Genomic DNA, 57,671 nt, shown 5'->3' with positions numbered 1-57,671 from the left:
GAAATTTGAGTCTAAAGAAATTTGGGGTTATAGGCATCCAGCTGTTATGAATATTGGTGCAGCTAGAAAGAAGTCGGTTACATCTTTTACTAACAAACAAACATTACTATTAATAGAGTTATTAGAATCCTTTGGAGTGCATAGATTTGATGTTGACAATGATATACCTTTAAATAAACATAGACACCATTTTAATTCATTAAATAGTGATACTAGCTTTAGGTTGGATGATAGTTTTCTTCTTAATTCTACTACCAATGATGAAGCATTTTTATATTCATATATTTTAAGGGGATTAAAGTGTCCAACTTCAGAAATTTCAAATAGATTAATACAAGATTTTGAGGAAATTAATTCTACTATAATAGACATTCCATTTACTAAGATTTCATCAAATGCAATGTTAGAAACAATAATTTCTCCCCATTTACAGGATGAACTAGATATTGTTTTAATGGATGAAGATGATTCGAGAATGCTGTTGTTAGAAATAAAGAATGGAATAATAAATAAAGATGCAATAATACAAACTATTAAATATTTAGATTTATTAGCTACAATCTTTCCAAAGAGAAAGGTCTATGCTAATATTATTGGAATAGATAAGGAAGCTGATTTAACAATTGCATCCAATTTTAAAGATAAAATAGTTTTAGTTAAATACTTTAGAAATGAAAATGGTTTTATAGATTTTGAAAAAATTTGGTAAAATAATAAAAGCAAGATTTATTGAATTCGATAAACCTTGCTTTTATTTATAACGAAAAGATTTTAGTTTTAATAAGTTCCTCACCTAATGCTCGAACTATTACTGTTGGAACTGCATTTCCAACTTGTTTGAATTTTTCACTTTGATTTCCAAAAAGGTGAAAATCTCTTGGAAACCCTTGTAGTTCCAAACATTCTTCTACTTGTAAATAATGTGGTTGACCATTAACATTATAACAGTCCCAATTAAATCTATTATCAATTCCAGAGCGTCTACCACCAATTCTTATAGTAAATGAATACTCTCTTTCAGTATCTCCGCCCAATATATCAGATAATTTTTTGATACAACCAGTGGGTTTAGGGTAGTTGAATTTTATATCATATTCTTTTTTTATGCCCACTATAAATAACCTTTTTCTAATCTGAGGTACCCCATAATCCTTAGCTTCAAGAATATTATAAAAAACATTATATTCACAGTTCTCGAGTAACGATTTGATAATACGAAATGTATTTCCTTTATCATGAGTCAATAGCCCCTTGACATTTTCGAGTATAAAAGCTTTAGGGCTACAATCATTCAGTATTCTTATTACTTCATATATTAGTGCCCCACGTGGATCCTTTAATCCACGTTTGGTGCCTATATTACTAAATGATTGGCAGGGGAATCCAGCACATAAAAGATCAAACTCAGGTATTTCATTTGATTTTAATTCGCAAATATCACCTGCAGGTTGGATGCCAAAATTAATCTCATATGTTTTACGAGCAGAAGAATCAATATCGGATGCTAAAACACATTGGCCACCACATTGAGCTAGTCCATAATGGAATCCCCCTATTCCAGAAAATAAATCTATAAATTTAAATTGCTTGTTCATATTTCTTGCTTTCTTTTAACTGATTTTCTAAAAATTGAATACATTCACTCATATACAATGCCATCTCTTCTATGACAGGTATTGTAACTGAATTTCCAAATTGTTTATATAATTGAGTATTACTTATATTGGGTGGCATTGTAAATTTGTCTATACCTTCCTCATCAACAAATGCATACCCTATAAATCCTTGAAGTTTGGCCCATTCTCTTGGAGTCATATGTCTTATTCCTTCATTATTTAAAGGTGTTTGTTTATTTTTTATAATTGTCCCAGCTATACCATCTTGTGGGTCAAATACCAAGTTTCTTTCCTTTCCAGAACCACCAGTAGCTAATATTGCATTAGAATATGGATTTTCAATATGAGGTTCATTAACAACCATATAGCCAAAGCCGTTACCTTTACCTTCGTGTCTTTGTCGATGTTTCTTTAAGGTATCAAGATAACCTTGGGCTACATAATATTCCGCTGGAGCATTAAATTCTAGTAAAGAATTTAAATTTTCATAGATGGGACCTCTTTTTCTTTCCAAGGGAAGTTGTTCTATAGGAAGCTTATGTACAGCATCACCATAATATCTTTCATCGAACCCCATGATGTAAACCCGAGGTCTGTTTTGGGGTATTCCAAAGTTACGAGAATTTCTGATAAAACTTTTATTGTCGAATATTAACTCGCCAATTAAATTTTTTTCAACACCTATTATTTTATAGCCTAATTCATTTACTAATGTTTCTATAATTACTTTAAAAGTATTACCTTTATCATGACTTAAGAGATTATCAACATTCTCCAATAGAAATGTTCTTGGCCTAGTCTTTTCTATTATATCAGCAATATGAAAAAATAAAGTTCCTCTTGTACTATCCTTAAATCCTTCCTGTTTTCCAGCTCTACTAAAGGATTGGCAAGGGAAACCCGCCAATAATGTTTCATATTCAGTTTTTTGAATTAAAGTTTTAAATTCCTCAGTTGTAACATCGTTTTGGGGATTCTCACCAAATATATGCTTATATGTTTCACAAGCAAATTTATCATTTTCTGCTGAAAGAACATTTTTAAAAAAACCAGTCATTTCAAAACCTCTTCTAATACCTCCAATACCTGCAAATAAATCAACTGTTCTATACATGATTCTTATTCACTCCATTTCTTTTTAACAACCTAATATTTTATTTTACATACTAAACTATTTTTATAATCTATATAGTAAATTACTTATGGACATAGTGTCACTTTAGTATAATAACATATATATACCATTATGAGTAGGAAACTTATATCTGTAATTAATTGAATAAATAGATGTTTAAACATCATTAAAATAGCAATTAAATAATCCTTTCAATTCTATTATGAATTAATATAGATGGTGAATTATCTATATTATATAGTTAATTTTGATATCAAATTAAAATAAACTATTTATATTTTTATTTTCTTCAAAAAATTCTTTTCAGGTTGAAATGGAATCTTAAAATTATATCCCATTCTATTCATTTCACAAATTTTAATAAGCACAAGGTTTGTTTCCGTATTTAATATACTGGCAATTTGAGATGGATCAAAGCCTTCCTTTGCATATTCAAGTACTGAATCATTATCCAAGAGAAGATGTGCAGCGAAGGTGTTTGCAGTATATTCGGTGTTATTTATAGATTTAAAAAGAGTAAATTCCTTAAGACCGCTTTCCCCCAAATGCCTATGATATATATCATGACCAATTTCATGGGCCAAAACCATTTGGCGCCAGTGGTAGTCAAGATTACTATTTAAGAAAACAGATCTTTGTCTTAAAACAATTCTGTACATACCTAATAAGTCCTGGAATTCACAGAAATAAACTTTAATGCCAAGTTCATCTGCAATAACAAAAGGATCCCTAGTTCCTAATTTTTTAACTATACTATTTGCTTTATTAAATATTTCATAAGAGTCAACCAAAATAGCACCTCCCAAAAAGAAGCTTACTCCTTATTTGTTCTACTAAATGATTACCCAAAAATTAATATTAATCGCTGTCTTTTCTATATTTATTAGGAGTGTACTTTTTATTTTCTTTCTTTGCATCCCAATAGGCCTGTTGTAAAGCTTGCATAACTGCATCTTTATCAGATTCAGATAATTCACCTCCTGCAAACAAGCCGCCTATTTCTGCCACAAGTTCTTCTGCTTGCTTTGCACCACGATAACCATATTTTTCACTTGCCCTTGTAATAAATTCATCGCCTTCATTTCGTAGATAATGTACATCTACATCCAATATATTAGCGAGGGTTGTATAGATTTCTCTATTTTTAGGATAGGTCGTACCGCTTTCATAATAATTGACCGTTCGTAAAGAAATCCCTGCTTTTTCAGCTAATTCAGCTTGGGTTAATCCATTTTGTTTGCGAAGGTCACGGAGTTTTTCACCGAATTTCATTGTCATCCTCCTTAAAGAGTTTATTGTGTGCAACATAATTGCATTAAAAGTGATTTAATATATTGACAAAAGCAACGTAATTGCATATAATTTAAACAATGCAATTTACTTGCATATATAATACTTTAAATTGCACATAATGTCAACGTAAATATTACCATAATATAAAAGTTGTAATGATAGAATAAGGGGGATAGAGAATTATGAGAAAAACTAAGATGATGAAAAGTATTTCAAGAATGTATCAGGGGATGCAGCTTGACGAAGAACAGGTTTTTAGAAAGGCAAAATTATTACTTGTAATTTACCGAGATGTAGTATGGACATCAATTAAAGAAGTAAATTATGTAAAGGAAGTATGTACTGCTTATTATAGCAATGATTTATCTCTTGCACTTACTTATTTAAATGATTTTGCACCTACAGAAAGAAAAGAAGATTTTATGGAGAAAGTATCTGGTATCTTTGAAACGAAATGGATGATAGATTTAATAGATACAGCCATGATAAAGATTTATGATTATCACCATAATGGGAAGTTATATCATGAAATACTATCAAAATGCTATATTACAGCATATACAATGACAGAGGGGGAAATGTTAGAAGCGCTTTGCATGGAGAGATCAAACTTTTATATAAAGAAAAAAGAAGCAATAAAACTCTTTGGAATAGCATTATGGGGATATGCTCTTCCAAGATATCAGGAATTATTAATAGAAAATAACGAATATACAGTACCTTCAAATTCATATTTTTACTAGCAGACTAATTGCATACTAAATACACACTCATTGCGTACTGACATTGGACAAGCAGTGTTCTATACTATGTATTATGGAGGAGTATGGCATAGATTAAATAAAGAAAAATAATAAGCCTTGGCATTTGAAAAAGTGCCAGGGCTATATTTATGCCCTCTTCTAAATAATACGGCAGATAAAGAGCCGAGAATAACATTTTGTTATTCTCGGCTTTTTTATTGCCTAAAATTAGGAGGGCAGTATGAAACGCTGGGAAACTTATATAGCCAAATATCCATGACTCTGATTTTTCTAAAAAAACAGAAAAAGAAAAATTGGAGGAATGGAAAATGGCAAATTTTATGAATGATTATAGTTTAGAAATAATTAGAGGAAAAAATAAGGACAGATACTTTGTTTCATTTACAGATGGATATGGAGAGTTTCAAAGATTAGAAATTAATGAAGATATATATTTTGCTTTATTTGAATTAAATAAAAGAGATAGAAATCTTACACGATCAGATGAAAGGAATATAGAACATTCAGAGCTTACAGATGAAACACTAATTAGAAGAGCCTTTGAAAAACCAAAATGTATAGAAGAAATTATATTAGAAAAAGAAATGAAAAAGTTATTCTGGAAAGCTATTGGAGAATTATCTGGTGTTCAAAGGAAAAGATTACTTTTATATTATGACTGCGGCCTTACATTAAAAGAAATTGCAAAAATGGAAAACTGCTCTATTCGTGCAATTAAGTATAGTATAGACATTGCAAAAAAGAAATTAGAAGAAAAAATAAAAAAGTTTTAAATTTAGACTTCAAAAACAGGCTTCAAATGTGGAAACAGGTGAAGGGATATTTTTCTCTTCCCTGTTTTTTATTTTACAGGTTGTACTTTGAAAATTAAATATCCGATTTTATAAATACATTAGCTGATAAGCCAGAGATGGAAAAGCGACAAAGGAAGATGCGCCATGACTACCTGTATAAAAAGATTTATTTTTATATAAAAGTCGGCCTTCTAAGGTAAAGAGCGGTACCCATCTGTTCCTAAAAACGATCTATGGTAGATTGTTCGCCACAACCTTATCAGCCTATAATGATACTTCTGCCCAGCCACAGACATCGCAATGGGGGCAGCCAGCGGAGATCCCGGTGGAGGTGAAATTCCTATGATAAAGTGAAACCAGCTTCAGTTTATGAAATCGCCCTATAAGCCTTTTACTTTTATAAGGCTTTATGTGTTGGGGATAGTAGTGTCTAAGTACAACACATACTTTTAAGTATTTTATGATTTTAATATTAGAAGCAATGGGGATCGCCTATTTAAGGCAAGATATTATATATGTTTTTACCAAATAAGGCGGTCCCTATTTTTGTGATATTAAGAAGATGAGAAAAAAGATATTTATGATAGTAAAGATAGAAACATACAAAAGAAATTACATAAAAAGATATATAGAATGGAGGAAGAATAATGACAAAGGAACAATTATCTAAGGAAGTAGAATATAAAATGGCATTAAAATTATTAAATATATTACTAAATAGGGGAATGATTACAGATGAAGAATTTGAGAAAATAGATGAATTGAACCGTCAGACCTTTTCTCCAGAACTCTCTGAAGTATATGTGTAATAACACTAGCTATTGAAGAAACCTTGTGGTAGTGTATGTTGCTAACAGGAAGTAAATATTTAAAGAAGGGAGGGAGAACCATGATAAATAAAGTGAAGAAGATAAGGAAAATAGAGCCTATACACCAAAAAGTAATACTAGAATTACAGCCTAAAAAAAGGGTTTGTGCCTATGCAAGAGTCAGTACAGATTCAATAGAACAAAAAGAATCCTTTTACTATCAAGTAGAGTATTATAAGAACTATATAGGAAAAAGAGATGACTGGGAATATGCAGGAATTTATGCAGATGAAGCCAGAAGTGGTACTCAGATTAAAAAAAGAGATGAGTTTTCACAAATGATAAAAGACTGCGTGAATGGAAAGATTGATATGATCATTACTAAATCAGTCACAAGATTTGCTAGAAATACTGTAGACAGCATCAAGGCCATAAGAAAATTAAAAGCACTTGGAATAGGCGTATATTTTGAGAAAGAAAATATCAACACCTTATCAGAAAAAAGTGAGATTTTACTAACCATATTAAGTTCCCTAGCACAAGGAGAATCAGAAACCATATCTACCAATAATAAATGGGGAATCAGAAAAAAATTTGAAGATGGAACATTTAAATTAAGTATCCCAGCCTATGGATATAATAAGGATGAAAATGGAGAATTAATCGTCAATAAAGAAGAAGCTAAGATTGTCCGAAGAATTTTTACTGAGTATCTGAATGGTAAAGGTTCTTATGTAATAGCCAGAGGACTAAATGAAGATAACATACCAACTAAAAGAACAGCCGAAGAATGGCAAGAAAGTGTAGTAAAAGTAATCTTACAAAATCCCATATATGAAGGAGATTTATTATTACAAAAGACATATACAACTGAGGTACTTCCATTTGAAAGAAAAGTTAATAAAGGGGAAATGCCTCAGTATTTTATTGAAAACAATCATGAACCTATTATTACAAGGGAAGAAGGACAGATGGTTCGAGAAATTTATGAATACCGGAGAAAGCAAATGGGCATCGATGATAGTGGGAAATACCAGAATAGATATGAATTCAGTAGTATAATTATCTGTGGTGAATGTGGAAGTACCTTCCGTAGACAAAAGATTTATATAGGAAAGCCATATGAGAAAATCCAGTGGTGCTGCATTCAGCATATAAGGGATATTAATAAATGCAGTATGAAAGCTGTAAGGGAAGATATTATAAAAGAAGCCTTCCTTACCATGTGGAACAAACTAGTAAGTAACTACAAAAATATTTTAATACCCCTTCTTGAATCCTTAAAAAGTTTAAGGATCAATGAAGAGCAGGAAGAAGAAATAAAAGATTTAAACAATAAAATAATGGAATTAACAGAGCAGAGCCATATCCTAAGTAGAGTAGTATCGAAAGGGTATATTGACTCTGCTATTTTTATAGAAAGACAAAATGCTCTCACAGTAGAAATTGAAGCTACAAAGAAAAGGAGAAACCAACTACTAGATAGCAATGGATTTGAAAAGGAGATAGAAGGAACTTTAAGATTACTAGACTTTATGAAATATAATCCAGAAATTATGGAAGAGTACGATGAAAACCTATTTATTAATACAGTAGAAAAAATCATTATAGGAAAAGATTATGAGATCACTTTCAGACTTATTAATGAGTTAGAACTTACGGAATACATAAGAAAGCAGGTGAGTGGATAATGCAAAGACATATGCCAATAGGCTATAAACTAGTAGATGGAAAAGTAGTATTTAATGCTGAAAAAGTAGCAGTTGTACAAAAAATATTCAAGGATTATTTAAACGGGACATCTATGATTGCCATAGCAAAAGAACTGACAGCTGCAGGATTTCTTAATGCAAATAACAAGCCTAATTGGAATCATGGCTCTGTAGGAAAGATACTAGAAAACACAAAGTACTTAGGAGATACCATGTATCCTCAAATTATAGATAATAAAACCTTCAAATTAGTACAGCAACAGAGAAAATCAAAAAATAAAAAATTAGGCAGAACACCTCAAATTAATACTAGGAAAAATCAAAGCATATTTACTAGCAAATTAAAATGTGGAGAATGTGGTGCAATCTACCGTAAATATATTGAGCATGCAGGAAGACCATCAGAAAAGAGCAACTGGAAATGTAAAAGATACATCTACCAAAACAGGGTCCATTGCAGAAACTTATTTTTAACTGAGAAAGATATAGAAAATATTTTTATATCAGCAACAAATAAAATCCTATCAAGAATGTGGATGTTAGATAAAGAAAAGAAAAAAGAACCACCGAAGATGACTATGGAAATTAGAAATTTAGAAGAACGAATCAAAGAGCTAGAGGATGAAAAACAATTTTCATCAAGGGAACTAGCGGAGCTAATATTTAAAAGGGCAAAAGCCTACTACCATATATCTAAAATAGATGATTATGATCACAATACTAAGAAAATAAAAGAAGAATTCCTTGATAGAAAACCACTTACAGAATTTGATGAAGAACTATTTCAAAATGTAGTAAAAGAGATAACTATTTATAAAGATGGAAAAATCCAAGTGAAATATATAAATGGAATGATGGTGGAGGAAGATTATGAGGACATAAGAAAGGATGAATAAAAATGGTAATGCCAAAAAAGAAAGTATCTTTTATACCAGCACAACCTATTTATGATAGAAACATAAGGGCAGAGTTAAAAGTTCTAAGAGTAGCAGCTTATTGTAGAGTTAGTACTACCTTAGAACAGCAGGAAGGAAGTTATGAGGCCCAGGTAACTTACTATACAGAGAAGATAAAAAACAATCCAAACTGGAAAAATGCAGGGATTTATGCAGATGACGGTAAATCAGCAACCAATACAAAAAAGAGAGATGATTTTAATGCCATGATAGAAGATTGTATGGCAGGAAAAATAGATATGGTCATAACAAAATCCGTCAGCAGATTCGCAAGAAATACTGTAGATTCACTTCAAACCATAAGAAAGCTTAAAGAAAAAAATATAGCCGTATATTTTGAGAAGGAAAATATCAATACCTTAGATGGTACAGGGGAATTATTAATTACAATCCTAAGCAGTCAAGCACAAGAGGAAAGTAGAAACTTAAGTGAAAATACAAAATGGGGAATAACAAGAAGATTTGAAAATGGAATTATTTCAATCAATCATAAAAAATTCATGGGATATACAAAAGATGAAGATGGAGAACTGGCCATAGTACCTGAAGAAGCAGAGATAGTAAAACGAATTTATAGAATGTACTTAGAAGGTAGCAGTATACTAGAGATTACTAGAGCCCTAGAGGCAGATGAAATTAAAACTGCCACAGGGAAAGACACATGGCATCCTGGAGTAATAGAAAAAATGCTAGTCAATGAAAAATATATGGGAGATGCCCTGCTGCAAAAAACCTATACAGTAGATTTTTTAACTAAGAAGCGAGTAAAAAATAACGGAATCGTACCCCAATACTATATTGAAGATAATCATGAGGCAATTATACCAAAGGAATTATTCTATAAAGTACAGGAAGAAAAGGCAAGAAGAGCCAGCCTTAATAAATCAGCAGTTACAAGAAAAGCCAATAAGGCAAAGAAGGAAAAAAGTAAATTCAGCTCCAAATATGCACTGACAGAAATCCTAGTATGTGCCGAGTGTGGACATCCCTATAGAAGACAAGTCTGGTCGAAGTATGGGCAAAAGACTACAGTATGGAGATGTGAAAATAGGTTAAAGAATGGAACAAAAGCAAATTGCAAGCACTCACCGACACTTAAGGAAGAGCCATTGCATAATGCCATAATGACAGCCATAAACAGTGTAGTAGAAAACAATGGAGAGTTTATAGGGGCATTCAGGGAGAATGTAATCAGAGTCATCGGTGGATACTCTACAAGGAATATCCCTACAGAATATGATGAGAAAATAGAACAACAACAAAAAGAGATGTTAAGTTTAATCGAAGAGAACGCAAAACAAGGAGCTGTAGCAGAAGATTTTGACGATGAATACAAAAGGATATCGCAGCAGATAAATGAGCTAAAAAAGGCGAAAATAAGGATTGTACAGGAGAAGAAAAAGACAGAGAGCTATGAACAGCGACTAGCTGAAATGGACAGCACTTTAAAGACTGTAAGACCACAAGTAAGAGAGTTTGATGAGGAGTTAGTCAGAAGATTAATCAAGACCATTAAAGTTAAAAAAGGAGAAAGGCTAGAGATACAGTTTGAATCAGGCATAGTCATGGAGCAGACGGCAGATTATTATGAATAAGAATAGCGGGAGCAGTAACAAGGATAGAAAGCAAGTTACTGCTCTTAAAGCAATGAGAATATATTAAGACTAAAATCCTCAGATAGACTGAGGGTTTTAGTGTTGGCAGATTATCACTCAGATATATATTAAAGATGTGAGAGCTGTAGCAACAGAATATGATATTGACTAATATTGTCTTGTAAAAGTTCCTTTAAGGATATACAATTATACTAGATTTGATGCTACCTTCTATCAGCTATATTCAAGTAGTAGGTGAATGGCATGAACTTCAGAAGATGATGTATAGTAGTAAAATTATGTGGCATATGAATTATTTATAGACAATCAGATAAATAGGAACTTGTATTGCAGGTATTAACAATAATGGAAAGTTCGTGTCTATAAGGCTGAGGGCCTGGTATAAACATTATTCTAGTGAGAAAATAATGTTAAAAAAGAACGATTATGATATAGAAATATCTAAAAGCGGATTTTGGAGGCTTATTTATGAAAAAAGAAATGACAAACCCCACTGCAGGTGATCAAACAAGTACATGGTACGAATGGTATATAGGAATTGATTTCCTTGTAGACTTAATTGATCCCAATTCTATTGTGAGAGCTGTTATTTTTCAAGCAGATGATTCACAAAAATTAGATGATGTAGTTATACGATACAAAAATAAAACAGAGAAAAGGTTTCAAGTAAAGCATACTACTGATAATTCCAGTCTTGGATTAGAAACATTAATTAACAAATACTTAGAGGATTTTTCATTAGAATGGCATAACCTTTATAATGACTCAAACGACTTGCAATTCATTTTATATACTAATCGCAAAAGCTCTGGTGATTATAATGGCAATAAAGATAAGGGTATATATTTGCGTCCAAAGTTAAGTACATTTTGGGATTACATAAAATCTACAATCAAAGATGCAAAATCAATAGATGAAATTGTCATGAAGGAACCTGAATGGGATACTGTATGGGGTAAGTTTTTAGAAAAAATAGAACACCTCAATACAACCAAGGAAGATTTACGATTAAAATTCCTTGAAAATTTTGATATACAATTAGCACAGCCAGATTTATTTGATAATAATGAAATTATTATTGATAAAATAGAGAAGATGTATTCTGTTGATAGAAGAAGAGCTAATGACATTTTGGATAAGTTGAAGTCAAAATTATCTGATTGGGTAACTAAAGAAGGAAAACTAAAAAGAAAATCACAAGAAGTTACTAATGATATGGTTATACAAGCTATGTTTGAAACCTTACCAAATCGTTGCGTAGGTAAACATAATTTGCCTGTAATTGCAAATGGTTTTGAGAGTAGAAAATTATTCGCTTCAAAATTAAAAGATGTTTTATATGAAACTGACAAAAAAATTGTCTTTTTATCAGGAAGTCCACAAAGTGGTAAGACAACATTGGTAAGTTATTTATATTCTATTGAAAAAGCAATTGATTTTAGATTTCATGCTTTTAAACCAATAATGGCTGATGGCTCCAATATGGGTAGTGACAAAGGTATTTCTTCTTACAGGGGGTTGTGGGGTGACTTATATATACAAATTGTTGAATATATTTATAAAAATGATATTGACCTTTACAACATTCCAATAACCCCTTTTATCGATTGGATAGATGACGCTGATTTACAGTCCGAAACATTGAGAATATTGGGGGAGTTGGGTAAAAAGCTGAATAGGAAAATTATTGTTGCTATTGATGGTATAGATCATGCAGCAAGAAGTGGTGAAGAAGAAACATTTTTAAATAGATTTTGTTACCCTGATAATATACCTGATAATGTATGTCTACTAATTGTAGGACAACCATATGAAGCATATAAACATAAATATCCATCATGGATAGTTGATGATAAATATGTTAAAACTTGTGATATGCCAGCTCTTGAAAAAGATGATGTAGCATTGTTATTGGCTTCATTACCTGCTGTACTTGATATTAATATTGTTAAAGACATAATATTTGAAGTAAGCAAAGGAAATGCTTTAAGTGCCATATTTGCCGCTAAGGAAGCTGAGAAGTGTCAAGATATTGAAACGTTTAGCGCAATAATTGAGAGCAGAAAATTGAAATTTGGCGTTGATAAGTATTATGAGGCGATATGGGAGTACTGTAAAACTGAAATTACTTCATATATAACAACTAAAGAACATATTTCCGAAATTGAATTGTCAATAGCAACAATCCTTTCAATCATAGAGAGACCATTAAGTGCTGATTTGTTTTTTGAAATTAACAAAAATTTAAAATTACCATATCACGCATGGATAGATATTTTTAAAAAATTACAACCGTTAGTTAACGTAGAAAATGAAAAGATTTCATGTGAAATAAGCGATGTTAGGGTGTTTTTTAAAGGCTATACACACACTATTTATTCAGATGAAAAATTGGATGAAATAAAAATAAAGATAGCTAAATACTTTTATGACAATGATGAGTGTGTATATGAACGTCACAATTTGAATTATGATTTGCTAAAAGAAAGCTCTCAGCAGATTTTATTTGCAGAAAAATTAAATGCGGAATATGTTGCTGAAGGATTTACAATAGGACAGAAAATTGATTGTATCAGAGAAGAAATACAGTTTGCGTTATCAATAGCAATAGCTTATAAAAGAGATGACTTATTGGTAAACATTGCTTCTTCCTTGAAAATTTTTGAACAATTTAATAAGTCTACAGAATATGCTGGGTACGTTTACGATGAAGTTATTAATGATTTTTACTTTTTGCCAGGCGAAGCTGTACCAAAACAGAAAAATTATACTTTTAAAGAAATGGAAAATATAATAAATGATGCCTTGTTGCTTAGTGAAAATGGAAAAAATGAAAGAAGCATTTCTATTCTTGAGAAACATTTCTCTAACCGAGATATTTGTGAAATCGTAAAAATATTCAGCAAAGAAATAAATGGTAAAATTGAAATATACCCTTATTATCAAGAGCTAATAAAAAGTTTAGGTAAAGTATGCAGAATTTGTGAAAAGAACATATTTTCACATAATATCAACTGTATTAACACAATAAAACCAAGTGTTGTACAGATATTTATGAGCAATTTTTTCAATGGTTGGTTTGATGCAACCCAAAAAAATAATTATAAGAATTTCACTAAAACATTTTCACTATTACCTTTCTTTGCAACAGGAAGAGAATTGTTTACATTTTTAGAAAATACCTATAATGATGATAAATGGGACAGCATTATGGAAAATATTGACCTAATATGCTCTTTAAAACCGTCGAAGCCTGTTGTTTTACAACTGGTCTCTTGGCAAATTCAAAATAGAAATATTAAAGAAAATTTTAATGTCATACTTGATGATATTCGTAATCTAGGAACGAAATTTCTAGATGATTTTAAATTTAGTAAATTCGAAACCAGCGAATATAAAATGCTATCATTTATGAATTTAGCATTTTGCTTAGGGTATATTGGCATAAAAGAAGATTTTAAATATATTGCAGATGATTATTATAATTTCATAGATAATAGTGAACGAGAAAGGTTTGAATTAATGCTATGTGCAAATCATCTAGTCGGAAATATATTTGCTAACCCATTAGATTTTGAAGATTGCAAAATAATTGTTGAAACGCATTTGAAGCAATCTATTATCAACTATTCATCACACTTATATTTTTATGAATATGTATCCGATATTTTTAACAAGTTAATAAAACTAAGCTTTGAAATAATTGAATTTAGAAAATATTTAATTACTAAGTTCAAAAGCACATTGTCACTACTAGAAAGTGAATCAAAATGGAATTGTTTTGCTTCTCCAATCATTTTACCTTTTTTATATACTCTCGGTGAAAATATACAAACAACCAATTATATGTATAAAATTGCAGGTAAAGAAGGAGTGATTTGGAAATGGTCTTTAACTGATAGGACTTCTGAATTTCAAGCTATTAAGAGTTGTGCAGAACAGATAAAGATGCCTAATGAATTTATGATACAATTGGATGACTATAAAAGATGCTTTGCAAATGGTTATACTGAGCATAAAGAAGATGTTCTATATGATTTGATAATATGCCTTGAAGCTATTATAAATATTAAACCCGACTTATGGAAAAAATATTTAGATGATGTAATCCATATTAATCTATTGACAGAACCTGTTTCAGACAGTAATTATCTATTAAGATTTTATGAAATATTTGCACTTTGTGCCTATAATGAATCAGTTGATATGCTATATCAGTTGATAAAAGCAGTAAAAGGCAATAATGATGATAAAATTCATATTGTTCGCCGTGTTTTTAATGATTTGCTATACGCAAACACAATTAAATTAAAAGATGTCTTGGAGACATGGGTATTTTTTTATAAATACTTCAATATAACACAAGAATATAGTGCTTATAACATGAAGTGGTTGGCGGAAACTAAGCAAGCTATTAAATCGTATTGCACCGAGAATAATTATGACATACAAAAGTTATATAAAATTGAAGAGATAAATGAAAAGTATTATTACCCTACAAGTGGATTAAGTGGTAGCATAAAAAATATTACGTCTTGTACATTTGATGAGTTACTAACTAAACTTGAAATTAATTCGAGTAAAAGAATACTACGAGATAGTGATTGTCTTGAGTTTTTAGATAGAATTGAATCTGAAAGACCCATTAAATTTAACAATTATCTCAAACAATTTTGCAAACTTATTTCTGAACAAAAATTTGGTTATACATTAAGAAATAGTGGTTATGATTATGTTTTTTCACGATTGTATGAATTTTTATGTGACGATGACATGTTTGAATTTTTAAATGATGTTATTAATTCACAAAAAGTGGAAAGTATGAATTCACAATGGGCACATATTTCATACGATATAATACAACACTTTTATTTATATTTAAACAGAAACGAGCTATTTAAAATAGAAGCGTTACTTATCTCAAACATTGAGGTTCATAAACTAATATTGAGCGGAAAAGGTAAAATTAATTTGCCTATTGTGCATGTTCATAATATCAATCCAAGTAATAACAATCATGAATGGAGTGATATTATACAATTATTTGAGTAGGATTGGGTTACAGATCACCACTTCAAATGATGGTCTGTAACTTTCCATTATATTTATAGCATGATCTCAATTTATAAAATATGTAGTAATGGCATACTCTACCCTATAAGAGATCATGCAATGACAGTACATATCACTCGATAAGATAATACTTTAAATTGTAAAAAACAAAGTCTTTAAATAAATAAGCATTTGAGGGTTTTGTTGCTTACAATTTTGATATGAAAAGTATTTAATATATTGGTAAAAAGTAAGTATCAAATTATCAAGATAAACTTTGTCTAAATGTAGCAAGTAATGTTGTGGGAGAAATTTAAAAATCAAAAAAATGTGGTAGAATTGCTAGAACTTTAGAAATATATTCTTCCGCCAAGGGGATACTAGGTGCTTACGACATCTTTATTGTCACCTCAAGGCATACAGAAGTTGTAGTCCTGTTGCATCGATAAGGAGATAAATATGAGCAATTCTAAGGAGATAAAATGGGGAAAGATATTGAAAAATAGTATCCAATGTAAATACTGTGGTGATATTATTGAATCTAAAATTGTACACGATTTTGTAACGTGTTTTTGTGGCAGATGTAGTTTAGATGGAGGCAAAGAATATTTACGTCGGTTAGTAAAAGAAGATAGTTATATAGAACTATCAATAATTGAAAATGAGTAAAGAGTAAAATTTTAGGGGCGTAAGAGCTATTGAGCTTTTACGTCTTTTTTGTTGATTAATTTAAGGATTAGAATAAGGAGGATTTATTTATGAAAAAGATTATGATTATTCCTGCGAAAAATTCTTTGGAGAGTAAGGGTAAATTAAATGTAGCGGCATATTGTAGAGTGAGTACAGAGCGTGAAAGCCAGCAAGGCAGTATCGACCTTCAAATTAGACAGTATACAAAGTTAATTCAAAATAATCCAGAATGGGATTTTGCTGGTGTGTTTTATGACTATGAAAGTGGGCTTAGAAAAGATGAACGTAATGGTTTAGATGCAATGTTGAAGAAAGCGTATAAAGGGGAAATTGATTATATTATTACTAAGTCCATCAGTAGATTATCTCGAAATGTATTAGACATATTAACAATTATACGAGGATTAAAAGCGAGAGGTATCAATATCTATTTTGAAAAGGAAGACTTAAATTCTCTTGAAGAGGAAAAAGAAATTGATATTGCATTTAATGGAGCTTTAGCTCAGGAAGAAAGTCGGAATTTGAGTGAAAACATTCGGTGGGGATATCAACGTAAATTTGAAAGAGGAGATAACTTTGCTGGTAAAAGTCCTATGGGATACAGATGTAAAAATGATAAATTGATAATAGTACCAGAGGAATCTGATATCATAAGGAAAATCTATCAATTATATTTGGAAGGAAGTACCTTGCAGCAAATTAAAGAGTATTTGGAACAAAAACAGATTAAAACAGCTACGGGAAAAGAAATATGGGCTACAGCAGTTATTCAAAAGATACTCAAAAATGAAAAGTATAAAGGTGATACCATGTTGCAAAAGACTTATACAGAAGATTTTATGACGGGAAGAAAAAGCAAGAACGATGGGCAAAAGAATCGCTACTATGTAACGGATAGTCATCCAGCCATTATTTCTGATGAAGTATATGATAGAGTTCAGGAAGAAATGAATAGACGAGCAAGATTAGTCTATAAAGAAGATGGTACGGTGGAGTCCAGTATTAGAAAGTATAATGGTAAATATCTTCTTGGTAACTTATTAATATGTGGGTATTGTGGGGCTTCTTATAGAAGAAGAACTGAAAGGGATAAGGTAGTTTGGAGATGTGCGACAAGGATTGAAAAGGGGAAAGAAAGGTGTGCTGATTCTCCTACATTGAATGAAGAGTGGGTAAAGGAAATTTTAGGAGATACTGTTTGTGGGAATGGGAGTTATGATGAAGAAATAGTTAGGAATAGGGGTGAAAAGATTTTGATTTTTAATGAGTACTTAGAGATATGCAGTAAAAATAAGGATAAAGTCAGGATTCCATTTACAGAATTTTGTTTTAGGTAAAGATGATAAAACTTATGGTGCAGAATATCCTTGGAATCTTTTATATGGAATTTAGCGTTGTATGATTTAGCTACTACTGCATAAGAAATAAAATTACAAAGGCTCATTTTACAGATGAAGCAACATTGAATAGATAGTTTAAATACTAATTTGACTAGTGATTCCATCTCAATCCCCCTGTGTGTTAGACTAGTGAGTAATAGGAATATCTGAGTAAGCAGTTCATTTGCAAGTAGCTTTAATGATTTGGTAAAAATGAGAGCAGTTTTATAAAAAAGTGGAAGAATACAGATGAGGATGAGTTAAGGAGGTATAAAGCTAGGGAGTTTATTTAGGTTATTAAATATATAGTAACGATAAAAGAATTTGATGTGTTTGTCTTTAAATGTATTAAGAAGATGACGGTGTTTGGAAATGAGAGGATAGTTGTAAGTTTTCTAGATTGAACGGATGTTAAGTGCATAATTGAATAACAATAGCACTAAGGTTAGAGACAGTTGTAATCCTAACTGGCTTTTTTATTGTTTTAAAAGTGGAAAATATAGGATATGTGGTATAATTATCTTAAATATTAGTATTACTTTGGGATAAATTAAAGACTTAATTTTTGCTGAGGAGGTTTTGTTACTTATATGATAGATTATAATGATAGCATATTAAAACAAAATTGTGAATATTTAATTAAGCTTATAGAGAAGGGAAATAATGATAACAGATTAATCGAAGAGGAGTGGAGAGAACTTCAAACGAGGGCTATAAAAAAACAGAAAAAAGAATATTTTGCTAGAATCAAAGAGCAATCAGAAAGACATAGAAATGAAACACTAGATAGATTTAGGAAAGAAGCTGAAGAAAGTAATAATGAACTTAAAAAACAATTACTTGAGCGTATGGAAAGATTCTATAACTTAATGTACAATTTGGGATGGTCACCTCATCTTGAAATGAATGTTGAAGAAGCGAGAAAGATTGTAGAAGTATCTGCTACTTCTGGAGAAGATGAATTAGAAGTAATGATTAATGATTACTATACAAAAAAGCATAATATAGAAGCGATAGATTATTTCTTAAATAATTGGGAAAAAAGCAAGACTCTTAAAAAACGAATCCCAATATTAAAACAAGCAATTAATGCACATAAAAGAGGAGATTATTTTCTATCAACTTGCATTTTCATCTCTCAACTAGAAGGAGTCATAGCAGATTCAGAAAATCATATTGGGCATATGGGGGGGACCAAAATAAGAGGATATTTAGAAAAGAGAGTTACTGAGACTGAAACATACAGTTTCGGATATGCATACAAGAACTTCTTTAATGAAAGATTATATTGTAGTTTTGAGCATGGTAAAAGCATGCAATCACCTATAGGTAGGCATGCGATACTACATGGGGCAGATACAGAATATGGAACGGAAGTTAATTCCTTAAAGGTTATTTTAATATTTGATAATTTATTTTATTATTTTGCATGAAATATTTTAATTAATCACCTTAATAGGGGTGTAAAGGGGATCTGCCTTTATTAAAAACCCTATATTTTTGCATATTAATATCAGACTTTTGTCCCAACATATGTGGAGACAGTTTGTTGGTTAGATTGGCAATAGATACAAAATTCAAATCGGTAGGAGTGATATTATGTTACAAGCACTTAAATATAAAGATATTTTAGCTGATATCGAAAAAAGTGATATATTGAATGATACTATAGGTATTTTATTAGCACGACCTAAGTCTGATGCTGGTAGAAGCATTATTGACAGCCTTCCATATTATCATCACCGCTCTGGTAAAAATATCAATTTCTATTTGCCTGGATATGGAGCTTACTGGCATAATGCATATCCTGATGAAAAACATATTGTAACTATTGAGGGTACCATGTGGTCATTTAGCCATTCAATGTATGTCAAGTTTATTGAGGATTTAGAGAAGGAGTTCAAGTGGAAGTATTCAGGTGAGAGTGAGCTTATACTATTGGATTATCACAACAAGAGGCTTGACTATTCTAAAATACTTGTATTTCATTTGGATGCGATGTTACAGGATAAAACAATATCTTCTGTTAACAGCTTTTTTGAAAAACTATTTAGATATTTTGCACGGAATTCAACTATAGAACAATTTAGTAATAGAATGGGTTCTAAAACTTTAGGTCAAATTACCTTGTTCACTATTTTAGAAAAACTACCGCTAAACTTAGGAACCTTGTTTGTAAAAGCAAAACATTACGCAATAATAGATGAAAGCAAGAGTTGAGTAAGTATTTATAAGATGATTGTGAATTTTGAAAATAAATTATACAATTTTCCAGTTCCGAAGAACTAAGATTACAAATTCAAGGAGGAAACCATGAAAAATATAGGACACCTTACAGGTAAAGAATTTGAAGAAATCAAAATGTTAGCTGATAAAGCTGTAAGTGCCAACAATAAAAAATCAGCTGAGTCTTTTATAAACCGCTTAGATTTTATGCAAAGAACTCTGGATATAGAGCCCTATAAGAGGAATGTGCTTGCTGAACTTGTATCCTATGTGCTTGCTGCAACAGGACAAGTAAGGGATAAAGAACATTGGATGGATGCAGTAAATCAAAGTCTCTTCAAGTTAGAACCTTTTGCTGAAGATATGGGGGATATGAAATGAGATTCTCAAAAAAAGAGTTGAAAGGTCTGCCAATTCCAAAAGAGATAGTCGTTAGGAATTTAGCAGAGTATATAAACTTGTTTTCAAATAATGAATTTGAAAGTTACATATTTCGTGGAGAACCAGCGAATTACAATGATACAATTTCGTCTGCACTTAGAAATAGGGAGTATCCCTTTATTAAAATGAAGAATGAGTTAAGAAGAGAGATCTTCCATAGGCTTACGCCTGATGAACGCAATAATTTTTTGGCTTTTGCTCAACATCACGGAATACCAACGAACCTTATTGATTTTACAAGGTCACCTTTAGTTGCATTATTTTTTGCGTGTCAACCATCTCGTAGTTCAGATGAATGTTCTGGACAAGAAAGAGGATTTGTATATCTTCTGAAAGATGAATTGATTGACATTACAGACTTGCTTTCACGCAATGAGGACAAGAATTTCCTTGATCTTTTTATACGAAATGAAAATGATATTATTTTGGATTTATATAAGGGATTTGATGATTTTTACAAACAACATCCTGAAAAATTCTACTATTATTTCAAGCAGTTAGCTGATGATTGGCAGTATTACTTTGTTGATATGCAGCCGTATACCTTTAAAGAATCTGATTTTCCCTTATATGACAATGGAAAATATAAAAATAAGTTACACTATGAATATGTAAAAGACAGTAGAGAATTGATTACTGAAATAAAGCATCGATATGATTCCATAGAATTGGTTGTACTAGAATACACATTAAAACTGCAGTCATTTTTAAAACAAACCCTGAATTTTGAAGCAACAGTTTGGTGGCTTAACTGTATTCCCAATTTTCTATATACGCCAATATTGTCCTTTGAAAGAGGACGAAATCAGCAAGGTTTATTTGTCTATCAGGCATATCTTTCTTTTGATGAAAGAACATATAATACGCATATCCTTTCCCAACAGAGGGTGTGGCCTGATGTTGTAATCGTTATTGAGAATAAGGAAAAGGTATTACAAGAGTTAGATTTTATGGGTATTAATGAAAAATTCATATATGGTGATTATGATAGTATTGCAAGGTATATAAGGAAAAAGTATTCTTGATAAGAATAATGGATGTAGCTAATTGTTGGCCATCATACTCCGTTCTTGTAATTGACAATTGCTCTAAAAGAACATTGATGATTCATGATTGTACCAACAGCATTTATAAAAATGTATAATAAAATTGCAACAAATAAAGCCTTCAGGGATTTGCACGTCTTTGAAAATTTTATTGTTCACAATTTACTTGATTGTAAAGCACAAACAAACTCTAACTTGATTAAGGTAATAAATTATGAGATTCGCCCTGTTATCAAGGAGATATTAGCTTCCCAGGGCATCTTTTTTGTCACCTTAAAGCATGTGGAATGTTGCGTGCTATTTTGTAGATAAAACAATAAAAAGAAACAGTTATGAATAATAAGATTTATAATATCGAAAGATTGATTCTAAAAGTGTTAGCTAAATCTTAAGGATAATTCATTTTAGATTATTATCTAAATAACGATCCTTTTTAAGAGAAATATGATAGAGATAAGTATTTATTGTGGTGAAGATATAAATAGTAGAAATGAGAGAGATTTAATATGGTTATAGAAGAAATTTTTATTGATGGAATTAATAAGACAAAAGAAATAGCAGATTATGAAGTTAGAGAGGATGAATATTTAATAAGGTATAAAGGCAGTGATACCATCTATCCATTTAGTAAAGAAAAAAATAGAGTTGTTATTAAAAAGAAATCTATTGGACCTTTTATGGAATTTGCTAAAATTGCCGATAGTATTAAGGTTGTCGATGATTTTTCAGCACTTAGTAAATACTATGAGAATGTTACTATAGAGGAGAATTCACTATTACATAAGTACTTAAATGGTACTCCCTTTGAAACGTTTATTGATGAAAATCCTTTAGTTTTTCCATTTAGATTTAATAAGAGCCAACTGAATGCAACAAGAAAAGTTTTCAAAAATGAATTAAGTATTATTCAAGGCCCTCCTGGAACAGGTAAAACACAAACCATACTAAATATTATTGCCAATATTCTGGTTAGAGGTGAGAATGTTGCGATTGTATCTAATAATAATGCAGCAGTAGATAATATAAAAGATAAACTTATAAAAGATGGCTATGATTTTGTTTTTGCTTTATTAGGCAGTAAAAAGAATCAAGAGGATTTTTTTAAAAATCAAGTTCGAGAATCATCAGATTTTCATGACAAAGAACTTGACGAAGAAAATCTTGAAAAACTTAAAAGTGAGTTAATAAAGTCTAGCAATCAATTAGAGCAATTAATGGAAAAAGATAGGCAAAAGAGAATAATTACTGAGCAATTGAACGCATTAAGGTTAGAGAAAAAGTATTATAATAATGCACACGATATAAAAGATTTGGATAACAGACATATTAGTTTTATTACTTTGGGTTATGAAAAGGTAATTAATTTTTTGGTCGATCATCAAATCATGATAACAGAAAGTGAGAAGTTGACCCTTAAAAATAAGTTTAAGCTTTTAGTAAAGTATGGTATATATAGGTTTAAGTATCTTCAAGAAAAGGATTATGAGGTTATTACACGTTTCCAACAGATTTATTATGATCTAAAGATTAAAGAGCTGGAAGACAAGTTGGCTGAATGTCAAAAAACACTGCAGACTCAAAGATTTGATAAACTAGCTGATAAGCATTATCAAGTATCACAAGAAATACTTAATCATTATTTAAGTCAAAGGTTCAAGAAAAAGGAAAAACATACGATAGATTCGTATAAAAAGGACTTTGATTCTTTTATCAAAGATTATCCAGTGATTCTAAGCACTGCATATTCAGTGACATACTCGGTATCAAAGGGCTTTATGTTTGATTATGTTATCATTGATGAAGCTTCCACATTAGATCTTGTTAAAGCAGTGCTACCATTATCCTGTGCTAAAAAAATTGTTATTGTAGGAGATCAAAAACAATTACCACATATACCGGAAAAAATTGAAATGAGCTTTGAAAATGAGGCCTATGATTATAGAACCAAAAATATAATGGATTCTCTTGATTGCTTATACGGTGATACTATAGAAAGAACTTTACTTCAAGAACACTATAGATGTCATCCTGATATAATTAGATTTTGTAATATGAAATATTATGACGGAAATTTAATCGTCTACAGCAATTGCTCGAATAACAATGCAATAAGTGTTATAAAAACTGCTGCTGGAAACCATATGCGTGAACTCACTAGAGGAAGGAAAGGAGTCTTTAACCAGAGAGAATTAGAAGAGTTAAGTTATTTAATTAAAAATGAAAGTGAGTACAGAATTGAACTCTACTCAAAGAATCTAAATGATATTGGATTACTTTCGCCTTATAGATTACAAATAGAATATTCAAAAGAGATAAATTCGGAAGAAATTGAGAAGGATACAATTCACAAGTATCAAGGTAGGGAAAAGTCGGTCATAGTTTTTTCGACAGTACTTGATCAATCAGCAAAATCAAAAAGGAAGATGCCATTTGTAAATAATCCACAAATGGTTAATGTAGCTGTATCACGTGCAGAAAATCAGTTGATTTTAATTACTAATACGGATGCATTTTATAAAAATGGAAATGACATTGGTGATTTAATAAAGTACATAGAATATCATGATGAGAAGAATATTGAAGAGGGACGAGTAATTTCTGTATTTGATTTACTATATAGGGATTATTCTGAAAGGTTATTGGCAAGAAAGGAGGCAATGAACAATGTTAAAAAGAATATAAGATTTGATAGTGAGAAGATTATATATTCAGTTATATCAGAATTACTTAGGAAAGAAATTTTTAATTGTTACTCATTTGCTTATGAGGTTAAGCTTTCAGATATCTTTTTAAATCAGGATATATGTACAGAAGTCGAAAAGAAATTCATAAAACAATCAAGAAGCAGTGTGGACTTTATTATATTTAACAAATTTAATGCTAACCCTGTTCTTGCTATTGAAGTAGATGGTACTGAATTTCATTTAAATAATCCAGAACAGCTAGAAAGAGATAAAAAGAAGGACGGCATATTTAAAAAATATAGTATACCTATATTACGATTAGCAACCCATACAGCTATTATTGAAGATATGATAGAACTTGAGTTATCCAAAATAACAGAGAATAACAAAAGTATTTAATAAAGCTAAAGGTACTTTTTGCGATAAGCAGTTTTTAAATGAACTTTTTCTAAAGATAATAATTAAGTTTTTCCTTTTAAGTCGAAGTAAGTTAATGGCATTTAATGACGAGATAATAAGCCCGTTTAACTTTTAATACTATAGTGTTTGAAACATCCGACAAGGTCCAGATGGATTCACATGACATCATTATTGTACTCTAAAGGCGTGTGGAGTGTGTAGTTAAGCTTGAAAGACAATAAAATATAGTAATAGCAATAGTTTAAGCCATTGGATGTGTAGATTACATTCAATGTTTTTTTATTTGTGGGAACATATCTACTGGATTTATAAATTAATGGTGATGACTGGTGAGTCTAACTGAAGTAAGGGACAAAGGATTAAAAGAGTATATCAGAAAAGATAAATCAGCTTTAAAAGGCAAAATTAAGGCTCGTACAAAAGAAAAAGTAAGCTAATAGATACGAAGGAAAACTAATAGAAATGGATAAAACTTTAAGGGCTGTATAACCACAAGTAAGAGAATTTGATAAAGATTTAGTAAGAAGATTGATTAAAACTATTAGGGTAAACAAAGGAGAAAGACTATAAATGCAGTTTGAATTAGGGAGGGTGATGGAACAGATGGAGGATTATTATAATTAAGGGGATAGGGGTAGTAACTAGGAAATAAGGTGGGTTACCGCTATGATATCAATAAGAATATATTAATGCTAGAGTCCTCAGATGGAGATAATTGTTTTGGCGTTGGGTATTTAATATAAATCAGTAGTAAATATAACCTTTATATTTGATGAATAATGGAATTATAGGTTGAGAAAAGATGGAATATACTATAAAATTATAATAACATCATGAGATAGTGGTAAAAAGATACTGGAAAATTTTAGCTTGAAAATCTAATCAACTTGTTAGAGTTGTTAGAAGATATATTTGAATCATTGAATAGAGTATTAATTTAGATTGTATAAGGTAAATATTAGGGATCTATTATCATATTAACAATTGAAGATTATATTGTTTAAAGAAAGAAAAAAGATAAACCGGATAAATTTGATTTTCAGAAACATTCGAGAAATATGGAAGAGGTTTTTCAACATGTTAAGGAGTGTTTTAATGAGGACTTAAACTTGGAAGATTATAGCTATAAGCAGATTAAACCACAGTAAATAATTGATAATTTTAAAGAAAAGATAATTGAAAATTTTCCAACAACTTATGAATTTATAGTTTCTTATTATTGGTCAAACAAAAAACGTATATATAATTTAATGTCCAAGGCATATGAAGAAATTGAAGATATAGAATTATTTTATTTATAATAGGATGACTTAAAGGTTGTGGAGTATGTCCACAAAAAGAAATTAGTAGTTGCTGTAACTGAAGAATTATTAAGTAATAATAATATCAAAGGAATATGGATAAACCCAAACAGAGGAACTCATTATGTCCGACATGAAAGAACTTGATAATGTAATTTCAGATTGGGTAATAGAAACGCATAGAAGATGTAAAGTGGATTTATTGGATTATGCAAGCAGGATTTCATATGAAAAGAGGTTTAGGAAATATGGTTTAATCATAGCAGATGAATTAGGATATATTTCTTTTGATAAAGAAGAGAGGGAATTATTATTTACATTTATTTCTTTTTAGGAAGAGAGGAAATCAACAATAATTACTACGAATTTACCCTTTGTAATAAATATGATGGAGGTTCTTATAGGATAAAAGAAAATAAATAATGATATATACAACTTATTAGTTTTTTATTCTTAGTGGTCTAGTTTTCGATTAGAATGTGTCCTAATTTTCAATTAACAATTACAAAAATAATACAACCTGCAAAAATAAAGGTTGTTAGTTAATATTATAATATACAAATGAAAAGATATTATTATAGGAATAATTTAAATCGGGGGTTTGAAATGGAATTATTACAACAACAATTAAATTACAGAGAAGGTAGTTTGGATTTCAAAGAATTTAAACAAAATGGGATTCACGGCGTTGCTAAATATCCAGCTATGATGGTTGCACCCATGCAAGAGAAAGTATTAAACGATATTTTAAAAGTAGAAAAATCAATAGAGAATATATTGGATCCTTTTCATGGTTCTGGAACAACTTTAGTCGTGGGTAAAAAGTTGTTGTTAGAAACAATAGGAATTGATATAAATCCATTAGCTAATCTACTTACTGATGTGAAGCTTACTGGCATAGACCGTTCAGTTATTAAAACCAAAAACTCTATTCTAGAGCAACGTTTAAATGAAAATTATATGTTACATGATTTCAGGAACATAAAAAAGTGGTTTAGAGGAGATATAATTGAAGACCTAAGTAAAATAAAAACTGCTATATCTAAAGAAGAAGACTATATAACAAGAAGATATTATTGGCTTTGTTTTTCTAATATTATCTATAAATATAAAAACTCACGAAAATCAACTTTTAAGCTACATGTGAAAAAAGAAGAAGATATAAAATTGATTATTAACAATGTAATTGAAGACTTCATCTTAGAAATCAATGAAAGATTTAAGGATCTTCCGAACTATAATTATAATGTTAGTCATAGATTAATCACAAAAGATGTGAGAGAGGCTTGCTCTGAAATAAAAAAGGAAAGTATAGATTTAATTTGTACATCTCCACCTTACGGTGATAATGCTACTACCGTTACATATGGACAGTTTTCAATATTATCTTTGTTGTGGATAGATAAAAAGGATTTAGATATTCCACATCCAGATATATTAACGACATTTTCTAAAATTGATTATTTGAGTCTAGGTGGAAAAAGTAACACTATATTAGAATGGGATATTTTATCATTAAATCAGGTTTTAAATTGTGTCTCTGAGAGTAAACAAAATAAAATTAAATCTTTTTTTCAAGATTATTTCGAAGCTCTTATTGCAATTATTGGTACATTAAAAAAGAAAGGAATTTTAATGTTGACCTTAGGAAATCGAACAGTTGATGGTGAAATAATTTCATTAGATAAAATTACTCAGGAGTTCTTGGAAAAGTATGGCTTTGCTTTAATAACAGATGTGAAACGAAATATTCATAATAAGCGTATGCCTTCGAGAGTGTCTAATTTAAAGGGACGAGGATCTGTAAAGTCTATGTCTCAAGAGACAATTTTAGTTTTTAGAAAGGAGCAATAGTATGGTAAATGTAAATTCTGAATTCGCGGCAGTAGAAGATATTATTAAGTTGGCGGCAAGTGTAAAAAGTCCTTTAGTTTCAATAGCAGAATTAGTTAAAAATGGAGCCGATGCAGGAGCTAAAGAAGTAATAGTAGATATAAGCAAAGAACAAATGAAAATAAGTGTTAAGGATAATGGCAAAGGATTTAGCGATAATGATATTCAATACTTACACAGGATTTACTACTCAAATAAAAAAAGGAATGGAAATTTAACTAATGATCACAATGAGTTTTTTGCGGGAAGCAAGGGATTGGGATTGTTTTCAGCATTCTTTTTAGGAGACGAAATTGAGATAATTACTGAGAACTCAAATTTTAGTTATTCCGTAAAGTGGTTTAGAGATGCAATTCCTATAATTGAAGAGATATCTACAACTGGAGAAACAGGGACGAAAATAACTATTCATAAACTAAATAAAAAGAGATTGAATCACTTATTAAAGGAAAAAGAGATGAAAAAATTCCAATTTGTTTCTTTAGGACTATATAACTCCAAATCAAATTTACCTGAAATTAAATTATTAATAGATGGACAAGAAGTCGAAAATCTTAGTGAAATTAAGAATGTAGTTAATCATAAAATTAAAGTGAATTTTAGTTATGATAAGACGACTCGAAAATTAAATTTTCAATATGTTGCATTTAAAGAAGAAGTCGATCCCGAAAGAGAAAAAAAAAGAAAAAAGATTAATGGAGAAAATTTAATATTAGATCTTACAAAATCAAATGAAACTATTTACGATTGTATTCAAGAACATTATAGATTTGATTATTCTAATAGAGGGGCAAAAAAATTAAATTATCAGATAGATGAAGAGATTAATCAAATTATTGATTCATGGCCTTCTTTTGAAGGTGAATACTGGATAGAAGAAGGACCTAAGGCTGATAAAGTAAAGGAATTCGGGTTTGGTGTTAAGCTATACGTGAATAAATATGCGTTGTACGACTATTTAAACTCAGAATTCGATTGGTTAGGGTTAAGTAATATAAGTGATAATTATGTTTCAAGTGCTTTTAAGTTAAGAAACGTTTTAGGTTATGTTAATTTTGTAGACTTTGATGAAAATACAGAAGAAATAGAGATATCTGATGAACGTGGTGGCTTTTTAGAATCAACAGCACTTGAGAATATAATGCTTGGAATTAGAAATTTTATTACTTACTTAGCAATTAATATTAATGTTGTTATGCGCTCAAGTAATTTTACTGAGCAAGAGAATACATCAGGTGGACCAGAGGAAGGTTCAGAAGAAGTTGCATCAGGTGGACCAGAGGAAGGTTCAAAAGAAGGTACATCAGGTGGATCAGAGGAAGGTTCAGAAGAAGGTATATCAGGCGGATCGGAGGAAGGTTCAGAAGAAGGTACATCAGGCGGATCGGAGGAAGGTTCAGAAGAAGGTACATCAGGCGGATCGGAGGAAGGCACAGAAGAAGGTATATTAGGTGACCAAGGGGAAAACTCAGAAGAAAAAATTTTAAAACAAAAACAAAAAACTCTAAAATATGGACAAACATGGAATATCTATGACTCTAAAGTAGTTCATGATGGTGTTACCCCTAAAAATACTTTGTATACAGTTAGTAAGGCTTGCAACATAAATAATCATATTTTTGAGGCAGATGAACCTGGTAAATTTGTTATTTCTTATTTCAGAGCTTTAGAACGTTCACGAAAAGAAGAGTTGAGTATTATAGTTGCGAAAAGAAAAAAAGTTCATAAGAAAAAAGGGGAAATATTTAATGACACGGATGTTGTAGTAGGTGATCTTTATTTGGATGAATTACATAGTATTGCAATGGAAGTAGCAAATATTGACTATAAATGTTATCCATTATTATCAGCAATATCATTGAGAGTAGTACTGGAAGATTTAGTAAAAAAAGAGTGTAGATATACTGGATTAATGTTGACAGGTAATTTAGCCGAAAATTTTGAGAATGTAATGGATAGCTTTATAGATAGAATTGAAATTAGAAGGAATGACCCTAAAAAAACAGATATTGAAGAACTACATAAAGAATTTAGAGGAAGGGATGCCTTGAAAAATTTATTGAATCATTGGAAAGATAATGCTAAATCAACTTCAAATACATTTAATTATGTTACACATAATCCAGTACCAATTCTAAATGTTGAAGAAATTTATAATTTTGCTAATAATATATTAGTTCCATTTGGACATTTGATTTCATCAGCTAAAGAAAAAGGGATATAATATTTACTTTTTAGTAAAAAATATATTTTTAAAGGTGTTTATAATATTTATAAATATATGTAATAATACAAAATATTCATTACTTTATGATATTAGTAAAATGTTAGTAGAGAAAAACATGTGAAAATAAATTGTTTGATTATGAAAATATATTGAAGTCTAAAATTCCACCAAGGGATTAATATAAACCTATGACATCTTTATTGTCACCTCAAGGCACGTTGAGGCAATCGTGAAGATAGAAAGACTATAGAATAAGGTAATAGCAAGGGTTTAAGGCATTGAATGGACAGATAACATTCAATGCCTTTCTTGTTTTTGGAAATATGAATAATAGGAAAAAATATAAAGAAAAATTTCTATCTCGGAATAACTGTATTTTGCTTTATAAGAAAAATGGAGGTATTTGGAGTATATCAAATGATTGTGCATGGTATGCTAATTAGATATTCTATTGCTAAATAGTTTATGATATGATAATTGTTAATATAAGGCATTAGACAGATCTTGATGATGTAAATCTGAAAGAAGATTAAGCAAGCCAAACTATTTATTTTGAGAGGTATTATGTTTTATTATAATAAAAATCATAATAGTCGAGAGTATTATAAAATGATAGAAATAAACGGGAATATTTTTAAATCTAAATTTAATAGTAAAGAACAAATGACGTTTGTTTATGATACTTTAAAAGTAGGCCACCATAATAATTGAAAACCAAGCCACCTTAAAATATAATTCCCCTTAAGCATATCTTTTTAAGGGGGAGATGGAGGGTGATAGGTTTGGATAAGAAGGCCGAAATACTAATGCAGTATTTTAGGGAAAATAAATCACAAAGAGCAATTAGTAGAGACCTTAAAATGTCAAGATCTACAGTAGCAAAATATATCAATGAATTTAAATCTAAACTTGAACTTTTAGAGGATTTGGATAAAGATGAAGAAAAAGATAGAAGTAAAATACTACTTCTAATTGAAGAAATGACTTCTAAACCTAAGTATGATACAAGTAGTAGAACTAGGACTAAGTTAACAGATGAGATAATAGATAAAATAAATGAATTATTAGAACAAAATGAGAAAAATGGGCTCCTTGGTAGAACCAAGCAGTTAATGAAAAAGATTGACATACATGAAAAGCTAGTCGAAATGGGATTTGATATTAGTTATCCTACAGTTTGTAACTACATCAGAGAAAATCATGAGAGGAAAGAGGCCTTCATCAGGCAGGAATATAATTTAGGAGAAACATTAGAGTTTGATTGGGGTGAAGTAAAACTTACAATAGCAGGAAAACCTACTACATTGCAAATGGGTTTACTAACTACAGCTAAAAGCTCATATCATTATGCAAGACTTTATCAGAATCAAAAAATGGAAAACTTTTTAGATGTTCATGTAAGGGCTTTTAATAACATAGGTGGAGTTCACAGAGAACTAGTTTATGATAATCTGAAGCAAGCTGTAAGAAAATTTGTTGGAAGAAATGAAAAGGAAGCAACAGAAGACTTAATAAAAATATCGCTCTACTATGGGTTTAAATATAGGTTTTGCAATGTAGCTAGAGGAAATGAGAAAGGACATGTAGAAAAAGGTATTGAATTTGTTAGAAGGAAGGCATTTTCTAGTAGAACTGACTTTGACACAGTTAAAGAAGCAAATACTTATCTAAAGGAAAAATTGTTAGAGCTTAATTCAAAGAAAAGAAATTGGCTCCAAAATCAAAGCCCCATTATTGATATACTGAAGCAGGAAATGCCCTATCTCATACCTTTAAAATCATCCTGTGATGCCTCAAGGAGAGTTGAAGCAAGAGTAAATAAATATAGTGTAGTAAATATTGATCAAAATAAATATTCAGTACCAGATTATCTAGTAGGCAAATTTGTAAACGTTAAAGTATATCCAGACACAATAGAAATATATTACAAGGATAATAAAGTAGCCGAACATAAAAGGTCGTATCAATCGCATTACTGGACTGTTGATATAAATCATTTTATTCATACATTAAAAAAGAAGCCTGGAGCATTACATTCTAGTGTCGGCAGACACCAGCTTAGCCCAGAGCTTCAAGAAATATATCAAGAATATTATATCAATAATCCACGAGATTTTATAGAGCTTTTAGAACTAATTAAAGAAAAGAATTTAAAAAGCGTGGTAGAAGCTATAGCTGAATTGAAAAAAATTAAGAAAGAATTGGTTACAACAGATAATATTAAAAATATAATTTTCAAACTCCCAATGGATAACACAACTTCAAAAACTAAAGATTTATCAATACAAAAGGCATCTATAAAGCAGATTGCAATATTAAATGAGATGTTTAATTTAAATCCAGCGGGGAGGTATAAAAATTGAGTGAAATAATATCAGAAATAAAAAAATATGTATCAGAGTTAAAGATACCAGGTATAAGTCAAGGTTTGAAAATGCATATTGAAGAAGCATACAAATTTGATAAACCATATGAAGAATTCTTAAGAGATATTTTAATAGAAGCTTATGATGTTAGGAAAGAAAATGGTAGGAAAAATAGGATTAGAAATGCTAAGTTCCCATATAAAAAGTATATAGATGAACTAAGAGTGGATTACCTTCCACAAGATTGTAAAAGAAGGTTTAAAGAGCTTAAAACCCTTAGTTTTATTGATGAAGGTAGAAATATAATACTAGCAGGTAATCTTGGAACAGGTAAGACCCATCTATCAATAGGACTTGGAATAGAAGCTTGTAATAAAGGATATAAAGTATACTTTGCAACAGTACCATCCTTAATAAATGAATTAAAAGAATCTAGGAGCGAGAAGAAATTATATACATTTGAAAAAAGGTTTGAGAAATATGACTTAATCATAGCAGATGAACTAGGATATATTTCTTTTGATAAAGAAGGGAGTGAACTACTATTTACATTTCTCTCCCTTCGGGCAGAGAGGAAATCGACAATAATCACTACAAATTTATCATTTGATAGATGGAACGAGGTATTTAATGATGAAGTTTTAACAGCTGCATTAATAGACAGATTAACTCATAAATCTTATGTAATAAACATGAATGGAGACTCTTACAGAATAAAAGAAACTAAAGAATGGTTAGAAGAAACTAATTAATTTTTTATAATTAGTGGCCTGGTTTTCGATTATAATATGGCCTAAATTTCAATTGACAAATACAACGTTTGAAAATTCAATATATTCAATATATATTTTATAAAGAAAGAGGTGCCTTTGAATGATAAAAAAATATGTAGCTCCCTATAATAAGAATCATAGGGATTATTTCACAATATTACCTTTTGAGCGTAAAGTTATCTCCAGGCTAGAGAATATATTTAGCCGAGAAAAAGGAATATTTGTCCTCTATGGAAACCACGGGGTTGGAAAATCAAGTTTAAAAAATTATGCTATTGAAAATATTAGGACCAAAAAACCATGTGTAATTATAAACATACCTTTTTATAATAGTAATAAAGATTTACTGAGAGAAATCTTAATTCAATTGCCTATAGGAATACAGACGGAGATAGATCGAATAAAAAAGGATATAGAAAATATTATTTTACCAAAATCACAATTATTTCCTTTAGATGTTTTTAACCAAGATGAGGAAATGCAGGTAGAAGAATCTCAGAATAATTATTTACAGAATTATAGATTTATGAGTTCAAAGATATCCAATATAAAAAAGCTATGTATAAGAATAAAAGAGTCCCTAAGAGACTTGCCACAACATATTAGTTTTGAAAATAATATATTCAATCATTTACTTAATGAAATTTATAAACTTGAAAATCATATTAAAGATTATAAAAATTATCACTGTAAGCAAGAAACAATAAAAGAAAGAATTATAAATAAAATCGGAATAAAACCTAAAAAATGTTTGGAATTAAAAGAACTAGAAAAGCAGATATTAAATATAGAAAAAAAGGTAAATAAACTAGATGTCTTAAATGAAAACATGTTAGAATTAAATAAGTTTTTCAAGCTTACCATGGAACAATTGAAACAGTTTGATTTAGAAATAACTAATATTACTCGTTACATTAATGAAACCACATCAAGTATTTCTGCAGATAGTTCTATAGATTTGGAGGCAAAATTACATTTTTTAACTGCTAAAATTGGATTAGAATCATCGGATAGTTTAAATGATAAGTTTTCAACATCCGAGGAAGTAAAAGGAATAGTTACAGAGGAAATAAAAGAAAAACAGCTAATGAGATTGTTAAAAAGCATGTCAGATACCTTTAATATTTCTATTATTATAGATGAATTAGATAAGTATCCTATGAATGAAGTAATTGAACTTATAAATCAAAATAAACGTTTGTTTTTAGATTGTAATATTACAACACTATTAATTACAGATATTTACTCAGGAATTTTTATTGAAGATAATTCTGATTATATTCATAAAGATCAAATGATTCTTGTAAGAAGTCTAAATATTATTGATTTTATTGCAAGAAGTAGAAGTAAGGAAATACATTTTGGTAATAACTTTTTTGAGATTTTAGATTTATATTATAGTATTAAAATGAATAATAGAGGACTTATTATTAACAAACAAACAAGCGACTCACATAGTTTTCCGAAAGGCTTTGTTTTTTACTCTTTCATGAATTCAAATTTTTATAAAAATTTAAAAAGTGATCATAAAGAAATTTTTCTAAACTTTTATTGGGAACTAATTGAGCTCTTAGACCATGTAGAGAAAATAAGTATTGATGAATATGATGAATTTGTAAATTACTTTTTAAATAGAAACAAGATTAAATCTCTACAAATCATATTTAATTTTAATAGACTAAAAGAATTGTTTGAAGAACAGAATTTAGAGATTTGTTATAGATTCTTAGATTTTTCTGATTACGAATGTGACATTAGTTTTCATTTAAAGTACCAGAATAAAATTCATGACTTTTTAACTGATTTTGCTTCGAAGATGAACTTTTATTCAAGTAGCAATGAGAAATACTTTTTAGATATTCAAAATTATAAATTTGTGGATGGGGAAAAGACTCATATTAATAACAATTATTTAAAAAATGAATTTACTAAACTTCTTGAAGAAAACAAATTGTCTGATGAAGACTTTGTTAAATCGCTTCTTCAAATCTATAAATCAAGTTCAGAGAAGTATATAGGTAGAAAAGAATGGAGATATGCCAGAAAAGAACTTTATAATCCAAGCTATGGCATTGATGATGCAAAGAGAGTTGTTAAACGTGAAAATGTAATAGGAATTATTTTGTTTTATCCATATAATGATAAGACAAATGCAAAATCCTATGAAAAACCATTACAAAATGGGATAATTGTTACAGGAAATGATTTTGAAGAAATTGTACTTTTTCCTTATGTCGGATATATTGGATTGCACTCCCATAAGCCTAATAGGATGAATGAATTCAAAATGTTTATTGCTGAAGAAGGAATTACAAAAATATATGAAATTAAAGAAGAAGTTAATAAATACGACAGCTTAACAGCAAAATGGTCAAATTGTTTTGATGGAAGTGATGAGAAGAACAAAGAAAAAATATTAGAGATTTGTTCACAGAAAATGGATAAATGGTTGGAAGAGCTAGATAAATTAGACTAAATGTTTATAGTTATACCATTACTGGTATTTTATATATTTCTAGTGGATGTGTAACAGTGTTATTATCTCCTATGTTTATAAGCATAGCTAAGAGATATATTATATTGCAGATGAATTAGGAAGCATTGATATTGATCTTAGATATTTGCATAAGATGGAAGAAGTTATAAATTGTTTACAGGATTTTCTTAATTCAAGAAGAGTGTCAAGATAAGCTATTTTAAAAAAGCAAGGGTATAGAGTATTAATTTTAGATAGATATCTTGTGTTTTATAAAGTGAATGATGAATATAAGATAGTTATTATATCTGCTATAATTTATGGAAAAAGAAAATATGAAAATTTAATATAGCCAGACTATTAAACTTTATACCCTATAGTCTTAAGTGTAGGTTTTTTCCATATTCATTATAACCTTATAAATAGAGAAAGATAAGTGATCCGAAAACTAGAATTATAAGAAATAAAACATAGATGAAAATTTACCACCAAGGGGATACCGGCTTCCTGCGACATCATTATTGACCACTCAAGGCACGTGGAATGCGTAATAGGAATGCAAAGGATAGATACGTAGAAATCCTTAATTTCCAACACTTTACGAACTATGTTACTTTTACTAAAGATGGTGATGATTTTAGAAATAAGGAATTGAAAAATAAAATTGAAGTATCAGTAGTTTTAGATATGGAGTGTGTAGATATGTTGATACATGATTAAATCAAGATATTCAGCAATATTTATACCATGTAATGCTAAGTAAAATTAAATTAAATATAAATAGAAAAGGCCGTTTTCTTTATTGGAAAATAAAGTAAGTGGTTTTTCTGTACCCAAAATTGAAAGGAGGAAGAAATTTGAATGCAAAAATTATTGCCATATAAAAACTCTTTTTAATGCTGTGAAGGAGGGCATACTTATGGTAACACTTGCCTTAATTTCAAAGCACAAGATAATACATGCAATAAAAAATAGAAACCCTATAGTATGAACTAAAGAGTTCCTATAAGTGGTGTCGATGATCGGGTTCGAACCGGCACGGTGTTACCACAGATGGATTTTGAGTTTTACAGTTCATTCCGAAGTATTTGGAATCTAGTGGAATGGATTGGAACTTAGAACTCGTAAAACCCGCATGAAATCAAGCAAGTTTAAGCGTGATAAGGATATTTTATTATAATTACAAGACATAGAAGAATATATGATTTGGCAAGGAAAAATCTCATTGGAGGGGTATTAGGAGGGATATGGAGGGATTGTCATTATCTATTGCAAATTGAGGCATAGTAAATTTTAGATTACGCAGTCAGCATCTATCACTGACAATATGATTATAAGGAGCTGACTTAAAATGAGAGATAAACAATATTATCGTGAAAGGTTTAAAGAGTATCCTGATGTCGTAACTCTTGAACAATTTAGAGAAATGCTAGGTGGTATTGGAGATGGTACCGCAAGGAAGCTTATGAGAGCAGGGAGAGTTAAGCACTTTTATATAAGAGATACTTATATGATACCCAAAGAATATGTAATTGAGTATGTTACAGGAGAACACTATGAAGAATATAAGAATGCCTTAAAAGTTCAAATATAGATTGTGGATTATAGGATGTTCAGAAGTGGACATCCTATTTCATGTTCAGAATAGAAATGGGAAAATATATATTCCTTTGTTAAACCTGAAAAAGTTTGAAGTGATGAACTGAAGGTGTCAGTGTAGATATCCAAAATCCAGTTCCATCTTAGATGATTATGGAAATATCTTGATAAAAGATGTATAATTAGGCTGAGTGTATAAGAAAATAATCTGTTTGATGTTAAATTTAAATAGCATGAAAGTTAAAAAATATTAGGATACAAAAATATCTTTATTGTTTCATTAAAGCAGAAAATGATTTATGTATTAAATTACCTGATGAGAAATTTCAGATGATGATATAATAAATACAATTGTATTATATAAAGGAATTAAATATAAAAAAGTTGAGAGAAGAGTTAAATTTCGGAAAGACAAAATTAGGGTGAGAAAATGGAAAGATGGACTATTGTGTTAATTGTTTTAGGAATTTCAATTATTGGTTTTGGAGAGATAGTATTTAGTTATAAAAATTTAATGGTTAAGAAAAATTTTTCTATTGAATTTATTAATAAGTATAGAGAATTTGGGACTGGATTATTTCAAAGAAATCTGAATGAGGAGTTATACCAATGGCTTAGACTAAAATGTTCTAGAATGCAAACTATAATGGGTTCTTATGGAATTGCAAGTATATATCAGCCACCATTTTCTAATGTCATTTATAAAAATCATCAAATTATAGTTAATGGTTTATCAGAGATAAGAAAAGAATATTCAATGCTAGATGAGTTTGGCAGTAGTTTGACATATAGAAACTTAGAAGAAATGGTTAGGATGATAGATGATTGTATAATACTATACATTGGAGCATTGGAAGACCTGGAACAAGATTTGATTTCCGAAATGAAAAATCCGTTAGTATGGTTTAGAGAAGGAATGAGGTTTATAGTTTTACTACCTATATCTTTCCTTCATTGGTCAGGATTAATAAATTATAAGACCTATAATAAAATAACTAATAATTTGTTAGTAAAAATAATTACAATGCTAATAACTTTGATTGGATTTATTAGTTCAATAATTGGAATTATTCAAGGATATGATTATTTAGTTATAATCTTCAAGAAAATCAAGGAACTACTATAGGTGAAAACTTTTATACTAGGGGGATGATTGAATGAGTGAAAATTCAATAAAAGGAAATATAATTACATTTAAAGGTACACAAAAAGAACAGCCAGTATTTACAATTAAATTTAATAATTCAGATTTTACCTATGTTAGTACAAGGGGATTGCAAGGAGATAAAAATGAATTAAATGAGCCTTTTGAATTATTACCATCAATATATTGCACTATTAAAAAAAGATGGGATGATGATCTTCAAGAAAGATATTATAATAAATATATGAATTCAAGTAATTTTGTTAAGAAGTTCCCCTTTCTATTAACGATGTTAATTAATAATTATAGGTATAATAATCAAGATATAGAAATAATTTTAGAAATAAAAAACAAAAGAGATAATATAGAAGTATCAGAAGGGATATTTAATGATACTAATTTAATATACAAGAATAAAGATGATAGTTTATATGAAAAAACAAATAAAGATAGAAGTGAAAGTAATTATAATGTATCAGAACCATTAGGTATGTATGTTGATACAGAAAAAATATTTTATCCTCCAGCTATGGGGGGAGGAGCTAATCGATGTATAGTCTGGAATATATTCCAGACATTAAACCTAATGAATACATTTAAAGAAGATTATAAGGCTTTTGATGTTAATACTATGTTAGAGGCTTCTAGTTATAATGAAGAAATTTTAGAATTATGTTCTAATTATGATACTTGTAGTTATATACTTGAAAAGTTTCGTAATGGCACCTATAGTACTTCGGAAGGAATGCATGATAATATTGAGCTAACAGAATATAAAGGATATTATTTTCCTGTTGAAGGTAAGCATAGGGTGTGTATTGCTAAAAGATTTAAAATTCCTAAAATCTATGCCGAAGTTACAGGATGTATTGATATAGAAAAAGGGGAAGAGCAAGAAGATAAACCTTTATATTTAAAAAATCTGAATTTCAATAGCTTTACAGAAGAAGATATTCTAAATGCCCATTATGATGTATTTAAAAACCTAGGACTAGAAGATGACAATATAAAATTTCTTACAGAGCAAGGTTTAACTGATGCAGAAGTAATTGAATACATTGAAAAAACTACAAAGAAATCATTGTTAGAATTATCAAGAGAAGCTTCAGAAGACAAAAGTAAATATAAGTGGGGTAATTAAAGACAAAGATTAAACAATTTTAAAAAGTGTTGTGACTAAATATAAATTGTTGAATATTTCCTAAATAAACAATTATATCATAATATTGTTAAGTGCAACCACCTGTTGATTATATTTTACTATAACAGTGTGCGCTTATACGAAAGGGTTGCCTTTCCAGGTTAGGAGCTAAATTGGTACTAACATAAAAATGCTTCTTTGGATTAAAACTTCGTTTTGTGATATAGACACTAAAATTATAAAGTTTGACTTTGATTATTCCATAGATTATGACTTATGATATTAGCTAATTTTCTTAATAATATTAGGTAGAGAACTATATTTTTTATTTTATATAAACATTTTATGAAAATGATGTATGTTAAATATGTGAATTTATTATAATGTGAGGTGTATATGAAAATAATGGGTTTTAATGCCAAGAATGGTGATTCTACATATATAAGAAGTAATGGTGGTACAAATATTATTGTGGATATGGGATATTCTGATACATATAAGGAATATATTTCAAATAAAATTATAGAAATTGAAAAGGCAGGTGAGAATTTAGATCTATTGGTAATCACACATATTGACCATGATCATATTTCCGGTGCTATAACTTTTCTCAAAGATATTCATAATGGAAGATATAGAAAGAGTACTTTAAAACAAATATGGCATAATTCATATAGACATCTTTCTATGTCCACCAGAGCTAAAGCTAGCGATGAGGACTATAATATAATAAATACATTTTTAAGTCGATTATCAAAACATAACTCCTTGATTACTGGAGCAGAAATAAGTGCATTGCAAGGTTCTACACTAGCGGGTTTAATATTAAAATCTGGCGTTGAATGGAATAAAAACTTTTCATATAGTCCAATTATCGAAGGAGCTGAAGCGGTTATAGGTGACGTAATTATAAAGGCTTTATCACCGAGTGAATACATATTGAACAAACTTAAACGTTATTGGAGAAGCGAGCTACGTAAGCTAAAATATAATTTTGAGTTTGCAGAAAATGAAATTTTTGACGATGCCTTTGAGTTCTATTTACTAAATGAAACAGAAGTAGATGGCAGCACTCCTATATCAGTAGATATTAGAGATAGATTTAATGCATTGCTTGATAAAGGACATATGGTAGAAAGTCAAAACGATACTAGTGTTAGTAATGCTTCATCAATTGTTACTATTATTGAAAGTAAGAATTGTAGGATATTATTGACAGGTGATGCTCATGATTGTGATTTGGTTGAAGTTCTTACGGAACAAAAACAAAATGGATTAAATACAGATTTTGACCTAGTAAAACTATCGCATCATGGGTCAAAGAAGAATAATTATAAGTGGTTACAATTAGTACGTTCCAAATACTATTTAATATCTACAGATGCCAGTAAGCATAATCACCCAGATATAGAAGCCATAATTAACATTATACTAAGTAGTCCTCTAGATAAGAAAATTCTATGCTTTAATAACGACTTGGAAATTATAAGCAAAATTAATGATGATAAGTTGAAGAAAAAATATAACTATTCGATAATGAGACCTAATAGAGATTGGGGGATAGAAATTGAGTTATAAAAATAATAGTCAAGCTATTGATAAATTGAAGAAATTAGTTGTACGAGTGTGTATGATTGATGAACGTGGAGAAGTATTTAAATATGGGACAGGTTTTTTCTTAGACACGGAGCATATCATCACTGCAAATCATGTAGTATCTGATGCATTTGAACCAGAATGCTCAGTGAAAGTATTATACAACCAATCTGGGCAAATTATATCATTAAATGCACAAGCTTTACATCGCAATCCAAAATGTGACTTTAATATTCTTAAAATTGATGAGGAAATATTATGTGATGATGTTGAATTTGTGAAAATGGTACCAAATTCTTTTAGAAAACGAGGATTCTTATATTCTGCTTATGGATTCCCAAACACTAAACCAGAAGGCCACTATCAGAGTGGAATTATTTTGGATGAGAAAATTGGCTTGTGTGATCAGTATTTCATTGATGTATCATTAGGGGAAGGTAAATTGCAAGATTATCGTGGATATTCTGGGTCTCCAGTTGTCTGTAACGGACAATTAATAGGAATAGCAATAGAGCAATCAGTAGGATTGAATGCTGCTCAAAGTATTAAAGTATTAAATGTTAACACATTCGCTAAGAAACTTTCTAAAGATTTGCTAGATACAGACAGCTTTATTTCTGAGATTTTAGAAGTATTTAGAGATAAGTCAGAGAATGAAATTAATCAAAACAAAAAAATGGGAAATATATCCCTGAAATATTCGTTGAACTTGGGGATATGAAGGAGTATCTAAGAGGCTTTAGTGACCCAGTATTATTTTTTGAAAAACATTTAGATTATGTTAAAAGACATAACTTTGAACAATATAATCAATTATTAGATGGTTATGGGATCCAGAGAATTGGAAATATTAAGTGTGAATCAGAGGTAAATTTAAATAATGTTGATAGAATTGCTGATAATATAATAAATCAATTAAATGACATATTAGACTATGTAACCAAACTTCGGGATTCATCTGAAATTCGTAAAAGTGTGCCAGAGAAACACCTGGATTTATTTGATATATCTTATTATGCACATAGACTATCTAGTCTATCGCGGGAAGTAAAAGATAGAATAATGTTATTTGAATCACTTAGAAACTCACAAGTTTTATTAACAGAAAAAGCAGGACAAGGAAAGACAAATTTGTTATGTGATTTTACCGAAAATGTATTACTTAGAAAAAATGTTCCATGCCTATTTATTTCTGCTAGAAGTCTAATAAATAACAATATTAATGCTACTATGTTAGGATATTTTTCATATAACTTTTCGATTGATGATTTATTTGAAGTAATTAGTTATATTTCAGAAAGAAGACAATTACCGTTTGTAATTGTTCTAGATGGTATAAATGAACAAAAAGATGTAATTAATAGCAAGGTTGTTTTATATGACTTTTTAAATAAAGTTAAAGTATATAAGCATATTAGGGTTTTAATGACATCAAGAACCGAATATTTTGAGGAAAAATTTGGTGATATACTGGAAAATTGTCCACAACTAAAGATATTTAATTCCTACAATTGGAAATCACAACATCGGAAACTCAATGTACGTGTATTTGATGGCTATATGGAGCATTTCAATATTAAAATTGATGATATTGAAGATTCTATATATGAACAGTTGTCTACAGATTTTCTTTTATTGAGAATGTTTTCAGAGGCATATCAGGGAACAAAAGAAGTAAAAACAATTATTCCATCTTTATTGCATTTATTTAGGTATGAAATTTTTGAGAGATATTATAATTATAAAAAAGAAAATCTTAAAGAATGGGATTGCTTGCAAGGGGTACTTGATTCAGAGTCAACATATGACAATCTCGTAGATACAGTAACAAACTATATGATAAAGTATATGCAGTTTAGTAACATTGAACGTTCTGTTATAGTAGGTGAAATTCAGAATGATTTACTTGTGAAATTGATTGATGAAGATATAATTTTTAGGGAAGATATTATAAAAAAGAAAGGATTAGTAGAATCCAATCTTGAAGTAATAAACTTCACTTTTGATGAGTTTAGGGATTTTTGTATTGCAAAAAAAATTATGGAAAGTTTCAATGAAGACAATTTAGATGATTATAAGACATTAATAACTGAGTTAACTTCTCCAAATTTAGAAGCGTCTGAAGGAATCCAAAAATACTTATTTTTTGCAAGTAAGAAGTTTCAAAATGAAATATTTACACAATTGATAGAAGAACAAGAATGGTTTCCCAGCATATTTCTTGATAATATCTTTTCGGTTAGTGAGGAGCATATACAAGAGAAAGATGTTGAAGTTATTGTAAGATTTCTGACTAATATCGAAAGTTATAAAAAATATCATTATTGGGTATTAAGGACGTACTCCAGCCTTATAAAACGATATAATACATCAATATACACGAAATTGAATATTCGGCTTCTAGTGACAATCCTTGAGGGAATTTGTGATAGTGATTTTAGAAATTATATTTTTGATATTTTTAAATCGAGCTATGAAGAAAGATATTATTATGATAGTAGAGAAAGTATTTATATAGATAAGTTAATTGAAAAATTCAAAGATTATTATATTAAATCATTTAATAAAAATGTCTTGTTCTTTCTGGGATATTTGAGTTATAGAGACCTATATATTCACGATTTCTTTGACTGGTGTATTGGAGAATATCCGGAGGAAACAATTGCTATATTTGAGGGTTTAATTAGATCAGATAGCGACTTGGAGGTTAAAGTACTTAAAGATATTGTCAGAAATCTAAGTTACTATGATTTTGATTTTAGTAGAAAAATAAGTGAAAGATGGGAAAAGATAAAAGAGGAATGTAAAGGGGATCAAAAGATTAATATAAATTCAAGTGAATATTTCGACTTGGAATTAGGGGAAATCCTCAGAAAGATAGGGATGAAATTTAAAGAGGAGGAAGAGTGATGTTGATTTATCCAATTGATTTATTTGAGTTTAGCAGAAAGTATATAGTGCTAAAGAAAATAGACTTATCAGTAGATTCTATTATTGAATTATTTCTAGAAAAAGCTAAAGTCAGTCAACAAAAATACGCAGGCAAATTGTTATCTAATATCCTTCTAAATTTCTTCAATGAATGTGAGGATTTACAAAATATATATGAAAGGTATTATTTTAAGGAATATGATACATTTGAAGAATATTTATTTAAGAATCTTCTTCTTGATAAGAATGAAATTGAATTTTTGATATCAAAAAAGAAAGTGGATGAAAAACTATACTTTGTAGACTTACAACATGCTGTCACAGACAATGATGAAAACTTGTTTAGATATGAAGAAGTAAATTTTTTAGCCAAAATAAATATGATACTGGAGGAGATTGAATGAAAATAAAGGCAGACTTCGTAACAAATAGTTCTTCGACATCATTTGTCCTTATATCAGATAATGACTTAGATATTGAATTGTTTTATGAATGGTTTGGTATAAGTCCAGATTCTGATTTTACCTATATTTTTGATGAGTTATTTAATGCAATAAAATATGATACACAATTGATTGAAGATGATTTAAATGGAGAATCTTTAGAAGAGTATTTATCAATGTATTATTTAGAGAAAGAAAAGGATAGGGTTGATAGAGCAATTAAAGAAGGGAAAAAGGTTCGTGTAGGGAGATTAAGAAGTGATGAAAATGATATTCAAACCTTTTTTTGTTTGGATTCATTTATCATTGATGAAGATACCGTATATTTCAATGCTTTATCTAATGGGTGGTAATTATGAGGGAAGTTATTTTAGTTAATAAGAAAAAAAGCAATCATTATTATTACTTCAATAAATTAAATGGATTGTGTATAAGAGCTGAATATCCAGGATATGAGGAACCTTTTTGGGCTAAAGAAGGACCAGAGTTATTAGATATTTCAATAACTAATTACTGTGAAAAGAATTGTAGTTTTTGTTACAGGAATTCATCCATTAATGGGCGACATATGAGTCTGGAAGAGTATGAGAGTATACTATCTCAGCTTAAGAGTTCCCACACATATCAAATTGCATTAGGGGGAGGAAATCCAAATCAACATCCTGATTTTATTGAGATTTTAAGGATGACAAGAGAAGATTATGGCATCGTGCCATCTTATACAACTAATGGAATGGGGTTAACAGAAGAAATTATAGCTGCAAGTAAATTATATTGTGGTGCGGTTGCAGTCAGTTATTATGAGCCCGTTGAGGAATTCATTGAAGCATTAATTAAAATTAAGGATATGGGGATTAAGACGAATATTCATTATTTATTAACTTCTAAAAGCATAGGTAATGCAATTAAATTGATAGAAAGTCCACCAAAATACTTAGAAGATATTAATGCGATGATATTTTTAAATTACAAGCCCGTGGGGAAAAAATCTGATGAAAGTCTTCTTCTGAAGCATAGCAGTCGAGTTGAAGAATTTTTCATCCAAATAAATAATCATGATTTGAGAAAATTTAAAATAGGATTTGATAGTTGTAGCATATCTGGTATCGTAAAGTATCTACAATATAATCCTTTATTTATAGAGAGTTGTGAGGCGGGAAGATTTTCTGCATTTATATCTGAAAATTTGATCTTGTATCCATGTTCTTTTATGGAATCAAAATTAAATGGAATAAACTTGAAGGATAATAGCATTTGTGATAGTTGGTTAAAATCAGAAGAATTTGTTGCTTTGCGAGAGTCTATACGTAATAATCAATGTCATGATATTTGTTCATTTGCAGCACATTGTGTAGGTGGATGTACAGTTTTTAAAGAAATAAATTTGTGTGAAAGTACTATAATGAAATTTTAATTATACAAAATAATAAGAATAAATTTTGATGATTCTTATTGGGTGTGGATATGTTTTCAAACTGTATAACCGTTGAGAGTATAATTCTGATGACGTATTGTGGTTCGAGGGGCAAAAAAAAGAGGTTAACCACAACATGTAGTGGTTTGAGGACGATTTTGGAGCGAAAAATGAGCAAAAAAACACCGTTTTTTGACCCCTATTTTTGGGGTGATTTATAGATGACATAGGGTAATTTAAGTGATGACACCCTAAAATGTAAATTGATATAAGGATCTAGGACATTAAGATGAGAATCTTGATGTCTTTTTTTTAAGTATAAAAATGATTGTAATAGCTATCTCGGAAATATTAGTCTAACCGTATATAGTATATTATAATATAGATAACTATAAAATTTACTAAAACAAATTTCCTCAGGCGAAGGGGGGAGAAAATTAGGGACTATTTATTTATCCATGCTTGAAATAAAGTAGGGATTAAAAAACGACAGACATACATGGATTATAAATATGCCCTGATTCATTATGCTATAAAAGAATATGAAAAATCAGGATATGGCTGAGGAGGCAGTACATAATGCTTTTATATCTATCATACAGAAAACAGAAAAATATTTAAATTTGGACTGTATGGATTTCCGTCGCTCAGCCGTTATTATAGTGAGAAACAAATGCATTGATATATTAAGAAAGCAAAAACCTTTTGTCAATAAATCAATAGAGGAATTAGAAATATTTCTTGAGTCAGGCGAGGAACCTGTTGACGAGCAGGTTGTTTTTGAGTCTGAATATGAACTTATTAGAAAGTATCTAAATTCAATTGATGAAATAAGCAAGCAAGTGCTGATTATGAAGTATATCCTAGATATGTCATACAAAGAAATCGGAGAAGAACTTGGCATGACTTCAAAACATGTAGACACGCGAATTATGAGAGCCAAGGACAAAGTCCGTAAGCTTATGGAGAAGGATGTGAGGTATAATGAATAAAAATCAAGTAAGTGATACAGTTTTTTAAGCACTATTTCGACAGGCAATCATTGATGATTTTAATGAAGAAATGGACTCTATTCCAACAAATGAACAACTCGCCAGGATATATTCATTTTCTTCAAAATTTGAAATGCGCATAAAAAAATTTTTACAAAGGATCGTAGAAAAAGCCTTACCAAGATGGTCATTCTTTATAGTAGAAGGATAGCATCAATTTTTATTATTGTATTAGGTTTGCTATTTGGAACATTGCTTTTTAATATTGAAGTCCGTGCCGCGGTTGGAAATGTCCTTGTTGAATGGTATGAAAAATTTACTTCATTTACTTTTAGAGATGATGAAATAATTGGTGAGAAAAAGGAGTGGACTTTGGGATATTTGCCTGAAGGATATGTACAAGAAAGTTATGAAGCTCTGGGGCGTGCCACAAATATGGAGTTTACAAATAATCAAGGTGATAAAATTAGATTTTCTTATGGTCCTGTAGAGAGTATAACAAATATATCTGTTGATAATGAAAATCATGAAATAAATAGCTGTGTAATAATGAATAATGAGGCATTCTCAATAAGTGCTATAGATGATGGGTTTGATAATGGTATTGTGTGGAATATGGAAGGTCATACTTTTAATCTGTGGGGGAGAGTACCAATGGATGAATTAAAGAAAGTAGCAGAAAATACATCGGAAAATTAAACAAATTTAGAATTTGTTGTAGGGAAAATATTCTTTCAAACGTTTATTAAGTGAAGGCAGTTAAATTGTTAGCTTTACTAATATTGAAAGGATGTGATTCCAATGAATATTATAAAATCGGCGGCATATTTATTGGTTACAATGCTTTTTACTTCATAAAGCGTTTCTATCCATTTATTATGTTGCTTCCTTTATTCTAAGGGTAATATGGACAAGGTATCAACAACCCCACAATATGATAAGTACTCTTATCGTATGCAGATAACCATTAAAGATTACAGTGGTAGAAAATCAGAAACGCAAACCGTTACCAGCAGCGAAGTAAATTATTAACAACCAAAAATGAAGAGGAGGAAAAAACTATGTTAAAAAGATTATTATCATTTGTATTAGCAACTGCTATGATTATGTCAACAGGAATTACCGCATTTGCCACCGAAATTACCGAACAACACTCTGATGGGTTTTATGTTACAAGTGAAGAGGTGCCACAAAAAGCGATTGAACATGTGCAAAATTCTATTGGGGGTATGGTTGATGATTTAGCTAACCTTAACTCCGTGAAAGTTGGTGCACCTTTCAAACTATCGAGAGCCTACTATGATTTATATTATTTCGTTATCTATTCAAATGACAGAATAATAGGAACATATCGTGTGTATGAAACTGATGCTGGGTACACAGGAATATTTAGTGAAAACGCTGGAATCATAGAGGGACTTCAAAAAATAGCTGCACTAACATCTCCTGATAATCCTGCAAAAATCATAGCAGGTGAGCATGATGATATTTATGCTATCATTGATTCCAACGTGTACACCGTTCTTGAAGATGCCACTGGTAATTCAACCAGTGAAAAAAACTTGTTATTACAGCCACAAACATATGCTGTGCAATCTCTTGTAGATATTTTAAAAGGGATCAGTTTTAATCTTCCACAAGCGTCCGTTATGACAAGTCCAAGCTATAAATTTCTTCAAATAGGCTGGGATGAAACACAGGGTGATTTGCCTTGGTGCATGGCATATGTTACTGCATCTATTATGCGATATAAAACAGGTAAATCATTATCTACTATAAGTGCAAGAAAAGTAATGGAATGGGCATACCCAAACCTTACCAAAGCGGAGTTAGAGGCTACAGCACTTAGTACCTCTAAAGCTGATGAATATGCGAACACTTATAACATAGACCCAACATATACGGCTTCACGCAGAACATATGCACAAGTTGCAAGTGATATAAAAGCAGACAGTCCTTTAGCATTTATTTGTGACAACGTGAACACCGGGGCAAAAAAATCACACGCATTTGTTTGCAGAGGATATAATGATAATAGCGGAAATCCGTTTTACTCTATCTGGAATCCGTGGTATTCAGAATTTGAGCGAATATTCACAAGTGATAATACCTATGTTAATTCAGCAGGTACAGCAAAGTATTTATGGTCTGCAACAATGTATGGTTGGAATTGATTATTAATTAGGAGCGAGGTAATATGAAAAAGATAGCATTGTTTCTTATAGGCATAAGTATTGTACTAACAATTTCAGGGTGTTCCTCAAAAAAAGACAACAGTAATGAGTTATCTGATTATAAACCTATGCTCTATGTTCAAGATAACTTATATGGTGAAACCTCCGATGTTGTAGATGCCTTACCCGATGGAACAGTTTATATTGGAACAATCAATAAATTGGTGTCACAAAGCGAACCTATGGTTCATGAGAACTTTACGTCAAATGCTTTGCCAGAGGGTAGCGAACTTTATTACAATGAATCCAATCCAGATGTAGTTTATGTTAAACTTCTGGATACTAATCAAGTACGATATTCAAAATATACGATTATCAAATGAATATATTAAACATGATAAGTTGTAAGGGAGGTGTCTTTGACACCTCCCTTCAGATAGTAGGATGCTTTAGTTCAGCAGCTGAGTAAAATGAACTTTGACATAATTTACACATACTTAAACTATTTGATAATTCTGTGTGATAAAATATACATCTCTAAAATTTTGAAAGATTAAGATTGAACAAATTCTTAAATTGAGGTAACCCTAAATATAAAACAATTGGAATATGATGGATACCGATACCAAAGTTAAGTGTCTTAAAAATAGCTGATTACAATACATCTATTTACATCATTAAGGCTGGGAATGAAATCCACAGAGAAGGTTTTCAACCCTAACTTTTTAAGTGCTATAGATAATGGTATTGTATGGAATAATGGAAGGTCATGCTTTTAATCTGTGGGGGCAAGGTTACCAATAGATGAATTAAAGAAAGTAGCAGAAACTACATTGGAAAAAAATAAATTTAGGTTCTAAAAAAATATTTTAAAATTTTTTGTAGGGAAAACATTCTTTCAAACGTTATATAAGTAAGAGCAGAAAAAGCTCTATAAAATGAGAGGATGTGATACCAATGAAAATTAAAAAGGTGGCGACTTTTCTCTTAATCGGAATGCTATTTCTAAATCTAAGCATTCCAGCATTTGCAGAAATGTCGCCAAATGTATCTCAAGACATTATTAGTGTAAAAGTGCCCATAACTCCACAGTGGGAAAACACTAATGATGTTAAGCTTGACTTGTATTTTATAAATGGTAAAGCAGAATGCGTAGGTGTAATTAACGGAATCTCTGGTACCTCAAACATATCTGCAACATTCAAGTTGGAGCGTAAGGGGTTACTTGGGTGGTCACTCGAAAACTCTTGGAGCAAAAAATCAAAAGGAGAATCACTATCATTTTTTGAAACTGATGCTGTTGCAAAAGGCTATACATATAGACTTAGTGTAACTGCAGAAGTGACAAGGAATGGAGTAACGGAAACAGTGAATACTTCAGTAGAAGGAAAGTACTAGTTATGAAATCAAATCTAAGAGGATAAATAAGATTGCAAAGAGTTTTCAAAATTAGATAATTTTTTGACAATACCAAATAACGAGGAAGATGGTTTTATGAAGAAAAAGAAACTCCGGGAGATATTCAAATGACAACAAAAGTGCTACAGCTTAAACAATAACAAAATAGTAATAACTGACTATTTTTTCATACTAACTGATGATGACTACCCGTAATTGAGTATCTAACACTCATTACATTGACAAAATATTGAAAATAGTAGCCACATGACTAACAAAAAAATAAAACAGGAAAGGATGAATATTATGAAAAAAATGAAAGTTAGTTTAATCCTTTGTTGTATTCTCTTAATCTCATCAGTTGCTTACGCTTATACTCCGTCTGAAAATCTCGATGGTCTTGACAGCATCTATCAAGAACTTAGAGAACAGATAATCGAAGATTATTCTGAGATTTACGCACTAGACAACTTTTCGTATGATTACAGCGTGAGAGAAGAAGACGGCATAAAGTATATTGATATAAACATTCATACAGATATGACTTTAACTCGCCCTGCATCTGATAGTCCGTTTATACAGGGATTGCATGATGCATTAGCAAATGAAACAATAGAAGATAATAAAATCGCCATACAAAAGGAAATTGATTTTTATACAGAAAATATAGAAATGTACTATAATAAGCCACACTCTTCAACATTCACTTACACAATAGCTATTAACGAAACACAAGATGTTGGATTAACAAAATCTGATAATAATTACGAATTGTTTTATAGGAATGATACTTCAGAAGAAATCATCTTGATAAGTGTAGATGATTTAGCAGAAGTGGAAAACGAAAGTCTTGCCAGACAAAACGGATATAATGCAGCACAAACAATAGTAAATCAAGTTCAAGCAGAATCAAATTCTATCCAACCTTTTGCATCATTTACTTATAATAGAATAGCAGCAAGAGATTGGGCGAATAATAACGCTACTAGTGCCTCAGAATTTCCTTCAGCAAATGTTCCGGGCACAGATTGCGCTAACTTTGTGTCAAAGGCACTTAATGCCGGGGGAATACCTGAAGATAAAAGTGGTAAATGGTATAGGGCAAGCACTTGGGGTGGCTGGCCGGGTGACAATTGGTTTAGAACAGGATACTATAACAATGGTGGGGTTGTTCCATACATGACTGGTAAAGGGTATTTTTATAAAGAGACTAACGAAAGCAAGGTATTTGCTGGAAGCATAATGAATTGGACAGCAACTAGCCATGTAGCATTAGTGACGTATGGAGATACTGTTAAAATTATGTACGCACAGCATGGTGCAGTAAATAATAAAGATAATGTGTATCGAGATGCCAATGGTGTATATGTTTCAAATGTTAACTTTTACATGCCTTCAACCTCTATTATGAACTAAATTTTCATTTTACAGAACTGTGAAATGAAAGCAAAAGGTGTTTAAAAGGGATTGTTGTATTAAAATTCACTAGGGTTTTGATATAATAATCTAGAACCTTGATTTTTTATGACCAAGATCGAGGGTAATAAATCATTCCTAAATATGAAAGTATTATTTGATTGATAATTCTACAGCCATAATTAAAAAGATATCTGCTTATGTATATGGGTGATGTAGCAAATGTATTTTATGCGACATTAAAATTTATTTTATATAACTGGAGGTTATTATGAAAAAGCGAATAATTGTATTATTTGTTATGGTGTATGTGCTTGCATTAGTGGGATGTACCCCAAAGCAAGAACAGACTGAACCTGAATCCTTAGTAGGATATATAGTTATTGAAGACAATACATTATATTTAGATATAGTTGAAGTGATTACACTTGAAGATATTGAGAGAATAACAGAGCTTGGATTAAACCAGCAAGATGATTTTCCGAACGGGTATCATATTTACAACCCAGATACGGGAAAAGATACGTATGACTTAACAGACGAAACAGTATATACATTTGTTGATTTAAACCTCATTTTTGTAAATGATGAAGATGGTGACAGGTCTTATATCACAACAAAAAAAGAAGAATTTATTCAACATTTGAATACGTCATATTCTGATGTGCCTCCAGCTCAGACTGTTCCTTTCTTTATTGAAGTGAAAGATAATAAGGTAATAAGTATTACAGAAAAATTTGAATTTACAATTTAACTAAATTTATTATGATATGCTCTAGTAAATAGGGGGATACCAATGGTTAATTAAGATTATGATTAGCAAAAGAGTTATTAGTTTAGAAGAATAAAGGTGGATGAACTTTTATGAAAAAATTATTATCAGTATCTTTAGCTTTTTTCTTAATTTTATCATTATAAAGAAAATCCAAAAGATGCTAAATCTATGATTGAAAGAATTATAGATCATAATATGAAGATTTTAAATGAAGAAGATTCTATTAAACCTATGAGTGGAAACGGGACTATTGCATTAATTTACTATCCTGAATTTAAACAAAAAAATTCTTATTACTGTGGTCCAGCTTCTGCTTTGACAGCTATATATGGAATGGGTAAAGAAGGCCAAGTGAGAGGTTCTACTTACACTCCTAAACAAGATACACTTGCAGCTAACATGGGAACTATAAATGATGGGAATGGTACCTATGTTTATAGAATGAGAAATGAACTTAATAAATATTCTACAGAAGTATATGATTATTTTTATGAACCTAGTAAAAGTAGTATGGACAATATAATTTTTGGAAGTTTACTTTCTGATAATGCTCCTATTCTACATGCACAAACAGAAAAAATTGGATATTATAATGGTCACAAAACAGGTCATTATATAACAGTAGTTTTTGCTAATGCAGCTTTCGGATATAGTGAAATTGGAGGATTAGCTGTTATGGATAATAACCCTGATAATGCTTACTATGGTTCTCACAGCATTTCTTTTAATGAAGCCTATAATGCTATTAGAGGTAGATACTTAATAGGTGTTTCATTATAAATAAAAATAATTTAAATTAAATTTTAAAAAAATTAAATATCAAAGTATCTACTTAAATTAAGTAGATACTTTGATAATATATTACTAAATAAAATAATTCTATAAATAGGAGGGTATTTACTTGATAGTTAATCAAAAAAAATTGTACTACATCGTATTTTTTTTGATATTGTTAATGTTATGTTCATTTTTTTTAATTGGATGTAATAATTCACTATTTGACAAATCAGAAGTTATCAATAGATTTACTGATAGAGATATAATAAACCAAACAAAATTCTTTAAGAAAGTAGAAAATAATGATAACATTCCGTTCGATGTTTTTTATAAGTCTATTGATATTCCAGCTGGAGGAGAGCTAGGTGGACTTACAGCTTATGGAAATATATTATATTATATTATCGATTATAGAAACCCTATGTCTAATAATGCATATTCTACAGAAATATATTCATATAATTGGGAAGAAAATAAAAAAGAAAAACTTTATACTATTAATGATCCCTCTATTGTTATAGTTAATGAATTGCAGGCTGATGCAGACAATCTTTACTGGTCTTACTTTGATAAAAAGGAATACCAACTAGTGGAGTTTTCTCTCAATACAAAAACACTAAATCATATATATTCTGCTTCATTTAATCAAATGCCTATTGTTTTAGGACAACAGGGTGATTATCTTTCTTGGTATATGTATGAGAATGTAAAAAATAAATTCAATTTAAATATATATAATCCTCATATTAAAAAATTATCTACTATTAATCTAGACGGAGAAGACTTAAAAGTTGAACCTTATGATAGACCTAGTTTATCAGGATCTGAAGTATTATTACTTCAAAGAAAAGATAAAGATATCGTTTTTTCAACTTTTGAGGAAGAAAGCATACATCACAATAATATTTTTGAGGTTTCTAGTAACTTAGGTAATTGCTTTAGACCTCAAATAAGTAAAAATAAAATAGTTTGGATGGATCAATTGGGTAAAGAAATATACTACTACGATAGAAAAGATAATACATTATCGTATATAGATATTGATCATTTTTATATTTCCATTTTTTCAATGAATCTTATAGAGGATTATCTTTTTATTGTAAATCGAAACTCTGATATAGTTTATTTAGATTTAAATAATAAAACTTATTTTAATTTTTCGGATACTTTTAAAGAAAGTATTTTAAAAAATAGGTTTCCAGGAATATGGGATTATGGTTATTCACATTTTACTAGAGATAAAAAAATTCTTAGTGAAGTTCTATTGGACAATAAAAATAAAGCTTTTATTTGTATAATTGATTATTAAGGGAATAATAAGTGATAATATGAACAATTTTGAGAATATATTACATACTCACAAATCAATTACAAATGGGAAAATATAAATAAATGATATATAAAGAAAAAATAGGTGGCAATTAATATTAATCATGTAGCGCCTACACAAAATATCCATAAAATACGTTACTAAGTAATTACAAAACCCCTATAAAATAGGATATCATAACAGGGTATTCGTTTTATAGGGGGTTCACTATCCCTATGTGGTAGGACAGTTATCGTAGGAGAAAAATAGTATATAATAAATATGCGAGCAATAACGTAACCTACAATTGAATCTCAGAATAAAACGTAAACGGTTATTAATCCCATGGATTTAAAAGTGGATTGTCAACACTTGTTTAGATAGTTTTTTTAAGGTTATGTAATTTATATTCTTTAGGACTTAAATATCCTAATGCCCCATGAATTCTAATATTGTTAAACCAATTTACATAGTCAGCTAACATAATTTCTAACTGTTCTAAGCTTTCAAAATGATAGTTATTAGCAAATTCAGTTTTAAATATCTTGAATGTAGCTTCAGCTACAGCATTGTCATAGGGACAGCCTTTCATACTTAAAGAACGCTTAATTTTGAATGTATCTAGGACTTCATCTATTATCTTATTTTTGAATTCGTTACCTAGATCTGTATGAAATAATGTAATATCATCTAATCTAGTTTTAACCCTTGCAAATGCTCTATAAACTAAAGGTGTATCTTTATTAGGGCCAACACTATAGCCAATTATTTCTCTATTAAATAGGTCGACTAAGAAACATACATAATTCCATCTTTTATTAACTCTAACATATGTTAAATCGCTGACTACAGCTGCGTAAGGTTCATCTGTATTAAATTCTCTATTTAGTTCATTAGCAATCTTTGATTCATTACATTTATCCACATGTGGCTTGTACTGGGCAACTGTATAGTTTGATACTAAGCCATTTTGTTTCATTATTCTACCTATTTTTCTTCTAGATACTATATATCCTGCTTTTTTAAGCTCAACTTTGATTTTTCTTGTACCATAGTTGTTTCTGCTTGCTTTAAAATATCATTATCCATCTTTAGTTGTTGATTTTCTTTTCTTAACCTTATTAGCTCATTTTCTTCTGGGGAACGATTATCTTTTTCTTGGAAAGATCCAGTTGTTTGGCTTCTTTTTATCCAAGTATTAAAGGCAGTAGGTGTTAAGTCATATTCAGCAATAATATCATTCTTAGACTTACAACTTTCGTATAATTTTACCATTTGTTCTTTGAATTCAGGGGTATAGGTTCTTCTTTCTCTTTTTGTCATATAAACTCTCTCCTTTTTCTACTATTAGTTTACATGACCTTATTTTAGTTGTCTAGTTTATAGTAACCTATCCAAAGTTTTTCCTTTTAGATCGAAGTAAGTTAACGGCATTTAATGACGAGATGATAAGCCCGTTTAACTTTTAATACTTGTAGCGTTTCAAACATCCGCCAAGGCCCAGATGGGTTCACATGACATCATTATTGACCTCTCAAGGAATGTTGAGTGCGTGATTCTGATGACGTATTGTGGTGACAAGGCGAAAAACGAGGGATAATACACAACATGTAGTGGTTTTTGGGCGATTTTTTGGCAAAAAAACAGGCAAAAAAGTACCGTTTTTGACCCCTAAAAATTAGGGAAAATATAGATGACATAAGACTCACTATGCTTTTAAGTTACATGCTATGGTTATTCTTGATGGGGTTATTACCAATATTACTATTACTTTAACACCAATGCATATAGATGATCTACAAGAATTATGGGAATCATCTGTTCATAATCATCGAGTTATTGTATTAGCCCATAAGAGTAAAACGAGGGAATAATAAAAACCCTTATCCTAAAAGTATCTGGTTGAATAAAATATAGAGTTCATGTAAAATACTAATAACATAATGAGAGCGGAGGATGTATTGTTTTGAATACTATATTACAGCAGGCAGAACTAATAAAAGAAGAAATAATTGAATATAGAAGAGTGTTGCATAGCTATCCTGAAGTTGGTGAAGAGTTACCCAAGACAAAGGAATTTGTTATGTCTAAATTAAAAGCATTTGGATATGAGCCAGAAGAAATTTGCGAGAGTAGTATTGTGGCTACAATACAAGGTGAGAATAAGGGAAAGACTATTTTGTTACGAGCGGATATGGATGCACTACCCATGTGTGAAGAAACTGACTTAATGTTTAAATCTAAAAATGGTTGTATGCATTCTTGTGGGCATGATATGCATACGGCAATGCTTTTGGGGGCAGCTAAATTATTGAAAGACAATCAAAATCTACTAGAAGGAACTGTTAAGTTAGTTTTTCAGCCTAACGAAGAAGGTTTTACAGGTGCTAAAAACATGATCAATGCTGGGGTATTAGAAAATCCTAAAGTAGATGTTGCCATGGCATTTCATGTTCACTCGGGCACAGCATCGAATGTGGTATTATATGGTTTAGGTACAAGTATTGCAGGATGTAATAGATTTCGTATTCTTGTAAATGGAACAGGATGTCATGGAGCATTACCAGAGACGGGTGTTGATCCAATCAATATTGCAGCACATATTTATCTTTCGATTCAAGAAATTCTTGCAAGAAAAATACCTTGCAACCAGTCCGATTGTTTTAACAATTGGAAAGTTTGTTGGAGGAGATGCTCCAAATATTATCCCAAGTGAAGTAGTTATGGAAGGGACATTGAGAAACTTAGACAAAGAACTAAGTGAATTTGTATTTGATCGTATGAATGAAATTGTTCAATCCACTGCAAAGATGTTTCGTGGAAAAGCTCAGCTTATTGAACTTTCTTCTGTGCCACCATTAAAAAATGATACACAATTAGCCAATGAATTAGG

At 30.0% G+C, this 57,671-nt stretch carries 47 protein-coding genes and 1 pseudogene (1 of these 48 running past the window's edge); 43 read left to right on the top strand and 5 right to left on the bottom strand.

Features of this window, described 5'->3' with window-relative positions; genetic code table 11:
- Positions 1-709 carry the 3' portion of a hypothetical protein gene (locus tag BUB33_RS10680; protein ID WP_072976257.1) on the top strand. 422 nt of this gene lie to the left of the window's left edge, so 709 of the gene's 1,131 nt are visible here — the last part of the coding sequence; its start codon lies off the left edge, out of view; its stop codon occupies positions 707-709.
- A 46-nt stretch (positions 710-755) separates the two neighbouring features.
- Here the strand turns inward: BUB33_RS10680 and BUB33_RS10675 are convergent, their stop codons facing one another.
- The 4 genes from BUB33_RS10675 to BUB33_RS10660 all read right to left on the bottom strand — a co-directional run bounded on the left by BUB33_RS10675 (position 756) and on the right by BUB33_RS10660 (position 4,023).
- Positions 756-1,595 (bottom strand): DNA cytosine methyltransferase, encoded by an 840-nt coding sequence (locus BUB33_RS10675; RefSeq protein WP_072976256.1) that lies wholly within the window; start codon positions 1,593-1,595, stop codon positions 756-758.
- Positions 1,579-2,730, bottom strand: coding sequence for a DNA (cytosine-5-)-methyltransferase (dcm, locus tag BUB33_RS10670; protein WP_200778193.1), 1,152 nt, complete (start codon positions 2,728-2,730; stop codon positions 1,579-1,581). Before dcm ends, BUB33_RS10675 begins: the two co-directional genes overlap by 17 nt.
- Positions 2,731-3,023: 293 nt before the next feature.
- Positions 3,024-3,542, bottom strand: a complete 519-nt coding sequence (locus tag BUB33_RS10665; protein WP_200778192.1) for an ImmA/IrrE family metallo-endopeptidase — start codon at positions 3,540-3,542, stop codon at positions 3,024-3,026.
- A gap of 67 nt (positions 3,543-3,609) precedes the next feature.
- A complete protein-coding gene (locus tag BUB33_RS10660; RefSeq protein ID WP_072976254.1) occupies positions 3,610-4,023 on the bottom strand; it encodes a helix-turn-helix domain-containing protein in 414 nt (137 codons plus the stop codon).
- A gap of 203 nt (positions 4,024-4,226) precedes the next feature.
- Here BUB33_RS10660 and BUB33_RS10655 point away from each other — a divergent pair, with 203 nt between their 5' ends.
- From BUB33_RS10655 to BUB33_RS10460, 40 genes are all read left to right on the top strand, one after another.
- Positions 4,227-4,787, top strand: a complete 561-nt coding sequence (locus BUB33_RS10655) for a hypothetical protein (protein ID WP_072976253.1) — start codon at positions 4,227-4,229, stop codon at positions 4,785-4,787.
- A gap of 329 nt (positions 4,788-5,116) precedes the next feature.
- Positions 5,117-5,581 (top strand): RNA polymerase sigma factor, encoded by a 465-nt coding sequence (locus tag BUB33_RS10645; RefSeq protein ID WP_072976251.1) that lies wholly within the window; start codon positions 5,117-5,119, stop codon positions 5,579-5,581.
- Positions 5,582-6,249: 668 nt separating this feature from the next.
- A complete protein-coding gene (locus tag BUB33_RS16385; RefSeq protein WP_172463214.1) occupies positions 6,250-6,411 on the top strand; it encodes an SHOCT domain-containing protein in 162 nt (53 codons plus the stop codon).
- Positions 6,412-6,491: 80 nt separating this feature from the next.
- Positions 6,492-8,102, top strand: a complete 1,611-nt coding sequence (locus tag BUB33_RS10640; protein ID WP_072976250.1) for a recombinase family protein — start codon at positions 6,492-6,494, stop codon at positions 8,100-8,102.
- Entirely contained in the window at positions 8,102-9,019 is a 918-nt protein-coding gene (locus BUB33_RS10635) for a recombinase family protein (RefSeq protein ID WP_200778191.1), read from the top strand. Before BUB33_RS10640 ends, BUB33_RS10635 begins: the two co-directional genes overlap by 1 nt.
- A 2-nt stretch (positions 9,020-9,021) precedes the next feature.
- Positions 9,022-10,674 carry a recombinase family protein gene (locus BUB33_RS10630; RefSeq protein ID WP_072976248.1) on the top strand — a complete coding sequence of 551 codons (1,653 nt, stop codon included), beginning with the start codon at positions 9,022-9,024 and terminating at the stop codon, positions 10,672-10,674.
- A 489-nt stretch (positions 10,675-11,163) separates the two neighbouring features.
- Complete coding sequence (locus BUB33_RS10625) at positions 11,164-15,747, top strand: hypothetical protein (RefSeq protein WP_072976247.1); 4,584 nt, start codon at positions 11,164-11,166, stop codon at positions 15,745-15,747.
- A 459-nt stretch (positions 15,748-16,206) separates the two neighbouring features.
- Positions 16,207-16,416, top strand: coding sequence for a DUF7695 domain-containing protein (locus tag BUB33_RS10620; RefSeq protein ID WP_172463213.1), 210 nt, complete (start codon positions 16,207-16,209; stop codon positions 16,414-16,416).
- 89 nt (positions 16,417-16,505) lie between these two features.
- On the top strand, positions 16,506-17,774 hold the full coding sequence (locus BUB33_RS10615; protein ID WP_072976246.1) for a recombinase family protein: 1,269 nt from the start codon (positions 16,506-16,508) through the stop codon (positions 17,772-17,774).
- A gap of 632 nt (positions 17,775-18,406) precedes the next feature.
- Positions 18,407-19,249 (top strand): hypothetical protein, encoded by an 843-nt coding sequence (locus BUB33_RS10610; RefSeq protein ID WP_072976245.1) that lies wholly within the window; start codon positions 18,407-18,409, stop codon positions 19,247-19,249.
- Positions 19,250-19,415: 166 nt separating this feature from the next.
- Positions 19,416-20,036, top strand: a complete 621-nt coding sequence (locus tag BUB33_RS10605) for a hypothetical protein (RefSeq protein ID WP_072976244.1) — start codon at positions 19,416-19,418, stop codon at positions 20,034-20,036.
- Positions 20,037-20,129: 93 nt separating this feature from the next.
- Entirely contained in the window at positions 20,130-20,423 is a 294-nt protein-coding gene (locus BUB33_RS10600) for a hypothetical protein (protein WP_072976243.1), read from the top strand.
- Positions 20,420-21,508, top strand: coding sequence for an FRG domain-containing protein (locus BUB33_RS10595; RefSeq protein ID WP_072976242.1), 1,089 nt, complete (start codon positions 20,420-20,422; stop codon positions 21,506-21,508). The genes BUB33_RS10600 and BUB33_RS10595 overlap by 4 nt, the downstream gene beginning before the upstream one ends.
- Positions 21,509-22,035: 527 nt before the next feature.
- Positions 22,036-24,612, top strand: coding sequence for an AAA domain-containing protein (locus BUB33_RS10590; protein ID WP_072976241.1), 2,577 nt, complete (start codon positions 22,036-22,038; stop codon positions 24,610-24,612).
- 1,446 nt (positions 24,613-26,058) lie between these two features.
- Entirely contained in the window at positions 26,059-26,268 is a 210-nt protein-coding gene (locus BUB33_RS16850) for a hypothetical protein (protein ID WP_072976240.1), read from the top strand.
- Positions 26,269-26,540: 272 nt separating this feature from the next.
- The gene (locus BUB33_RS10580) at positions 26,541-27,788 is read left to right on the top strand and encodes a DNA methyltransferase (protein WP_072976239.1); all 1,248 of its coding nucleotides are present in this window, start codon (positions 26,541-26,543) and stop codon (positions 27,786-27,788) included.
- Between the two features lies 1 nt (position 27,789).
- A complete protein-coding gene (locus tag BUB33_RS10575) occupies positions 27,790-30,051 on the top strand; it encodes an ATP-binding protein (protein WP_072976238.1) in 2,262 nt (753 codons plus the stop codon).
- Positions 30,052-30,827: 776 nt separating this feature from the next.
- A complete protein-coding gene (gene istA / locus BUB33_RS10570; RefSeq protein WP_072976237.1) occupies positions 30,828-32,417 on the top strand; it encodes an IS21 family transposase in 1,590 nt (529 codons plus the stop codon).
- Positions 32,414-33,172, top strand: coding sequence for an IS21-like element helper ATPase IstB (gene istB / locus BUB33_RS10565; protein ID WP_072976236.1), 759 nt, complete (start codon positions 32,414-32,416; stop codon positions 33,170-33,172). Before istA ends, istB begins: the two co-directional genes overlap by 4 nt.
- A 121-nt stretch (positions 33,173-33,293) precedes the next feature.
- On the top strand, positions 33,294-35,669 hold the full coding sequence (locus BUB33_RS10560) for a P-loop NTPase fold protein (RefSeq protein ID WP_072976235.1): 2,376 nt from the start codon (positions 33,294-33,296) through the stop codon (positions 35,667-35,669).
- A 543-nt stretch (positions 35,670-36,212) separates the two neighbouring features.
- Positions 36,213-36,389: a hypothetical protein gene (locus BUB33_RS16375; RefSeq protein ID WP_172463212.1), complete on the top strand. Its 177-nt coding sequence runs from the start codon at positions 36,213-36,215 to the stop codon at positions 36,387-36,389.
- An 82-nt stretch (positions 36,390-36,471) separates the two neighbouring features.
- Complete coding sequence (locus BUB33_RS10550) at positions 36,472-36,660, top strand: hypothetical protein (RefSeq protein WP_072976234.1); 189 nt, start codon at positions 36,472-36,474, stop codon at positions 36,658-36,660.
- A 360-nt stretch (positions 36,661-37,020) separates the two neighbouring features.
- Entirely contained in the window at positions 37,021-37,263 is a 243-nt protein-coding gene (locus BUB33_RS10545; protein ID WP_072976233.1) for a MerR family transcriptional regulator, read from the top strand.
- Positions 37,264-37,698: 435 nt separating this feature from the next.
- Positions 37,699-38,394, top strand: coding sequence for a hypothetical protein (locus BUB33_RS10540; RefSeq protein ID WP_072976232.1), 696 nt, complete (start codon positions 37,699-37,701; stop codon positions 38,392-38,394).
- Between the two features lie 31 nt (positions 38,395-38,425).
- Positions 38,426-39,553 carry a hypothetical protein gene (locus tag BUB33_RS10535; protein ID WP_072976231.1) on the top strand — a complete coding sequence of 376 codons (1,128 nt, stop codon included), beginning with the start codon at positions 38,426-38,428 and terminating at the stop codon, positions 39,551-39,553.
- Between the two features lie 396 nt (positions 39,554-39,949).
- Entirely contained in the window at positions 39,950-41,131 is a 1,182-nt protein-coding gene (locus tag BUB33_RS10530) for an MBL fold metallo-hydrolase (RefSeq protein WP_084725378.1), read from the top strand.
- Positions 41,121-41,870 carry a S1 family peptidase gene (locus tag BUB33_RS10525; RefSeq protein WP_072976229.1) on the top strand — a complete coding sequence of 250 codons (750 nt, stop codon included), beginning with the start codon at positions 41,121-41,123 and terminating at the stop codon, positions 41,868-41,870. Before BUB33_RS10530 ends, BUB33_RS10525 begins: the two co-directional genes overlap by 11 nt.
- Positions 41,867-44,059: an NACHT domain-containing protein gene (locus BUB33_RS10520; RefSeq protein WP_072976228.1), complete on the top strand. Its 2,193-nt coding sequence runs from the start codon at positions 41,867-41,869 to the stop codon at positions 44,057-44,059. The genes BUB33_RS10525 and BUB33_RS10520 overlap by 4 nt, the downstream gene beginning before the upstream one ends.
- Positions 44,059-44,484 carry a hypothetical protein gene (locus BUB33_RS10515; protein ID WP_072976227.1) on the top strand — a complete coding sequence of 142 codons (426 nt, stop codon included), beginning with the start codon at positions 44,059-44,061 and terminating at the stop codon, positions 44,482-44,484. Before BUB33_RS10520 ends, BUB33_RS10515 begins: the two co-directional genes overlap by 1 nt.
- Entirely contained in the window at positions 44,481-44,876 is a 396-nt protein-coding gene (locus BUB33_RS10510) for a hypothetical protein (protein WP_072976226.1), read from the top strand. Before BUB33_RS10515 ends, BUB33_RS10510 begins: the two co-directional genes overlap by 4 nt.
- Positions 44,877-44,878: 2 nt before the next feature.
- On the top strand, positions 44,879-45,937 hold the full coding sequence (locus BUB33_RS10505) for a radical SAM/SPASM domain-containing protein (RefSeq protein WP_072976225.1): 1,059 nt from the start codon (positions 44,879-44,881) through the stop codon (positions 45,935-45,937).
- Positions 45,938-46,479: 542 nt separating this feature from the next.
- Positions 46,480-46,929, top strand: coding sequence for an RNA polymerase sigma factor (locus BUB33_RS10500; protein ID WP_072976224.1), 450 nt, complete (start codon positions 46,480-46,482; stop codon positions 46,927-46,929).
- Between the two features lie 183 nt (positions 46,930-47,112).
- Positions 47,113-47,628: a DUF4367 domain-containing protein gene (locus BUB33_RS10495; protein ID WP_072976223.1), complete on the top strand. Its 516-nt coding sequence runs from the start codon at positions 47,113-47,115 to the stop codon at positions 47,626-47,628.
- A 362-nt stretch (positions 47,629-47,990) separates the two neighbouring features.
- Positions 47,991-49,103 (top strand): C47 family peptidase, encoded by a 1,113-nt coding sequence (locus BUB33_RS10490; RefSeq protein ID WP_072976222.1) that lies wholly within the window; start codon positions 47,991-47,993, stop codon positions 49,101-49,103.
- 38 nt (positions 49,104-49,141) lie between these two features.
- Positions 49,142-49,486 (top strand): hypothetical protein, encoded by a 345-nt coding sequence (locus BUB33_RS10485; protein WP_159429185.1) that lies wholly within the window; start codon positions 49,142-49,144, stop codon positions 49,484-49,486.
- Positions 49,487-50,060: 574 nt separating this feature from the next.
- Complete coding sequence (locus BUB33_RS10480; RefSeq protein ID WP_072976220.1) at positions 50,061-50,501, top strand: hypothetical protein; 441 nt, start codon at positions 50,061-50,063, stop codon at positions 50,499-50,501.
- 306 nt (positions 50,502-50,807) lie between these two features.
- A complete protein-coding gene (locus BUB33_RS10475) occupies positions 50,808-51,917 on the top strand; it encodes an amidase domain-containing protein (protein WP_072976219.1) in 1,110 nt (369 codons plus the stop codon).
- 271 nt (positions 51,918-52,188) lie between these two features.
- Positions 52,189-52,671, top strand: coding sequence for a hypothetical protein (locus BUB33_RS10470; RefSeq protein WP_072976218.1), 483 nt, complete (start codon positions 52,189-52,191; stop codon positions 52,669-52,671).
- A gap of 189 nt (positions 52,672-52,860) precedes the next feature.
- A complete protein-coding gene (locus tag BUB33_RS10465) occupies positions 52,861-53,472 on the top strand; it encodes a C39 family peptidase (RefSeq protein WP_072976217.1) in 612 nt (203 codons plus the stop codon).
- Positions 53,473-53,593: 121 nt separating this feature from the next.
- On the top strand, positions 53,594-54,778 hold the full coding sequence (locus BUB33_RS10460) for a hypothetical protein (protein ID WP_072976216.1): 1,185 nt from the start codon (positions 53,594-53,596) through the stop codon (positions 54,776-54,778).
- Between the two features lie 376 nt (positions 54,779-55,154).
- Here the strand turns inward: BUB33_RS10460 and BUB33_RS10455 are convergent.
- Positions 55,155-56,101, bottom strand: a pseudogene (locus BUB33_RS10455) (IS3 family transposase).
- Positions 56,102-56,744: 643 nt separating this feature from the next.
- Here BUB33_RS10455 and BUB33_RS10445 point away from each other — a divergent pair.
- Entirely contained in the window at positions 56,745-57,494 is a 750-nt protein-coding gene (locus BUB33_RS10445; protein ID WP_200778189.1) for a M20 metallopeptidase family protein, read from the top strand.
- On the top strand, positions 57,406-57,671 hold a 266-nt coding region (locus tag BUB33_RS16910; protein WP_200778188.1), incomplete at its 3' end, for a peptidase dimerization domain-containing protein. The genes BUB33_RS10445 and BUB33_RS16910, both read left to right, overlap by 89 nt.

The sequence above is a fragment of the Tissierella praeacuta DSM 18095 genome, from assembly GCF_900128955.1.
Classification (GTDB): Bacteria; Bacillota; Clostridia; order Tissierellales; family Tissierellaceae; genus Tissierella; species Tissierella praeacuta.
Note: the sequence above shows the minus strand (reverse complement) of the source record. Positions and strands in the feature narration are given on the sequence as shown.

Coding starts and splice junctions, on each gene's coding strand:
- BUB33_RS10655 (WP_072976253.1), top strand. CDS start 4,227: ATGAGAAAAACTAAGATGATGAAAAGTATTTCAAGAATGTATCAGGGG.
- BUB33_RS10630 (WP_072976248.1), top strand. CDS start 9,022: ATGGTAATGCCAAAAAAGAAAGTATCTTTTATACCAGCACAACCTATT.
- BUB33_RS10620 (WP_172463213.1), top strand. CDS start 16,207: ATGAGCAATTCTAAGGAGATAAAATGGGGAAAGATATTGAAAAATAGT.
- dcm (WP_200778193.1), bottom strand. CDS start 2,730: ATGTATAGAACAGTTGATTTATTTGCAGGTATTGGAGGTATTAGAAGA.
- BUB33_RS10505 (WP_072976225.1), top strand. CDS start 44,879: ATGAGGGAAGTTATTTTAGTTAATAAGAAAAAAAGCAATCATTATTAT.
- BUB33_RS10660 (WP_072976254.1), bottom strand. CDS start 4,023: ATGAAATTCGGTGAAAAACTCCGTGACCTTCGCAAACAAAATGGATTA.
- BUB33_RS10480 (WP_072976220.1), top strand. CDS start 50,061: ATGAAAATTAAAAAGGTGGCGACTTTTCTCTTAATCGGAATGCTATTT.
- BUB33_RS10495 (WP_072976223.1), top strand. CDS start 47,113: ATGGTCATTCTTTATAGTAGAAGGATAGCATCAATTTTTATTATTGTA.
- BUB33_RS10515 (WP_072976227.1), top strand. CDS start 44,059: ATGTTGATTTATCCAATTGATTTATTTGAGTTTAGCAGAAAGTATATA.
- BUB33_RS10595 (WP_072976242.1), top strand. CDS start 20,420: ATGAGATTCTCAAAAAAAGAGTTGAAAGGTCTGCCAATTCCAAAAGAG.
- BUB33_RS16850 (WP_072976240.1), top strand. CDS start 26,059: ATGTCCGACATGAAAGAACTTGATAATGTAATTTCAGATTGGGTAATA.
- BUB33_RS10605 (WP_072976244.1), top strand. CDS start 19,416: ATGTTACAAGCACTTAAATATAAAGATATTTTAGCTGATATCGAAAAA.
- BUB33_RS10590 (WP_072976241.1), top strand. CDS start 22,036: ATGGTTATAGAAGAAATTTTTATTGATGGAATTAATAAGACAAAAGAA.
- BUB33_RS10470 (WP_072976218.1), top strand. CDS start 52,189: ATGAAAAAGCGAATAATTGTATTATTTGTTATGGTGTATGTGCTTGCA.
- BUB33_RS10675 (WP_072976256.1), bottom strand. CDS start 1,595: ATGAACAAGCAATTTAAATTTATAGATTTATTTTCTGGAATAGGGGGA.
- BUB33_RS16375 (WP_172463212.1), top strand. CDS start 36,213: ATGCGTAATAGGAATGCAAAGGATAGATACGTAGAAATCCTTAATTTC.
- BUB33_RS10490 (WP_072976222.1), top strand. CDS start 47,991: ATGTTAAAAAGATTATTATCATTTGTATTAGCAACTGCTATGATTATG.
- BUB33_RS10615 (WP_072976246.1), top strand. CDS start 16,506: ATGAAAAAGATTATGATTATTCCTGCGAAAAATTCTTTGGAGAGTAAG.
- BUB33_RS10580 (WP_072976239.1), top strand. CDS start 26,541: ATGGAATTATTACAACAACAATTAAATTACAGAGAAGGTAGTTTGGAT.
- BUB33_RS10600 (WP_072976243.1), top strand. CDS start 20,130: ATGAAAAATATAGGACACCTTACAGGTAAAGAATTTGAAGAAATCAAA.
- BUB33_RS10465 (WP_072976217.1), top strand. CDS start 52,861: ATGATTGAAAGAATTATAGATCATAATATGAAGATTTTAAATGAAGAA.
- BUB33_RS10575 (WP_072976238.1), top strand. CDS start 27,790: ATGGTAAATGTAAATTCTGAATTCGCGGCAGTAGAAGATATTATTAAG.
- BUB33_RS10535 (WP_072976231.1), top strand. CDS start 38,426: ATGAGTGAAAATTCAATAAAAGGAAATATAATTACATTTAAAGGTACA.
- BUB33_RS10530 (WP_084725378.1), top strand. CDS start 39,950: ATGAAAATAATGGGTTTTAATGCCAAGAATGGTGATTCTACATATATA.
- BUB33_RS10640 (WP_072976250.1), top strand. CDS start 6,492: ATGATAAATAAAGTGAAGAAGATAAGGAAAATAGAGCCTATACACCAA.
- BUB33_RS10560 (WP_072976235.1), top strand. CDS start 33,294: ATGATAAAAAAATATGTAGCTCCCTATAATAAGAATCATAGGGATTAT.
- BUB33_RS10475 (WP_072976219.1), top strand. CDS start 50,808: ATGAAAAAAATGAAAGTTAGTTTAATCCTTTGTTGTATTCTCTTAATC.
- BUB33_RS10610 (WP_072976245.1), top strand. CDS start 18,407: ATGATAGATTATAATGATAGCATATTAAAACAAAATTGTGAATATTTA.
- BUB33_RS16385 (WP_172463214.1), top strand. CDS start 6,250: ATGACAAAGGAACAATTATCTAAGGAAGTAGAATATAAAATGGCATTA.
- BUB33_RS10635 (WP_200778191.1), top strand. CDS start 8,102: ATGCAAAGACATATGCCAATAGGCTATAAACTAGTAGATGGAAAAGTA.
- BUB33_RS10645 (WP_072976251.1), top strand. CDS start 5,117: ATGGCAAATTTTATGAATGATTATAGTTTAGAAATAATTAGAGGAAAA.
- BUB33_RS10500 (WP_072976224.1), top strand. CDS start 46,480: ATGAAAAATCAGGATATGGCTGAGGAGGCAGTACATAATGCTTTTATA.
- BUB33_RS10545 (WP_072976233.1), top strand. CDS start 37,021: ATGAGAGATAAACAATATTATCGTGAAAGGTTTAAAGAGTATCCTGAT.
- BUB33_RS10540 (WP_072976232.1), top strand. CDS start 37,699: ATGGAAAGATGGACTATTGTGTTAATTGTTTTAGGAATTTCAATTATT.
- BUB33_RS10510 (WP_072976226.1), top strand. CDS start 44,481: ATGAAAATAAAGGCAGACTTCGTAACAAATAGTTCTTCGACATCATTT.
- BUB33_RS10520 (WP_072976228.1), top strand. CDS start 41,867: ATGAAGGAGTATCTAAGAGGCTTTAGTGACCCAGTATTATTTTTTGAA.
- BUB33_RS10625 (WP_072976247.1), top strand. CDS start 11,164: ATGAAAAAAGAAATGACAAACCCCACTGCAGGTGATCAAACAAGTACA.